Source organism: Streptomyces sp. NPDC127119 (assembly GCF_042677425.1).
Lineage (GTDB): Bacteria > Actinomycetota > Actinomycetes > Streptomycetales > Streptomycetaceae > Streptomyces.
On record NZ_JBHXTO010000055.1, the window covers coordinates 1 to 52347 of the forward strand.

45 protein-coding genes and 1 pseudogene are annotated in these 52347 nt (G+C 70.1%); 17 read left to right on the top strand and 29 right to left on the bottom strand.

Features of this window, described 5'->3' with window-relative positions:
* The coding region (locus tag ACFVH5_RS23010) for an ABC transporter ATP-binding protein (protein ID WP_385835497.1) at positions 1-470 on the bottom strand (470 nt) is incomplete at its 3' end.
* A 94-nt stretch (positions 471-564) separates the two neighbouring features.
* On the bottom strand, positions 565-1236 hold the full coding sequence (locus ACFVH5_RS23015) for a DUF4097 family beta strand repeat-containing protein (protein WP_385835498.1): 672 nt from the start codon (positions 1234-1236) through the stop codon (positions 565-567).
* 253 nt (positions 1237-1489) lie between these two features.
* On the opposite strand from ACFVH5_RS23015, the gene ACFVH5_RS23020 reads away from it, so the two are divergent.
* Positions 1490-2233, top strand: a complete 744-nt coding sequence (locus tag ACFVH5_RS23020) for a MarR family transcriptional regulator (RefSeq protein WP_385835500.1) — start codon at positions 1490-1492, stop codon at positions 2231-2233.
* Between the two features lie 16 nt (positions 2234-2249).
* Positions 2250-2930 carry a ThuA domain-containing protein gene (locus ACFVH5_RS23025; protein ID WP_385835501.1) on the top strand — a complete coding sequence of 227 codons (681 nt, stop codon included), beginning with the start codon at positions 2250-2252 and terminating at the stop codon, positions 2928-2930.
* 252 nt (positions 2931-3182) lie between these two features.
* Here the strand turns inward: ACFVH5_RS23025 and ACFVH5_RS23030 are convergent, their stop codons facing one another.
* The gene (locus tag ACFVH5_RS23030) at positions 3183-4424 is read right to left on the bottom strand and encodes a M20 family metallopeptidase (protein WP_385835562.1); all 1242 of its coding nucleotides are present in this window, start codon (positions 4422-4424) and stop codon (positions 3183-3185) included.
* 276 nt (positions 4425-4700) lie between these two features.
* Between ACFVH5_RS23030 and ACFVH5_RS23035 the strand changes: the two genes are divergently transcribed.
* Positions 4701-5483 carry a phosphotransferase enzyme family protein gene (locus ACFVH5_RS23035; RefSeq protein ID WP_385835502.1) on the top strand — a complete coding sequence of 261 codons (783 nt, stop codon included), beginning with the start codon at positions 4701-4703 and terminating at the stop codon, positions 5481-5483.
* A gap of 679 nt (positions 5484-6162) precedes the next feature.
* Here the strand turns inward: ACFVH5_RS23035 and ACFVH5_RS23040 are convergent.
* A complete protein-coding gene (locus ACFVH5_RS23040; RefSeq protein WP_385835503.1) occupies positions 6163-6471 on the bottom strand; it encodes a hypothetical protein in 309 nt (102 codons plus the stop codon).
* Positions 6472-6751: 280 nt separating this feature from the next.
* On the opposite strand from ACFVH5_RS23040, the gene ACFVH5_RS23045 reads away from it, so the two are divergent.
* Together ACFVH5_RS23045 and ACFVH5_RS23050 are read left to right on the top strand one after the other, a co-directional pair.
* Positions 6752-7393 carry a hypothetical protein gene (locus tag ACFVH5_RS23045; protein WP_385835506.1) on the top strand — a complete coding sequence of 214 codons (642 nt, stop codon included), beginning with the start codon at positions 6752-6754 and terminating at the stop codon, positions 7391-7393.
* A gap of 158 nt (positions 7394-7551) precedes the next feature.
* On the top strand, positions 7552-8103 hold the full coding sequence (locus tag ACFVH5_RS23050; protein WP_385835507.1) for a putative immunity protein: 552 nt from the start codon (positions 7552-7554) through the stop codon (positions 8101-8103).
* A 133-nt stretch (positions 8104-8236) separates the two neighbouring features.
* Here the strand turns inward: ACFVH5_RS23050 and ACFVH5_RS23055 are convergent, their stop codons facing one another.
* Positions 8237-9265 (bottom strand): LacI family DNA-binding transcriptional regulator, encoded by a 1029-nt coding sequence (locus ACFVH5_RS23055; RefSeq protein WP_385835508.1) that lies wholly within the window; start codon positions 9263-9265, stop codon positions 8237-8239.
* Positions 9266-9601: 336 nt separating this feature from the next.
* On the opposite strand from ACFVH5_RS23055, the gene ACFVH5_RS23060 reads away from it, so the two are divergent.
* Complete coding sequence (locus ACFVH5_RS23060) at positions 9602-11200, top strand: carboxylesterase/lipase family protein (protein ID WP_385835510.1); 1599 nt, start codon at positions 9602-9604, stop codon at positions 11198-11200.
* Positions 11201-11336: 136 nt separating this feature from the next.
* On the opposite strand, the gene map is transcribed toward ACFVH5_RS23060, so the two are convergent.
* Positions 11337-12179 (bottom strand): type I methionyl aminopeptidase, encoded by an 843-nt coding sequence (gene map / locus ACFVH5_RS23065; protein ID WP_385835512.1) that lies wholly within the window; start codon positions 12177-12179, stop codon positions 11337-11339.
* A gap of 95 nt (positions 12180-12274) precedes the next feature.
* Between map and ACFVH5_RS23070 the strand changes: the two genes are divergently transcribed.
* A complete protein-coding gene (locus ACFVH5_RS23070; protein ID WP_107016494.1) occupies positions 12275-12541 on the top strand; it encodes a helix-turn-helix domain-containing protein in 267 nt (88 codons plus the stop codon).
* An 85-nt stretch (positions 12542-12626) separates the two neighbouring features.
* On the opposite strand, the gene ACFVH5_RS23075 is transcribed toward ACFVH5_RS23070, so the two are convergent.
* The 3 genes from ACFVH5_RS23075 to mmuM form a co-directional block, all read right to left on the bottom strand.
* Positions 12627-14399 (bottom strand): ThuA domain-containing protein, encoded by a 1773-nt coding sequence (locus ACFVH5_RS23075; RefSeq protein WP_385835513.1) that lies wholly within the window; start codon positions 14397-14399, stop codon positions 12627-12629.
* A 17-nt stretch (positions 14400-14416) separates the two neighbouring features.
* Positions 14417-17275, bottom strand: a complete 2859-nt coding sequence (locus ACFVH5_RS23080; protein ID WP_385835515.1) for a PQQ-dependent sugar dehydrogenase — start codon at positions 17273-17275, stop codon at positions 14417-14419.
* A 357-nt stretch (positions 17276-17632) separates the two neighbouring features.
* A complete protein-coding gene (gene mmuM, locus ACFVH5_RS23085) occupies positions 17633-18607 on the bottom strand; it encodes a homocysteine S-methyltransferase (RefSeq protein ID WP_385835517.1) in 975 nt (324 codons plus the stop codon).
* 36 nt (positions 18608-18643) lie between these two features.
* Between mmuM and ACFVH5_RS23090 the strand changes: the two genes are divergently transcribed.
* Positions 18644-19210, top strand: a complete 567-nt coding sequence (locus tag ACFVH5_RS23090) for a hypothetical protein (protein WP_385835518.1) — start codon at positions 18644-18646, stop codon at positions 19208-19210.
* A gap of 7 nt (positions 19211-19217) precedes the next feature.
* On the opposite strand, the gene ACFVH5_RS23095 is transcribed toward ACFVH5_RS23090, so the two are convergent.
* Both ACFVH5_RS23095 and ACFVH5_RS23100 read right to left on the bottom strand, forming a co-directional pair.
* Positions 19218-19763, bottom strand: coding sequence for a hypothetical protein (locus ACFVH5_RS23095; protein WP_385835520.1), 546 nt, complete (start codon positions 19761-19763; stop codon positions 19218-19220).
* A gap of 279 nt (positions 19764-20042) precedes the next feature.
* Entirely contained in the window at positions 20043-20792 is a 750-nt protein-coding gene (locus ACFVH5_RS23100) for a maleylpyruvate isomerase family mycothiol-dependent enzyme (protein WP_385835521.1), read from the bottom strand.
* Positions 20793-21015: 223 nt separating this feature from the next.
* Here ACFVH5_RS23100 and ACFVH5_RS23105 point away from each other — a divergent pair, with 223 nt between their 5' ends.
* From ACFVH5_RS23105 to ACFVH5_RS23120, 4 genes are all read left to right on the top strand, one after another.
* The gene (locus ACFVH5_RS23105; RefSeq protein ID WP_385835523.1) at positions 21016-22428 is read left to right on the top strand and encodes an RICIN domain-containing protein; all 1413 of its coding nucleotides are present in this window, start codon (positions 21016-21018) and stop codon (positions 22426-22428) included.
* A gap of 6 nt (positions 22429-22434) precedes the next feature.
* On the top strand, positions 22435-23493 hold the full coding sequence (locus tag ACFVH5_RS23110) for a rhamnogalacturonan acetylesterase (RefSeq protein ID WP_385835524.1): 1059 nt from the start codon (positions 22435-22437) through the stop codon (positions 23491-23493).
* Positions 23494-23628: 135 nt separating this feature from the next.
* Positions 23629-24537 carry an isocitrate lyase/phosphoenolpyruvate mutase family protein gene (locus ACFVH5_RS23115; RefSeq protein ID WP_385835526.1) on the top strand — a complete coding sequence of 303 codons (909 nt, stop codon included), beginning with the start codon at positions 23629-23631 and terminating at the stop codon, positions 24535-24537.
* A gap of 61 nt (positions 24538-24598) precedes the next feature.
* Entirely contained in the window at positions 24599-25033 is a 435-nt protein-coding gene (locus ACFVH5_RS23120) for an NUDIX hydrolase (RefSeq protein WP_385835527.1), read from the top strand.
* 10 nt (positions 25034-25043) lie between these two features.
* Here ACFVH5_RS23120 and ACFVH5_RS23125 read toward each other — a convergent pair whose 3' ends face one another.
* From ACFVH5_RS23125 to ACFVH5_RS23140, 4 genes are all read right to left on the bottom strand, one after another.
* On the bottom strand, positions 25044-25793 hold the full coding sequence (locus ACFVH5_RS23125; RefSeq protein ID WP_385835529.1) for a hypothetical protein: 750 nt from the start codon (positions 25791-25793) through the stop codon (positions 25044-25046).
* A 16-nt stretch (positions 25794-25809) separates the two neighbouring features.
* Positions 25810-27183: a hypothetical protein gene (locus ACFVH5_RS23130; protein WP_385835530.1), complete on the bottom strand. Its 1374-nt coding sequence runs from the start codon at positions 27181-27183 to the stop codon at positions 25810-25812.
* Between the two features lie 81 nt (positions 27184-27264).
* Positions 27265-27891 (bottom strand): TetR/AcrR family transcriptional regulator, encoded by a 627-nt coding sequence (locus ACFVH5_RS23135; protein WP_385835531.1) that lies wholly within the window; start codon positions 27889-27891, stop codon positions 27265-27267.
* Between the two features lie 501 nt (positions 27892-28392).
* A complete protein-coding gene (locus tag ACFVH5_RS23140) occupies positions 28393-29739 on the bottom strand; it encodes a jacalin-like lectin (protein ID WP_385835532.1) in 1347 nt (448 codons plus the stop codon).
* A 237-nt stretch (positions 29740-29976) separates the two neighbouring features.
* Here ACFVH5_RS23140 and ACFVH5_RS23145 point away from each other — a divergent pair, with 237 nt between their 5' ends.
* Positions 29977-31722, top strand: coding sequence for a PHP domain-containing protein (locus ACFVH5_RS23145; protein WP_385835534.1), 1746 nt, complete (start codon positions 29977-29979; stop codon positions 31720-31722).
* Positions 31719-32225, top strand: coding sequence for a hypothetical protein (locus ACFVH5_RS23150; RefSeq protein WP_385835535.1), 507 nt, complete (start codon positions 31719-31721; stop codon positions 32223-32225). Before ACFVH5_RS23145 ends, ACFVH5_RS23150 begins: the two co-directional genes overlap by 4 nt.
* Here ACFVH5_RS23150 and ACFVH5_RS23155 read toward each other — a convergent pair.
* Complete coding sequence (locus ACFVH5_RS23155) at positions 32200-32400, bottom strand: DUF397 domain-containing protein (RefSeq protein WP_385835537.1); 201 nt, start codon at positions 32398-32400, stop codon at positions 32200-32202. The genes ACFVH5_RS23150 and ACFVH5_RS23155 overlap by 26 nt on opposite strands.
* Positions 32397-33273 (bottom strand): annotated as a pseudogene (locus ACFVH5_RS23160) (Scr1 family TA system antitoxin-like transcriptional regulator). Before ACFVH5_RS23160 ends, ACFVH5_RS23155 begins: the two are co-directional and overlap by 4 nt.
* Positions 33274-33386: 113 nt before the next feature.
* Between ACFVH5_RS23160 and ACFVH5_RS23165 the strand changes: the two are divergent.
* On the top strand, positions 33387-33848 hold the full coding sequence (locus tag ACFVH5_RS23165) for an ATP-binding protein (RefSeq protein ID WP_385835538.1): 462 nt from the start codon (positions 33387-33389) through the stop codon (positions 33846-33848).
* On the opposite strand, the gene ACFVH5_RS23170 is transcribed toward ACFVH5_RS23165, so the two are convergent.
* The 5 genes from ACFVH5_RS23170 to ACFVH5_RS23190 all read right to left on the bottom strand — a co-directional run bounded on the left by ACFVH5_RS23170 (position 33823) and on the right by ACFVH5_RS23190 (position 40630).
* Positions 33823-35094, bottom strand: a complete 1272-nt coding sequence (locus tag ACFVH5_RS23170; protein WP_385835541.1) for a hypothetical protein — start codon at positions 35092-35094, stop codon at positions 33823-33825. The two genes, ACFVH5_RS23165 and ACFVH5_RS23170, sit on opposite strands and share 26 nt — an antisense overlap.
* A 277-nt stretch (positions 35095-35371) precedes the next feature.
* Positions 35372-35737: a hypothetical protein gene (locus tag ACFVH5_RS23175; RefSeq protein WP_384799736.1), complete on the bottom strand. Its 366-nt coding sequence runs from the start codon at positions 35735-35737 to the stop codon at positions 35372-35374.
* Between the two features lie 307 nt (positions 35738-36044).
* Positions 36045-37136 carry a WxL protein peptidoglycan domain-containing protein gene (locus ACFVH5_RS23180; protein WP_385835543.1) on the bottom strand — a complete coding sequence of 364 codons (1092 nt, stop codon included), beginning with the start codon at positions 37134-37136 and terminating at the stop codon, positions 36045-36047.
* 113 nt (positions 37137-37249) lie between these two features.
* Positions 37250-39229, bottom strand: a complete 1980-nt coding sequence (locus ACFVH5_RS23185; RefSeq protein ID WP_385835545.1) for a fibronectin type III domain-containing protein — start codon at positions 39227-39229, stop codon at positions 37250-37252.
* Positions 39230-39370: 141 nt separating this feature from the next.
* A complete protein-coding gene (locus ACFVH5_RS23190; RefSeq protein WP_385835546.1) occupies positions 39371-40630 on the bottom strand; it encodes a HupE/UreJ family protein in 1260 nt (419 codons plus the stop codon).
* A gap of 181 nt (positions 40631-40811) precedes the next feature.
* On the opposite strand from ACFVH5_RS23190, the gene ACFVH5_RS23195 reads away from it, so the two are divergent.
* Positions 40812-41498 carry a hypothetical protein gene (locus ACFVH5_RS23195; RefSeq protein WP_385835548.1) on the top strand — a complete coding sequence of 229 codons (687 nt, stop codon included), beginning with the start codon at positions 40812-40814 and terminating at the stop codon, positions 41496-41498.
* Here ACFVH5_RS23195 and ACFVH5_RS23200 read toward each other — a convergent pair.
* The 6 genes from ACFVH5_RS23200 to ACFVH5_RS23225 all read right to left on the bottom strand — a co-directional run bounded on the left by ACFVH5_RS23200 (position 41495) and on the right by ACFVH5_RS23225 (position 49939).
* Positions 41495-44455, bottom strand: coding sequence for a glycoside hydrolase family 2 TIM barrel-domain containing protein (locus ACFVH5_RS23200; RefSeq protein WP_385835550.1), 2961 nt, complete (start codon positions 44453-44455; stop codon positions 41495-41497). The two genes, ACFVH5_RS23195 and ACFVH5_RS23200, sit on opposite strands and share 4 nt — an antisense overlap.
* A gap of 12 nt (positions 44456-44467) precedes the next feature.
* A complete protein-coding gene (locus tag ACFVH5_RS23205; RefSeq protein WP_385835551.1) occupies positions 44468-45373 on the bottom strand; it encodes a carbohydrate ABC transporter permease in 906 nt (301 codons plus the stop codon).
* The gene (locus tag ACFVH5_RS23210) at positions 45370-46395 is read right to left on the bottom strand and encodes a carbohydrate ABC transporter permease (protein WP_385835553.1); all 1026 of its coding nucleotides are present in this window, start codon (positions 46393-46395) and stop codon (positions 45370-45372) included. Before ACFVH5_RS23210 ends, ACFVH5_RS23205 begins: the two co-directional genes overlap by 4 nt.
* 20 nt (positions 46396-46415) lie before the next feature.
* Positions 46416-47681, bottom strand: coding sequence for an ABC transporter substrate-binding protein (locus ACFVH5_RS23215; RefSeq protein WP_385835555.1), 1266 nt, complete (start codon positions 47679-47681; stop codon positions 46416-46418).
* Positions 47682-47950: 269 nt separating this feature from the next.
* The gene (locus ACFVH5_RS23220) at positions 47951-49234 is read right to left on the bottom strand and encodes an ROK family transcriptional regulator (protein ID WP_385835557.1); all 1284 of its coding nucleotides are present in this window, start codon (positions 49232-49234) and stop codon (positions 47951-47953) included.
* Positions 49235-49453: 219 nt separating this feature from the next.
* A complete protein-coding gene (locus tag ACFVH5_RS23225) occupies positions 49454-49939 on the bottom strand; it encodes a MarR family winged helix-turn-helix transcriptional regulator (protein ID WP_384799707.1) in 486 nt (161 codons plus the stop codon).
* A 93-nt stretch (positions 49940-50032) separates the two neighbouring features.
* Between ACFVH5_RS23225 and ACFVH5_RS23230 the strand changes: the two genes are divergently transcribed.
* Positions 50033-50938 carry an alpha/beta fold hydrolase gene (locus ACFVH5_RS23230; protein WP_385835560.1) on the top strand — a complete coding sequence of 302 codons (906 nt, stop codon included), beginning with the start codon at positions 50033-50035 and terminating at the stop codon, positions 50936-50938.
* 11 nt (positions 50939-50949) lie between these two features.
* On the opposite strand, the gene ACFVH5_RS23235 is transcribed toward ACFVH5_RS23230, so the two are convergent.
* Positions 50950-52194: a D-arabinono-1,4-lactone oxidase gene (locus ACFVH5_RS23235; RefSeq protein ID WP_385835561.1), complete on the bottom strand. Its 1245-nt coding sequence runs from the start codon at positions 52192-52194 to the stop codon at positions 50950-50952.
* Positions 52195-52347 lie beyond the last annotated feature (153 nt).

The following is a 52347-nucleotide window of genomic DNA, read 5'->3' on the forward strand; positions in this document are numbered from 1 at the left end:
GGGCTGCCGACGAGGGTCATGGCGATGTCGAGGCGGCGTTTCATGCCGCCGGAGTAGGTGGAGGCGGGCTTCTTGGCGGCCTCGGCGAGGTCGAAGCGTTCAAGCAGCTCGGCGGCGATGCGCCGCCCCTCCTTCTTCGGCAGGTGGTGCAGGTCCGCCATGAGCAGCATGTTCTCCTCGCCGGTGATCAGGCCGTCGACGGCGGAGAACTGCCCGGTGACACCGATTCCGGCCCGCACGGCCTGCGGGGCGGCGCCGAGGTCGTGGCCGCCGACGCGGAGCGCGCCGGAGACGGGGTCGGGGGAGACGAGGGTGGAGAGGATGTTGACGACGGTGGTCTTGCCGGCCCCGTTCGGGCCGAGCAGGGAGAAGATCGTTCCTTCGGGGACGACCAGGTCGATGCCGTCGAGCACGACCTGGTCGCCGTAGGACTTGCGCAGCCCGTGCGCCGCGATGGCCGGGTCGGTCATGAGGAATGCTCCTTCGGGAACTGCGGATCGGGGACTGCGGGACGCGAACTGTGAGGTGTGGCCCGTGAGCCGTGCGGGCTGTACGGGCTGGGGGTCAGAGGCTGCGGGCGGTGATGTCGCCGTACGACGTGGTCGCGCGAATGTTCAGAGCGGCGGCGGCGCCGTCGGAGTTCTTGAGCGCGTTGTCGATCCGGCCGAAGCCGGTACCGGCGTCCAGGGAGGCGGACACCCCGCGTGCGGCGCCGACCGACACCTCGCCGGCCTCGGTGCGCAGCACGACCGTGCCGCGCACGGCCTCGGTGATACGGATGTCGCCCTTCTGGACGCTGATCTCCGCCGGACCGCCGAGACGGCCGACCGAGATGTCGCCGGAGAACAGGGTGAGGCGGGCCTCCGCGGTCTCGTCGAGCTTGACCGAGCCCTGCGCCCCCTCGAAGGCGACGTCCCCCAGCCGTCCGACGCCCCGGAACTCGCCGGCGGCCGTCTTCGCCTCGACGTGGGAACCGGCGGGGAGCTGGACGGTCACCTCGACGGACCCGGAGTTGCCGAGGATCCGGTTCTTCGCCGGTGCGGCCTCGATCCGCAGGACGCCGTCGGCGTAGGCGACCTCGATCTGCTCGGCCGCCTTCAGGTCGCGGCTGTTCGAGGCGTTCGCGGGGAGGACCTCGACCGTGGTGTCGGCCCGGTCTGCGGCGATGAACCGGATGCGTCCCGCGGGGATGTCGAGGACGGCGGAGACGTGGCCGGTGGTGTCGAACTTCTGCATGGTGTTCTCCTCGGTGTGGTTGTCCGGTCGCGCCCGTTCGGCGTTTCCGACATTGGAAAAGCTACGTTGCGTTCACGGATGCGGCAACAGCCTTGTTGCGTGTGGAGGCAGTAATGGCAGGCCAGCAGCCATATTTCGTTGCGCCGGCGGAGGATCTAACGCAACGACACTCACCACTATCGTTGCAATGTACTTGGAGTGAACGCTATGCTCGACGCGCCGGGGACGACCGAGGACCATGAAGGAGACCGCGATGCCGGGAGGCAGGCTCACTCAGCAGGAACGCCAGCAGATCGCGCTGGGGCTGGCCGACGACCTCGCGTACGCGGAGATCGCCCGACGCCTCGACCGCCCGACCTCGACGATCACCCGCGAGGTCATGCGCAACGGCGGCCCCCTCGCCTACCGCGCGGACCTGGCCCACCGCGCCACCGAACACCGCGCCCACCGGCGCAGGGAGGCCGCGCCGCCCCAAGGGCGGGAAGCACCCCCGCAGGCCCACGGCCGTGACGCCGAGGCCGTACGCGCGTACGTGGAGGTGTTCACCACCCTCCTCATGCAGTCGGGCCTGCCCAGGATGACCTCCAGGGTGCTCGCGCACCTCTACACCACCGACGCGGGCAGCCTCACCGCGTCCGAACTCGTCCAGCACCTCCAGGTCAGCCCCGCGTCCATCTCCAAGGCGGTCACCCTCCTGGAGAGCCAGGGCCTCATCCGGCGGGAGCGGGACGAACGCCGCCGCGAGCGGTATGTCGTCGACAACGACGTCTGGTACGACGGGATGATCGCCGCCGCCAAGTCCCACGCCCAGCTCGCCGAGACCGCACGGCAGGGTGTCGGCGTCCTCGGCCCCGACACCCCGGCCGCCGCCCGCCTCGAAGGCATCGCGCGCTTCGTCGACTTCGTGGGCGAGGGCATGACCCGTGCGGCGGAACAAGCACGCGAGGTCCTCTACACGAAGCCCGAACCGCCGGCCCCGGCCGAACCGACGCGCTAGAGATCTGGAGCCCGTCATGGCAGCGCAGCACCGCTCGCCCTCGCCCCGCCCGAGAGTCCTCGTCTACACCCGCACCACGGACTACCGCCACGACTCGATACCCGACGGCACGGCCGCCGTACGGTCGTTGGGGGCGGCGCACGGCTTCGACGTCCACGCGACGGAGGACCCCGACTTCTTCGACGCCCCCGTGGGCCCGTACGCGGCCGTCGTCTTCCTCTCCACCAGCGGTGACGTCCTGGCGCCCGCGGGCCGGGAGCACCTGGCGGCGTACGTCGAGGCGGGCGGCGGGTTCGTGGGGGTGCACGCGGCGGCCTGCACGGAGTACGACTGGCCGTATTACGGCGAGCTGCTCGGGGCGCGTTTCGCCCGGCATCCCGAGTATCAGCCGGGCCGGGCGGTCGTGGAGGACCACGATCATCCGGCGACGCGGCATCTGCCGGCCGTCTGGGACTTCACGGACGAGTGGTACGACTTCCGGACGAGTCCCCGGGGTTCGGTACGGGTACTCCTCTCCGCCGACGAGACCTCGTACGCCGGAGGCGGCATGGGCACCGACCACCCCCTGGCCTGGTGCCACTCCCAAGGCAAAGGCAGATCCTTCTACACAGCCCTGGGCCACGCCCCGGAGTCCTACCAGGCCCCCCACTTCCGCACCCACCTACTGGGCGGCATCACGTGGGCGGCAGCGCGCTAGAACACGGCGAACCACGGGGCGCCTGACAGGCCCGGCCACGCTGCGGCCGGCCGCGCAGTTCCCCGCGCCCCTGAAAGCGCCACGGCCACCGACCCGCCTTTAAGGGGCGCGGGGAACTGCGCGCTCAGCCACAACGCACCCGCACGATCCACACGACGCCCGCCGGCCTTGAAGTAGCTGTTGCCGATCCCGGGTTCTGCGTAGCCAGCCTTCGCGGGGCGGGGCGTGATGCGACGGCAGCAAGTCAGGCAGTCAGCGCCAGCTGGGTCCGCCTGACAGGCCCCGCGCTTTGTGGGTGCGTTTCGCGATCCAGCCCGCCATCGCCCGCACGCCGACGCCGATGGCGCGCTCGTCCGGAGAGAAGTCGGGATAGTGCGGATAGCTCGTGGTGATGGGCATGCCAGGTGTACGGACACCGAGGAAGGTGTACGTGCCGGGGATCCGGTTCAGGAAGAGGGCGAAGTCCTCGCCGCTGAATGGCGGGAAGGCGGCACGGAGTTCGGTGACCATGTCCTGACCAACGGTGCGGCGCAGGTGGCGGGCGAGCAGACGGGCGTCGTGTTCTGGACACACCATGGCGGGGAAAGGCTCGACGGGGAAGCTCACCCCGGCTCCCGTGTATGGCATGGCCACTCGACGAATGCTGTCGCGCACCTCCACGTACCGTTCCTGCGGCCAGCAGCGGTAGGACACGCTCACCTCGGCTTCCTGCGCTGTTGCCCGGACGGCTACGAACCGGGCCAGCGGTCCGTCGGGGGTCTGGGCGTCGGCGACGATCCGCTCCAGGTCGGCCGGTGTCTGTGGCAGGTCCACGGTTGCGAGCGCGCCCAGGTCGACGGTCAGGCGCCGCGCGGCATCGGGTGCGTCCGGGCCGGAGAGGGTGATCTCCGCCTTGTCCTGGCCCGGCATCCCGTAGCCCGGGGTCACAGCGAACTGGCCGACGGGGAACGGCCCGCAGTGCAGCGCATGGATCTCCTCGACGTGCTCGCGCTCCAGCACACCTGAGTCGATCAGCGTGCGGGCGCCGGACAGCGTCTCCTCCGCAGGCTGGAAAAGGAAGACCACCGTTCCGCTCAACTGCTGCCGCAGCCGCGCCAGGACCCGCGCGACGCCGATGCCCACTGTGGTGTGGACGTCGTGTCCGCACAGATGGGCCGGCGCGGAACCTCCTCCGACGATGTCCTTGGGCGGAACCGCGTCCATGTCCGCCCGGTAGGCAACGGTCCGGCCCGGACGCGAGCCCTGCAGGACCCCGACGACCCCGTGACCACCACCCACTCCGGTGGTGACGGCCAGCCCCGCCGCGCGCAGCTCTCGAGCCACCACAGCGGCCGTGCGCTGTTCCTGCCCCGGGGCTTCAGGGTGCCGATGGACATCCCGCCGTAGCTGGATCAGTACGCGGTCCAGACGCGCCGCCTCCGCGTCCACCGCCGCCTGCGTCACCGGTCCTCTCCACCCACCCGCGACGGCCTCCCCCATGCCTGCCCACACCATTCCCGCACCGGCCGCCGCTGTGCCGGCCAGTAACGTGCGGCGCGCGAGCGCGTGCTCCGTCGGACGATTCACTGTCACCCCTTCGACTCATGTCGTCTTGTGGGACACACGATCGCCGCGCACCGATGTCATTGCCCATCCGGTGAGCCACCCCTCGGCGGTGGGGACAGCCACATCATGGGAGACCGCCGCGTCGAGGTCGACGCTCCTCCGGTCTCGACCCCTCACGGTTGTTAATGGGGTGATCACGGCGAGCTGGTCGGACACACTGGTTCGATGCAGCGCGATGATGAACAGCCGTTGCCCGGCGGCAACGTGAGTGATGGTGTCGTTCGCGTCGGAGACACCGTTCGCCGTCCGGCCGGACCGTGGACTCCCTCCGTGCATGCCCTGCTCGCCCACCTGAACGAGGTGGGATTCAGTGCGGCGCCTCGCCCGCTCGGCATTGACGATCAAGGACGTGAGGTCCTGACCTTCATGCCGGGACATGTCGTCTGGCCCGACCGGTTCTCGCTGATGGAACCCGCTCGGCAACTGGCTCGCGTCGCACGCCGCGTCCGCGAATTCCACGATGCCGTGGAGGACTTCACGCCCGCGCCCGACGCGCACTGGCAGACCCTGATCCCTCCCGAGGGCGGCGACATCATCGCTCACAACGACCTGGCCCCCTGGAACCTCGTGGTCGCAGACGAGACGCGGTGGGCCTTCATCGACTGGGACGCGGCAGGTCCCGGCTCCCGCCTGGGGGATGTCGCATACGCCATGCACGGGTTCGTCCCGCTGTCCGCACATCCGGACTGGCAGCGCCCGGACGCGGCGCAACGACTGCGAGTCTTCGCCGACGCGTACGGTCTCGACGAGTCCGAACGTCGGCGATTGGTCCCCCTGTTGGGCCGCCGTACGCGTTCCATGCACGACTTCCTGCGAACCCAGGCAGCCCAAGGCGTCCAGCCCTGGGCAAGGCTGTGGGCCGAAGGCCACGGTGACGCCTGGCGAAACGACGCCGAATACATCGAGCAACGCGAAGCCCAGTGGGTGCACGCCCTGCTCGCCGACTGAGCTCGTCCTCCATGGCCCGACCTGGTCACGTGCGGCGATGGTGCCGGGGCGCCCGGTCGTCTGGTTGTCCTGCCCACGCCGTAGCGGGTGGCAGGGCGCTGCTTCTCCGTGCCGAGCCGAGCGGGCTCCCGGGCCGGGCGGACGAGATGGGGGCGGACGTTTGTAAGCACTCCCTTGGGCTCCACTGCACGGACGGAAAGTGGCTCCACGGCGTAAGAAGTTGATCTGGCTTCCACCCGGGGTACGGAGCTGCCAGCCATGCCCTCCTCGGAGTGAATGCACTCCGCCGTCCGCCGTCCGCCGTGCGGCGGCGGCAGGGTCTGCGAGTCGATCACGGTCTTGTCGGGAGGCCGGGATGGTTTTGTCGCGGGCGGGACGGTATGCCGCGATCCGGAGAGACAAGCGTCTTGATCCGGATGTGTCGCAGCGGACGTCGGGCGAGAAGTACGGAGTTCACCGCAGGGCGGTCCGTCAGGCGTTGAACTCGGCGGTTCCGCCGCCGAGGAAGATGCCGGCGCCGCGGGCGTCGGTGCTGGACCCGTTGCGTGACCACTTCAGCCTGCGCAAGGTCGCACTCGGCACCTGCGACCGGCCTTATGGGACCCCTTGCCAGCATCAAAACGTCTGCGAGCCCAGGTCGGCCGAGGTGGGGACGGGGTCACTGCCCTTGGTCAGGTCCTCACGCCTCAGCGATGATCTGGGCCTTGAGCCGGTCATATTCGGCGACCGCGTCCGGCAGATCATCGAAGAAGTCATCCCAGAAACCGGGTCGCTGCCACTCCTGGGGCGCCAGGGTCAGCCTGCCGTCGTCCAGTGCAGTGACCCAACAGGTCGGCATCCGATCGGACACGATCTCGAACATGGCTGCGTCCCACAGTCCAGGAACGTCGATCTCGTCTCGCCTCACACTGCGGTCAGGAAGGCGGAACAGGACGCGGGGCCGGGTGGCGGACACTTCGAGGACCGGGTACTCCTCGCCGATCCGCACGCCTGGATGCTCGCTCACTACTGTCGAGGTCCCGGGCTGGATGATTTTGATGCATCGGACGATCACCGCTGCAGCCTATGCAGTTCCCGGCTCCGTCGGCTCCCGGCCTTCGGACGACGCCGGGTACAGCACAACGTGTCGGTGTACACCCGTATCTAGCCAGAGCCCCGTATCTACTCAGGGCGGTACAACCGAAGGTGCTCAGCCTCGTCGGCCGTGACGAGGATGCTCGGCGTAATCGGGAGGCGATACGGGCGGTGGGTGCGGAACACTTGGCAGGGTGATCAAGGTGGAGCCTGTCCTGGAGATGTGGACACCCGACGGCTTCGACCTCTGGCCTGTCGCTGAGATAGAACCGTTCAGCTTCCTGCCTCTCACCGGGGAGCTCTCACCCGCTGAGGTAGGGGCGGTGGTGATGCGTGTCGCCGACTACAACGACTTCGACTCCGATGATGGCCACGCACCGCTAACGGGCAACACAATCGGCTCCTTCTTGCACGGACTGCTCACACCTGAGGACGACATCGTCGCGCCCGGCGGTCTGCGAGTCATCGACACCTCCACCGGTGTCACCTTCCTGCCCGGCTGCTGTGACGGGCTGGAGAGCTGGCGCGACTGGCATCAGCTCGACGACGGCAAGCTGCTTGGGTTCGGCCACGAACCCGTGTCACCCGTTGCGGAGCGCTTCGGCGACACCGTCAGGCTCACTGTCAACACCGAGCAGCGAGACAGTCCGGTGATCACGCTGTCCGTCACCGAGTTCCGCCACCTGCTCGCCGGCGCCGAGCGCGACTTGGCCGACTTCCTCGCGCTGGCAGCCGACTGGACGGCCAGGCACCTGCCTGCCTACCGCACTCCCGTCACGGCCGCTCTCGCCTGCGTTCTCGACCTGCCCGTTCCGGCCGTGAGACCGGAGTCATAGGAGGATCGGCTCGGCTTCGCTCAGCAGTGCCCACGAGAAGGGCGAGGTCGGGCAGGAGGGCGGCCGTTTCCGGCGCCTGTATTTGGCCCCCGTCCAAGGGTGTCGCTGGAGTCCCCGCCTGAGGCCATCGGTGATCGGCCGATGGCAGGATCGTGTCCATGACGGTCGTATCCGGAGACCTCGAACTGACCATGGACGAACTGCGCGTTGTCGCGCACTACGCACTGGAGAGTGCCGTGGAGGTACTCCCTGTGTTCGAGGAAGCCAGCCCTGGTGATCCTCGGCCTCGGGCAGCCATCGACGCCGCGCGCGAGTTCGTGAGCGGCGCCAGAAGGACCAAGCTGCAGCGCGTCACCTCCCTGGACGCCCACCGAGCGGCAAAAGAAGCGCCCACGGAGGCGGCGCGGCTAGCTGCACGCGCCGCCGGAGACGCCGCCTCTGCGGCTTATCTCCATCCGATCGCGAAAGGCACTCAGGTGGGGCACATCCTCAAAGCCGCCGCGAGCGCTGCTCGCGTTGGTGAACTGAACGCGCAAAACGATCCCGGCGTCGGGCTCCGGCTGATCGAGGAGGCACGAAAACGCGCTACACCGGTCCTGATCGAGGTTCTGAACAGATACCCACTGGCACCTACTGGAAAGAGCCGGGCTGCACAGCTCATGACCATCCTGGACGCGTCCTTGCGCTTGCCCCGTCCAGCTGAAAGCTAGTCCCCTAGCTGACGGCCCTTGCCAACAACTGCGGTCGGTCTCTCCCAGGGGCGGGGTGCTGCGCGGCCAGCCACCACCCACCTGCACGCCCCACCCAACCCGCGCCACCCAACCCGCGCCACCCAACCCAAATTCACCGCGCCGCCGTACTCGCCCGCACAACCAACCGCGTGGACAGCTCGGTCCGAGTCCCCTCGGGCTGCTCCCCGGCCATCAGCCGCACCAGCAGCCGCAGCGCGACCCCCGCCATCTCGGAGACCGGCTGCCGGACAGTGGTCAGGGCGGGTGACGCCCACCGTGCCTCGGGCAGGTCGTCGAACCCCACCACGCTGACGTCGTCCGGCACGGACAACCCCCGCTCCGCGAGCGCGCGATACGCGCCCAGCGCCATCCGGTCCGAGCAGACGAAGACGGCCGTCGGCGGCTCCGGCAGGTCGAGCAGCTCCAGCATCCGCCGCTGCGCGGACCCCTCGTCGAAGCCGCCGTACCGCACGTACTCCGCCCGATGCCGCACCCCCGCCGCCGCGAGCGCCGACCGGTACCCCGCGACGCGCGCGCCACTGCACGTCCTGCGGCGGTGTCCCGCGACGACGGCGATCCGTTCATGGCCGAGCGAGAGCAGATGCTCGGTGGCGAGCACCCCGCCGTGCCAGTTGGCCCCGCCGACCGACACGACCCCCGCCGGCGGTTCGAGCGCCGGATCGATCAGCACGAACGGAATCCGGTGCTGATCCAGCCAGGCGTACTGCGGCACGGTCAGCTCGGCGAGGTGGAACAGCACCCCGGACGAGCCCCGGGTGGCTAGTTTGTCCAGCCAGCCGCGTTCCGGACGGTCGCCCCGGGTCGGGGTCAGCCCCGCCGAGACCACCACCTCGAGTCCCGCGTCCTGCGCCGCCTCCTCCACCCCGTGCAGGATCGCCCCGGCCCGGGAGCTCTCCAGCGAGTGCACGACGAGGTCGACGAGGCCCGGTGACTTCGCCGCGTCGAACCGGGGTCTGCGCACGTAACCGAGCCGGTCGAGTGCCTCCGTGACCCGGCGGCGGGTCTCCGGTGCCACGTCCTCACGGCCGTTGACGACCTTCGAGGCCGTGGGTACGGACACCCCTGCCTCGCGGGCGACGACCGCGAGGGTCGGCCCCGCCACGCTCCCGGTACGCACCATGGAGCCCACCTCTCCGGCCCCGTCCCGAGGGCCCGCGAAAGTTTCGGGTAGAAAGCGCTTCCTACAGCGGTTCCTACAGTAAGGCCGCCCGAACTCACCGTGGAAGACCGGGTACTCGGTGGAATTCCACGGATCCGAAAGTCTCGAAATGCCGGACATGCTGGTCGTGAGCGGTTCCAGGCACGGTTCCGTGAGCGGCTCGGGGTCGCCGACACGTCCGGCTTCGGCACCCCGGGGCTGCGGAACACGAGGGTTCTGTGATGCGCTGACCGTGATGCGGTGAAGCGGTGAGGCGCGGCCCGCAGAAACGGTTCGTTGCGGTGAGGAGGGGTTCGGATGGCTGAGGTACCCGCGGTGACCGATGATCCTGGCGCGGCCGAGAATCCTGTGGTCGGCACCCCCTACGGGGCGGTGCGGGGCCGTTACGAGAACGGCGTCGCCGTCTTCCGGGGCATCCCCTACGCGGCCCCACCCTTCGGCCCCCACCGCTTCCGTCCGCCCGTCCCGCCCGAGCCCTGGGCCGGGGTGCGCGACGCGGGCGCGTTCGGGCCGACGCCGCCCAAGCCGCCGTACTCCGACGCCTTCGCGAAGCTGCTCGCCGACCCGGTCGTACCGGGCGACGACTGCCTGAACCTCAACGTATGGACACCGGAACCCGGTCCCGGCGCCCGCCTCCCCGTCATGGTGTGGATCCACGGAGGAGCACTGACCCGGGGCTCGTCCGCGATCCCGGTGTACGACGGCCGGTCCTTCGCCCGGGACGGCGTGGTGTGCGTGTCCTTCAACTACCGCCTGGGAGTGGAGGGGTTCGGCCTGTTCCCGGACGCCCCCGCCAACCCGGGCCTGCGCGACCAGCTCGCCGCACTGGAGTGGGTACGGGACTCGATCACGCAGTTCGGCGGCGATCCGGACCGGGTGACCGTCTTCGGTGAGTCCGCCGGGGCGATCAGCATCGGGGCGCTGCTGGCGAGCCCGCGCGCCCAGGGGCTGTTCCGGCGGGCGGTGCTGCAGAGCGGGGCGCCCGAGGTGACGGACCGGGACAAGGTACGGCGCCTGGTGCGCCGGATGGCGGCCCGGCTGCGGATCCCGGCGACCGCGCGGGCGTTCGCCGTCGCCGACCGCAAGGCCCTCGCCGAGGCGCAGGCGGAGGCCGGCCGCCGTGCGAGCCCGGTTGTCGGCGGGCCCGCGTTCGGCATCGTCGTCGACGGTGATCTGGTGCCGCGCGACCCGCTGGAGGCGCTGATCGAGGGCGATGCGGCCAAGGACGTGGAACTGCTCCTGGGCTGGACCAGCGAGGAGTACCGGCTGTGGCTCGCGCCGACCGGACTCGTCGAACGCCTCGACCGGCTCGGCCCGGTCGCCCTGACCGCCGCGAGGGCCCGCTGCCGCTGCGGCCCCGAGGTGCCGCGCGGCTACCGGCTGGCCCACCCCGGGGCGGGCACGGCCGATCTGGTGGGGCAGCTGGTCACGGACTTCCTCCTGCGCGTGCCGCTGCACCGGCTCGCCGACGCCCACCGGGCGGGCTCGCACGTCTACGAGTTCGCCTGGCCGTCGAACGTACCCGGCCTCGGCGCCTGCCACGCCCTGGAACTGGGCTTCGTCTTCGACACGACCGACGTACCCGAGGCGGCGATGCTCGCGGGCCCCGGAGCGCCGCGGTCCCTCGCCGACGAGATGCACGCGGCGTGGGTGCGGTTCGCCGTCACGGGCGACCCGGGCTGGCCCGCCTGGGACGACACGCATCCCGTACGGGTCTTCGGGTCGGGCGGGCCCGAGATCGTACGGGGGCCCCGGGACCGGGAGATGGCCCTGTGGGAGAGCGGGTCCCCGGCCCCCACCGGGACCGGGCGCACCCCGGCGTCGGCCGGGCCGGGCGCCCCGTCCAGGACGGTGGTGGGGCGACTTCGCAGGCCGGGCGCCATGCGGAGGATCTGACGACACCCCGCAACCCGCCCCGCCCGCAGCCGCACGAGCCACGCGACCCGCACGAGCCACGCAGGCCGCGCAAGCCACTCAAGGCGCCCGAGCCGCGCCCCGGGCCGGGACCGCGTCAGCGTTCGGCCGTCTCCGGCTATCGCTGAGCTTCCCGGTCCTTGGTGCCCTTGGAGCCCTTGTTGCTCGTGCTGCCGGCGGGGCGCTCGGTGCTCTCCGGGCGCCGGGTCAGGACGAGCGGGCCGCTCTCCGTGATGGCGACCGTGTGCTCGGAGTGGGCGGTGCGCGAGCCGTCGGCCGAGCGGATCGTCCAGCCGTCGGGGTCGTACACGATCTTGTCGGTGCCCGCGGCGAACCAGGGCTCGATCGCGATCGTCAGGCCGGGGCGCAGTTTCCAGCCGCGGCCGGGGCGGCCGTCGTTGGGGATGTGCAACTCCTCGTGCATCGTGCGGCCGATGCCGTGACCGCCGAATTCGAGGTTGACCGGGTAGCCGTACTTCTTGGCGACCCCGCCGATGGCCGCCGAGATGTCCCCGAGCCGGTTACCCGGCAGGGCGACCTCGATCGCGGCCTCCAGGGCGACCTCGGTGGCCTCGATCAGCCGCAGGTCCTCGGCGGCCGGGGTGCCGACGACGACGGAGAGGGCCGAGTCGGCGGCCCAGCCGTCGACCATCACCGCCATGTCCATGGTCAGCAGATCCCCGTCGCGCAGCTTGTAGCTGTGCGGCAGCCCGTGCAGCACGGCGTCGTTGACCGAGAGGCACACCACGTTGCGGAACGGGCCCTTGCCGAACGAGGGCTCGTAGTCCCAGTAGCAGGATTCCGCGCCGCGTTCCTTGATCCGGCGGCGGGCGTGGTGCTCCAGATCCATCAGGTTCACCCCGACGGCCGCGAGGTCACCGAGCTCTCCCAGCACCTGACCCAGGAACTGTCCGGTGACGTGCATACGCTCGATGTCTGCGGGAGATTTGTGCTCGATCACTGTGATCCTCGATTCCACGGGGCGGCCGACCGGTATATTTATACCAGAGGGCGGGATGGTTGCCCGCCGGACGCCACCGCCTCTAGCATGTGCGCATGGTCCGCCATCCGCTCGCCCCAGAACAGATCGAGGCGGGCCGTCGTCTCGGGGCGGCCTTGCGCTCCGCCCGGGCCGGACGCAGTCCCGCCGAAGTGGCCGCGGCGGCGGAGATCTCGCCCGAGACCCTTCGCAAGATCGAGACCGGCCGCATGCCGACGCCCGCCTTCGGCACGATCGTCCGGCTGAGCGAGGTGCTGGGCGTACCCCTGCCGGAGCTCGCCAGCATCTGGCGCACCGACCCCGCCCTCAGCGCGGCCTCCTGATCCCACCGGTACGCCTTCGCCCCGCTCACAGCGGTGAGCGGGGCGAGGACTTCAGGTGAGCCTGGTCAGGCCAGGTCAGATCCGATCAGGGCAGGGTCCATTTCTGGTTGGCGTTGGTGTGGCAGGTCCACAGGTGGACGGCCGTCCCGTCGTTCCAGGTGCCGCCGGACGCGTCGAGGCACTTGCCGGACTGCGGGTTGCGGACGGTGCCGTCGGTCTGGGCGGCCCAGGTCTGGGCGCCGCTGCCGTTGCACGTCCACAGCTGGATCTTCGTACCGTCGGCGTTGCCTCCGCCGCTCACGTCCAGGCACTTGCCGAGTGCCCTGAAGGTGCCGTCGGTGCCCACGGTCCATTTCTGTGCGGCGGATGAGTTGCAGGTCCAGATCTGGACCTTGGTGCCGTCGGCGGTCTGGGCGTTGTCGATGTCCAGGCACTTGCCGTTGACGCCCTTCACCTCACCCGTACGGGGACCGGGTTCCTGCCCGCCGCCGTCGCGCTTGACGCGGATGTTGCGGAAGGACACGTCGTCGCCGTCACCGTGGTTCTGCAGTCCGATGTGCCCCTGCCGCAGACTCCGTACGGGGTCGGTGTTGGTGAAGTCGTTGATCTTCCGCCCGTTGAGGAAGATCTCCAACCGCTCACCGGTGACCCGCAGTTCGTACGTGTTCCACTCGCCCGGTGGATTCAGCGCCGCGTCCCGTGCGGCGAGGTCGGCGGACTTGAAGCCGTACACGGAACCCGTCGTGCGGTCCGCCGAGTCGGTGGAGTCGATCTGGATCTCGTACCCGTTGTTCACCGCCGACCACGGGTCGTCGGAGGCCGGGAAGCCGATGAAGATCCCGGAGTTGTCGTCCCCGGCCATCTTCCAGTCGAGCTTGAGGGAGTAGTCCCCGGTGAACTCCTGGGCGTTGTACCAGAACAGCCCCATCCCGCCCACGGAGGTGAGCGTGCCGTCCGCGAGGCTGAACTGCCCGGGACCGGCCTGCTTCCAGCCGGTGGTGGACGAGCCGTTGAACAGTGACGTGTAGCCGGTCTCCGGGCGGCAGTCCGCGTCGGTCATGCCGGAGGCCCAGCGGACACCGCCGAGGAGGTGGCGCCGGAAGGCGGGATCGTCGTACGACTCAGGGGTGTGGCCGCCGCCCGTGTAGAAGGCCCGGCCGCCCTGGTAGTCCTTGCACCAGGCGATCGGATGGTCGCCGGACATGTTCCCGCCGGAGTAGCTGGACTCGTCGAGCGAGGCCAGGACATGGGCGGTGGTACGGGGATTGGTGCGGTAGTTGTACCACTCGTCCGTGCGCTGCCAGGTGCTGCCCAGGTGGGCGGTGGCGTCGTGCGCCCGGTCCTCCACCTTGACCGTGGCGGACTGGATCGCCGGATGCGAGTGGAAGAGCGCGCCCGCCAGACCCTCGTAGAAGGGCCAGTCGTACTCGGTGTCGGCGGCGGCGTGGATGCCGACGTAACCGCCGCCGCCCTGGACGTAACTCTCGAAGGCCGTCTGCTGGGCGGCGTTCAGCACGTCACCCGTCGTCGACAGGAAGACGACGCTCTTGTACTGGGCGAGGTTGCCGGTCGTGAAGGTCGAGGCGTCCTCGGTCGCGTCCACGGTGAAGTTGTTCGCGCCGCCGAGGCCGCGCAGGGCCGCGATGCCCTCGTCGATCGAGTCGTGGCGGAAGCCCGCCGTCTTGGAGAAGACGAGGATCTTGTACGCGGGGTCGGCCGCCGCGAGTGGCGGTGCCTCGGCGGTCGCCGATCCGGTGACGGACCGGCCCACCGTGTCGGGCAGTGCGGTGGCCTGCGGGGTCAGACAGAGCGTGGCGCCCACGAACAGGCCGAGGGCCGCTTTCAGGTAAGTACGCATGGTCGGTCTCCTCCCTCCTACGGCAGGGTCCATTTCTGGTTGGCTTGGGTGTGGCAGGTCCACAGATGGACGGCGGTTCCGTCGTTCCAGGTGCCGCCGGACGCGTCGAGGCACTTGCCGGACTGCGGGTTGCGGACGGTGCCGTCGGTCTGGGCGGCCCAGGTCTGGGCGCCGCTGCCGTTGCACGTCCACAGCTGGATCTTCGTACCGTCGGCGGTGGCTCCGCCGGAGATGTCCAGGCACTTGCCCAGTGCCTTCAGCGTGCCGTCGGTTCCGACGGTCCATTTCTGGGCGGCGGATGAGTTGCAGGTCCAGATCTGGACCTTGGTGCCGTCGGCGGTCTGGGCGTTGTCGATGTCCAGGCACTTGCCGTTGACGCCCTTCACCTCACCCGTGCGGGCGGCGCCGCCGGAGGTGGTGAAGGAGAACTCGTCCACGTCGAAGAGCGCGCCGCTGCCGCCCTTGAAGACGAGGTACAGGGAGGTGGAACCGCTGGGCTGGTTGCTCAGTGCGGCCGTCACGTCCTGGAAGGTCTCCCAGCCGCCGGTCACCGGCACGGTCGCCGTGCCGAGCAGGGTGCCGGTCGTGGAACCGGCGCGGACCTCGATGGTGCCGCCCGCGCCCGCCGAGGAGACCCGGGCGGTGAACCGCGTCGCGTTGCCGAGGGCGTACGGCTTGAAGGAGATCCAGTCGTTGTTCTCGATGTTGCCCACGGTCTTGCCGCCGTGCGCGGGGGTGTGGGAGACGACGTCGACGCCCGAGGAGTCGCCGTAGTGCTCGCCCTGCCGGTGGCTGGGCTGCACGACGTGCTGGTCGTGCGCGGTCAGCGCGGGCTGGCCGCCGGCGCCCTTGTCGGTGTACTCGGCGTCGAGCACGCCGAAGATGTTGGCGTTGGGATCGTGCTCGCCGTCCGCCAGGGTCTGCAGCGTGCCGGTGCAGCCGGTGGTCGAGGTCTGCGGATGGCCGTGGCTGTCGTGTCCGACGATGAAGGTGACCTTCACCTTCGTGCAGTCGATCGTGCCGTCCTCGGGGTCGGTCACCGTCACCTTGAACGGGATGGCGTCACCGAAGTCGTGGATGCTGCCGTCCAGGGGCAGATCGAGTTTCACCGTGGGCGCGGTGTTGCCCACCGTGACCTGCACGGAGGCGCTGCCGGACTTGCCGGTGCCGTCCGTGACCGTCAGCGTGGCGGTGTACTGGCCGTTGGCCGTGTAGGTGTGCGAGGGGTTGGCGGCGGTCGAGGTGGAGCCGTCGCCGAAGTTCCACGCATAGCTCAGGGCGTCGCCGTCCGGGTCGGTGCTGCCGGCCGAGGAGAACGTGACGGCCAGCGGTGACGTGCCCGAGGTGACGTTCGCCTTCGCCTGCGCGGTCGGGGCGAGCCCGCCCGTGACATGGTCGATGCGGTACAGCGCGGAGTTCGCGTCGCCGTTGAAGTAGCCGGTGCCGTAGTCGAGGACGTACAGGGCGCCGTCGGGGCCGAAGGCCATGTCCATCACCTGGGTGCCGGTCCAGGGGACGGAGTTGATGGACTGCACGGTGCCGTCGGTGCCGGCCTCGATGCGCTTGATCCAGCGGCGGCCGAACTCCCCGGCGAAGAAGTCACCGTCGTACTCCTGAGGGAACTTCACCTCGGAGGTGGAGTTCGCGTCGTAGCGGTAGACCGGGCCGCCCATCGGGGACTCCGAGCCGTTGCCGAACTCCGGGACGGACGCGCCGTCGTACGGGATCCAGGCGGGCTGGACCGCGGGCAGGCTGGTGAGACCGGTGTTGTTGGGTGAATTGTTCGTGGGCGCCGCGCAGTTGAAGGCGGACCCGGAGGCGCCGGTGGCGAAGTTGTAGTCGATGTAGGCGTCGTTCTTGCCGGTGCAGTACGGCCAGCCGAAGTTGCCCGCCTTCGTGATCCGGTTGAACTCCACCTGCCCGCCGGGTCCGCGGGTGGGACTGGCGGTGCCGGCGTCGGGACCGTAGTCACCGAGGTAGACGATGCCGGTGGCCTTGTCGACGCTCATCCGGAAGGGGTTGCGGAAGCCCATCGCGTAGATCTCGGGGCGGGTCTTCGCGGTCCCGGAGGGGAAGAGGTTGCCGCTCGGTATCGAATACGACCCGTCCGCGTTGACCTTGATCCGCAGGACCTTGCCGCGCAGGTCGTTGGTGTTGCCCGCGGAGCGCTGCGCGTCGAAGGCGGGGTTGCGGGTGGGGCGTTCGTCGATGGGGGTGTAGCTGTCCGAGGCGAACGGGTTGGTGTCGTCGCCGGTGGACAGATACAGGTTTCCGGCCGCGTCGAAGTCGATGTCGCCGCCGACGTGGCAGCACAGACCGCGGGAGGCGGGCACATCGAGGATCTTCTTCTCGCTGGCGGGATCGAGGGTGCCGTCGGTCTTGAGGACGAACCGCGACAGCCGGTTGACTCCGTCGAAGGGGGCGAAGTCGGCGGCGCCGCCGTCTGAGGGGGCGTCACCGGAGGGCGTGCTGAGCGTGGGCGCGTAGTACAGGTAGATCAGCCGGTTGGAGGTGAACCCGGGATCCACGGCAACGCCCTGCAGCCCCTCCTCGTCATGGCTGTAGACGTCCAGCTTGCCCGCGACGGAGGTGGTTCCGGCCGCGTTCGTCAGACGGAGCGTGCCGTCCCGGGAGGTGTGCAGGACCGAGCGGTCCGGCAGCACCGCCAGGGTCATGGGCTCGCCCGTCTCGGCCACGCCCTTGGCGAGCGTGACCTGCTGGAACTCGACGGCGGCGGCTTTTGATCCGCCGGCCGGATCCGCGGGTTGCGCGGGTTTCGCGGCGGCCGGGGAGATGGGCAGCAGACAGCCGACGGCAACGGCCGCGGCGGTCAGCAGATGACGGACACGTCTGTGTCCGATCGGTTTCGTGCGCACAGAGGTCTCCCATGGTGGGGTGGGATGACGGCAGCCCTGACCGGACTGCCAAGCGGTGCACAGGCGCGCGCCGTCGCGCCGTCGTGACCGGTCGCAGCGAGCGCTATGACCGGTTCATTTCAAGGAAGTTAGCGACCTTTGTCGACGGCCGTAACCCATCGAGCACAAGTTCCCAACACTTTTTCCCCACCGAGGACAAAGTGGCTCCCGCCCCGACAGGGGTGCGGGCCCCGAAAGGGGCGCGCGCTCGTGACGACGTCCACCAGGGCCCCGACAGGGGCGCGGGGAACTGCGCGCCCAGCCCCCACCGGCCCGCAGCGCCGCGACAACCGCTCCACCCACCCCCGGGCGAAGCCCCTACCTGGGCGGGGCCCCACCTACCCAGGGCCCCACTTCCACCGCCGCAGCGATCCGCGCAACCCCCTCCGGCCCCACCCGACAACACCCCCCGACCAGCCGCGCCCCCGCCCGCTCCCACCCGACAACCTCCTCCGGTGCGAACGTGGAGCGCCCCCGCCAGGCCCGCGCCCCCGCGTCCCACGTCTCCCCGCTGTTCGGATAGACGACGACCGGCTTCCCGGTGACCCGCGCGGCCGTCGCCACCGCCGCGTCCACGTCCTCGGGAGCGCAGCAGTTGACGCCGACCGCGATCACCTCGTCCGCGTCGGCGGCCACCGCGAACGCCTCCTCCAGCGACTGCCCGGCCCGCGTCCGCCCACCGGCGACGCTGTACGACAGCCACGCGGGCACGCCGAGCCCGCGCACGGCCCTCACCAGGGCCCGCGCCTCATCGACATCCGGCACGGTCTCCAGGGCCAGGACGTCAGGGCGGGCCCCGGCCAGCACCTCCACCCGGGGCCGGTGAAAACGCTCCAACTCATCCAGGCTCAGCCCGTACCGCCCCCGGTACTCGGACCCGTCCGCGAGCATCGCCCCGTACGGCCCCACGGACGCCGCCACCCACAACGGCCCGCGCGTGCCCTTCGCCCCGGCCCGCCGCGCGGCCTCCCGCGCGAGTCCGACACTCGACTCCAGCAGTTCGGCCGCGCGCTCCCGGGAGATACCGCGCCGGGCGAAGCCCTCGAAGGTCGCCTGATAGCTGGACGTGATCGCCACGTTCGCACCGGCCTCGAAGTAGGCGAGATGCGCCTCGGTGATCGCCTCGGGCCGCTCGACGAGCAGCCGGGCCGACCACAGCTCGTCACTCAGATCGTGCCCGCCGGCCCGCAGCTGATTGGACAGCCCACCGTCCAGAACGACGGTCCCGACACCGGAGGCAAGAACATCGACGAGGGAACGGTCCACCGCCCCGGAAGAACTGTCGCTGGTCATGCGTCGACGCTACACGCGGTCGGTTCTAATACCGGGGTGGAGACGTCGTGGTGGGAAGAGTTGCCGGTGTCCGTGCGGGAGGAAGTCGACGGGTTCGTGCTGCGTGATCGCCAGTTGCAGGCGATCAAGGTCATGCTGGACGCGGTTCGGGTTCAGTGGGAGGGCGTTCGGACCCCGCGCCCCAATCTGTACGCCTGCCAGCACGTGGTGATGGCTCGCTACGAGGCGTTGGCCGATCGGATCGTCCGGCAGCCCGAGCCACCGAGGGATGTGGAGTCGCTGGCCGCTCTCATCGGCGAACTGCCGGGGAAGCCGGCCGCGGTCGAGGCCGTATGGGACGGGGACACGACCGGCTGGTTCGTGGAACTCCTCGCCATCCTGGACGCACCGGCGAGCGAGGTCCATCTTGCCATGATCCGTCATGGCTCGGACCTCCGTCTCTTCAACGGACAGGTGCCCCCCTGGCCGGAGGCGGCGGAAGCCGTGAGGGCCGGCACCGCTCTGGCCGCCCGCTTCGGCGTGCCCTTCCATTTCGCGAGCCCGGACAAGCCCGATGACCAGGCACCCCGCTGGCGGACCTCGCCTGACGGCCGGAGCGGCTAGGGGCGGGTCACCCGTCCTCGCAGGCCTCGGACTCGAACTTCGCCAGGGGGACCGTGACGGCGGATTCGTCTCCGTCGTCCGAGATGGCGTCGTAGCGGACCATCCCCGGGGTCAGCCCCGCCCGGTCGCTCAGTGTGAACGAGACGCTGAGCGACGACGACGAGTTGTCCTTGGTCCAGCCGTAGAGGGTGTAGGTGGTCTTCGCGGTGAGCGGAGCGAGTGTCGTGTCGGTGGTCCAGCCGTCAGCGGGCGCATCAAGGGGCCAGGTGGTGAGACCGGCCGTGAGGGGGCGGTCGGCGGTCCATGAACCGACCGTCTCCTCCTTGTCGGGGTCGGCGCCGTCCACGTAGAGGGTCGCGCCGTCGATCCGATGCCCGCACACCGTCATGACGCCGAGCAGCCGGCCGTCGGCGGTCACGGAGACACCGGCGACGGCATCGACAGGAGCCGTGCACCCCGAGGCGGCCGCCAGGGCCACGCAGGCCGCACCGGCACCGACCAGACGCCGCCCCACCGACCGCGCACCCATCGACCGCGAAACTTTCGACCGCATAAGGCCCCCCTGCCCAGTGCCTGTTCACCGCCGTCACCGGTGCCGGAATCCATCCACGCGGATCGCACCCCCGTGCTTATGCGGATCAGCCGGTTCGGCCACGAAGCCCGCCGAAGCGAGGATTCCCAGGAGAGCATCCCGCATATGTGCGGAGGCGGCGCCCCCGCCTTCTCGAAGAGAGTGATGGCGGCATCCACGACTGTTCTGTCATGAGCGCTGAGTACGTGAACCGGTGCACATCCGCAGAGCTGCCGGCACGGGATCCGTACTCGTTCGAGTTCAACTCAGGTCCGGCCAGTTCAACAGGTTCTCCAGGGTCGTGCGGTCGCCTTCGGCTCGTGCGGTGTCCAGGGGGACGCGGCCGTGCAGGGTGAGCAGGAGTTCGCTCGCGGAGCCGCGGAGGGTGGCGTCCGCGGCACGTCCGTCGTCGGTGACGACGTGTGACCCCGACTCCGTGATGTCGAGGATCCATGACTCGCCCTCGGTCGCGTACAGGCCGATCCGGGCCGGCCCGTGCGGCCAGGACCCGGCCGTGCCGTGGCTCACGCCGATGAACTCGGTGATCCCGTCGAGCGCCACAACCGCCGGTACGGGCAAGGGAGTTCCCGCGGCCAGCTGCGCGTCGAAGGCGTGGACAGCCGCCTCCTGGACCTGATGGCGCGCCACGGAACCGCTGTTCTCCGGGACGTCGGAGTCGCCCCACCACGTCCAGCAGTCCACGGCGGGCCCCGCGGCCCGCAGGGCGGCGATCAACTCCTCGGTGGCCGCGGCCGAACGCGCAGACAGGTCGACAGGCAGCGCGTCATCGGCCGCCACGGCCGGAGGCTTCTCGCTGGGGCCGGCCGCGACCACCGCCGCCCAGAACCGGTGCACCTGGATGACGTGCTCGACGAGTTCGCGCAGCGACCAGTCGGGACAACTGGGAACGCGGACATCCAGATCGGGAGAACCGGCGACGCTGCCGCGCAGGGCGGCGGAGCGGTCCTCGATCAAGGTCAGCAGATCTTCGAACGAAGGTGTCTGGGGCATCCCCGTTTCCTATCACCCGCCACTGACAGGGGGCCGATTCCGGCGAAGGTTCCGCAGAGGTTCCTACGGATCGCTCCCGACCCGTTGACCTCCCCGTAACACGCCCTTACCTTTTCGGCGTTCGGGATGACAGATGTTGTGCGAAATGCCGAACATTTCTGTTCGCTTTTGTGTCCCCCCACCCCGCCACCGCCATCCCCCGCCCCGAAGGAGCGTGCTTGAGATGAGACGCCTGTACGCCGTACTCCTCGCCCTCTGTCTGGCCCTCGCCGGTGCCCTCGGCACCGCGGGCCCGGCCCAGGCCGCCGCGCAGACCATCGCGAACGGCACGCAGTTCACCGACACCAACGGCAGCCCGGTGCACGCCCACGGCGGCGGAGTCGTCAAGGTCGGCTCGTACTACTACTGGTTCGGGGAGAACCGGAACTCCGACAACACCTTCCGGTACGTGGATGCCTACCGTTCCACGGACCTGAAGAACTGGGAGTTCCGCAACCACGTCCTGACCCAGGCGAGCAACTCGGAACTGGCGACCGCGAACATCGAGCGGCCCAAGGTCATGTACAACGCGTCCACCGGCAAGTTCGTGATGTGGATGCACAAGGAGAACGGCGTCGACTACGGCGAGGCCCGCGCGGCGGTCGCCGTGTCGGACACGGTCGACGGCAACTACACCTGGCAGGGCAGCTTCCGCCCCCTCGGCACGCACATGTCCCGTGACATCACGGTGTTCGTCGACACGGACGGCGCGGGGTACATGGTCTCGGCCGCCCGCGAGAACTACGACCTGCAGATCTACCGGCTGACCGCCGACTACACCGGGATCGCCGGTCTGGTCGCCGACCCCTGGCACGGCGGCCACCGCGAGGCGCCGGCCCTCTTCAAGCGCAACGGCGTCTATTTCATGCTGACTTCGGGGGCGACGGGCTGGAGCGCCAACCAGCAGCAGTACGCCACGGCGACGTCGCTCGCGGGCCCCTGGACCGCGATGGCGAACGTCGGCGACTCGACGACGTACAACTCGCAGACCGCCTTCGTCCTGCCCGTGCAGGGGAGTTCGGGTACCTCCTACCTCTACATGGGTGACCGCTGGGGCAACTCCTTCGGCGGTACGGTCAACGACTCCCGTTATGTCTGGCTGCCGTTGAGCTTCTCCGGCTCGACCACGATGTCCATGTCCTGGTCGCCGGAGGTCACCGTCGACACGGCCGCCGGGACGGTCACCGGGACGAGTGCCACGTACAACTCGCTCATCGCCCGCCACTCCTCCAAGTGCGCCGACGTGACCAGTCAGTCGCTGTGGGCCGGTGCCCAGATCAAGCAGTACACCTGCAACGGCGGCACCAACCAGAAGTACTGGTTCAAGTCGGTCGGCGGCGGCTACTACCAGCTGGCCGTGCGCGGCAGTTCCCTGTGCGTGCAGGAGAACGCGAGCACCGTCACGCAGGAGAACTGCAGCGGTTCGGCCACCACCCAGCAGTGGTCGCTCACCACCACCGGCTCCTATGTGACCATCGCGTCCCGCGCCACCGGCGAGTGCCTGGACGTGAACGGCGCGTCCACCGCGGACTCCGCCGCGCTCATCACGTACACCTGCAACGGGGCGACCAACCAGCAGTGGACCAGAGGGAGTTGAGGGGGCATGGCGAGACGTCTGTCGATCACCCTGCCGGCCGCGCTGACCCTCGCCGCGGCCCTGTCCGCCACCCCGGCGCACGCGCGGACGCAGCAGCCGGGACCAGGGTCAGGGCTGGGGCTGGAGAACTGCACCGCCGGGGCCTGCCACTTCGAGGTGCCGCCCGGCACCTACGACGTACGGGTGCGGCTCGGCGGTGAGGCCGCGGCCAGCACCGGTATCAGCGGCGAGACCCGGCGCACCCTGCTCGCCGAGACGCCCACCGGGGCGGGCGAGCCCGTGACCCGCGGTTTCACCGTGAACGTCCGTACCCCCGAGGGGGAGCCCACCGGACCCGACGGCACCGCCGGGTTCGACCTGGTCGTCGGCGGCTCGGCGCCCGCGCTCGCCGACATCCGGGTCACCCCGGCGGCCGGCCGGCACACCCGGCAGGTCTTCCTCGTCGGCGACTCCACGGTCTGCGACCAGCCCGGCGACCCGTACTCCGGCTGGGGCCAGCAGCTCCCGCAGTTCCTCCGCAAGGGGCTCTCCGTCGCCAACTACGCCGACTCCGGGGAGAGTACGGTCTCCTACCTCGCCGATCCCCGGCTCTTCGCGACCGTGCAGCCGCTCATCCGCAAGGGTGACCTGGTCCTCATTCAGCTCGCCCACAACGACAAGCAGACGGACGAGCCGACATACCGCGCGAATCTCGAAACGCTCGTCGCGGGCGTACGGGAAAAGGGTGGCCGTCCTGTTCTGGTCACTCCCATCGTCCGTCGCTGGTTCAACGCCGACGGCACACTGAACAACGACACAGCCCTGCTGGTGAACGGCCTGGGGGTGGACCACCCGGCCGTCACCCGGTCGGTCGCCGCGGCCCACGACGTCCCTCTCATCGACCTCACGACCAGGACAAAGGCCCTGGTGGAGTCGTTGGGCGTCGAGGGTTCCAAGGCGCTGTACCTGTACAACGAGAAGCGCGACAACACCCACACCTCGGCCCAGGGCGCGACGGCGTACGCCGGACTCGTCCGCGACGAACTCCTTGCTCAAGGCCTGGTGCCCGAGCGTCTTGTGAGGTGAGCTTGACACCTGGGGCGTCCCGACCGGAACCGGGGCGTCTCAGGTGTACATCCGTGGGGCGCCCCACGGATGTACACGCCCGGCCCCCGGGACGGTTCGGCGGGGGCCGAAGCGTTCCGGTCCTAGCGTGGTGTCATGGCTTCCACCTTCGCCGCACTTCATCACCCCGACGCCGGTTCCCCGCTGCTTCTCCCCAACGCCTGGGACCACGCCTCGGCGGCGGCTCTGGCCGCGCAGGGCTTCGCGGCGATCGGCACGACCAGTCTGGGGGTCGCCGCCGCCGCGGGCCTGCCCGACGGTTCGGCGGCGACCCGGGACGCGTCACTGGCGTTGGCCCTGGCGCTGGGCCAGGGACCCTTCCTCCTCTCGGTCGACGCCGAGGGCGGGTTCAGCGACGACCCGGCCGAGGTCGCCGAGGTGGCCCGCGAACTCGCCGCCGTCGGGGCGGTCGGCATCAACCTGGAGGACGGCCGCGCCGACGGCACCCTGGCCCCCGCCGAACTCCACGCGGAGAAGATCACCGCGGTGAAGGCCGCCGTGCCGGGGCTGTTCGTCAACGCCCGCACGGACACCCACTGGCTGGGCGACGGCGGTGCGGGTGATGGCGGCGGCGGACGCGGTCCCGAACTCGGGCGCGAGACGATCCGTCGCCTCGACGCCTATCAACTGGCGGGCGCGGACGGTGTGTTCGTCCCCGGGCTCGGCGACCCGGCCCGGATCGCCGGCCTGGTCGAAGCCCTCGACGTACCCCTCAACATTCTGTACTCACCCAAGGGGCCGACCCTTCCGGCCCTCGCCGAGCTGGGTGTCCGCCGGGTCAGCCTCGGGTCCCTCCTCTACCGACGGGCCCTGGGAGCGGCCCTGGAGACGGCCGCGCTGATCAGGGCGGGGCTGCCCGTCGAGGGGGCCGCACCGACGTACGACGAGGTGCAGGCGCTGGTTCGACCGGGCGGTCCCGATCGGCCCGTACCCGGAGCCGGAGCCGGACCTGGAGCCGGTCCCGATCGGCCCGGAGCCACCCCGTCCGAAGGTGCTTCCTGGTAGCGTTGATGCTTTCGTGGGTATGAAGCTCTGTGGACTCCGACCGGCGAGGGACCCAGGAATCATGGACATCCCCGGTAGTACGGGCAACACGGGTGGGAAGCGACTGGCCGCGGCCGTCGTGATGCGCGAGGGCCTCGTCCTGCTGGTGCGCCGCAGCGAGACCGAGCGGTTCCTGCCCCGGGTGTGGGGCGTCCCCTGCGGCAAGCTGGAGCCCGGCGAAAGCCCCGAGGACGGTGTCCTGCGGGAGCTCAAGGAGGAGACCGGGCTGCTCGGCGAGGTCGTGCGGAAGGTCGGCGAATCGTCCTTCATGAGCGAGTACCGCGGGCAGGAGACCAAGAACTGGCAGGACAATTTCCTGGTCAGGCCGCTCTCCCGGCACATCACCCTCCCCGAGCCGGACCAGGACCACCGCTGGCTGAGCCCGGACGAGCTGCACGCCGTCGACATCGACGACTACAACGTCGACATCGTGCGTCAGGCCCTCACGAACCCATAGACCCACGGTTTCACGAACGTCTGAGCAGCTCCGCCAGCGCGTCGAGCTCGCCCAGGTAGTCGTCCACGTCCAGCGGCACCTTCGGTACGGTCCCCGGGTGGGGCCCCGCCGCCGTGAACACGTCGGTGTGCCGCCGCCGTTCGTTCCCCGTCTCCAGGAAGAGCGTCACCGTCGGCTCGGTCGTGTCGCACCACGCCCGGTGCAGGGTGTGCGCGGGCAGGGCGTAGGTGCTGCCCGCCGCGTACTCCGCGACCTGGGTCAGCCGCAGCCGGGCCGGACCCGTGGGCTCCAGCAGCCAGTCGGCCGAACCGTCCGCCAAAGACTCCCGATAGCGGTCCGCCTCGATCCCGCCGTCGGCGGTCTCGGCGCCGCGGACGTCACCGCGAGGCGCGTACAGCTCCATCGCCAGTCGCCCCCGTACGACGGAGGAAGCAAGCGGGGAACGGTGGTTGTGGATGTCCTCCTTGCCGATCGCGCCGCGCCCCGGATGCCACAGATGGGCGCGCAGCATGTGACGCGGGCCGTCGTCGATGAGCAGGAGCTTGTCGAAACCGAGGACATGGCGGTACGAGAGCCGGGCGCAGCCGTGCGGATCGCCCTCACCGGAGGCGAGTTCGGCGGCCAGCTCCAACAGGCGTTCGGGGGAGCCCAGTTCGGCCACCACCGCACGCGCCGCCGACATCCGTTCGTGTTCCGGCAGTTCGCCGTCCAGCGTCTCGGTCAGCAGCTGCCGCGCCGCCAGGACCTGTCGGCCACCCATGCACGTTCCTCCCGGCTCAGCCGTCCGCTCGGTGGATCAACGGTTGATACATCCATACGGCATGCGCCCGCAGTGCCGATAGGCCTTGATAGGTCATCCACATGGGGCGGCGCAGCTCGTTGGTGTCGTCACGCACCCAGGTCCAGATGCCGTCGCTCTGCCCGGCGTACACGGCGCTCGCCGCGCCGTTCAGCAGCTCGCGCCACTCCTCCTCCATGCCGTCCTCGCGCGCCACGTCCCGGGCGCCGGAGGTGAGCAGGGCGCGGACGATCCAGGAAGCCGTGAAGTGCCGTACGTTCAGGACCTCGTGATGGGTCGGGTCGTCCACACGCGGCCTGCGTACGTCCTCGCGGAGGTTGGACAGGTCGAGGCAGGCGTCGTGCGGGGCGTCCGGGCAGGCCAGCAGCCAGCGCACACCGTCCTCGCGGGCGGCGCGCGCGTTGACGCTCTCACTGCCGAGGACCCGGGCCGCGCGGTCCAGGGCGACCACCGCCTGGGCCGTGTGCAGCGGGGACGGCGGCCCGTGCAGGGGCGCGATCCGGTATCCCCAGCAACGGTGGTGCCCACGGCGCGGATCGGTGACCGCGCCCTCGACGAGCGAGTCACGCAGCAGGGGCAGTACCGCGGAGTCGGGCGCCGCACGCAGCAGGCCGCGCATCACGGTCGTCAAGACGTGCGTCAACTCGCGCCCGGTGCGGTCGAGTTCGTGGGTGAAGCGCGCCTCGCAGTGCGCCACCTCCTCGGCGAGCCGCTCCCGTGAGGCCCCGGCCCGTGCCAGCGCGCCCAGCACCAGGGCGGTCACCTCGGGGCGGGCCTGGGAGCCCTGCGTACGCGCCGACCAGCCGCCGTCCGCCAGGCGCAGCCGCCACAGCGTGTCGATCAGGTCGCCCGCGCCGACCCGCCCCTCCGGCATCCCCAGATCGAGCATGATGTGCAGTCCGTACGCGGTGCCCATGGAGGTGGGCCGGCCGGGGCCGCTCTCGCCGAGGGAGTGCGGCCAGCCGGTGAGGCGTCCGCGTACGGGGTCGTCGACCACGCAGATCTGCTCGGCGAGCGTGCCGTACGCGGCGGAGAACAGGTCGGGCAGCGGCCCGGGGCCCGAGAGAGCAGCCCCGGACGCGGGCAACTGACCCGTGACGACAGGCGAGTTGTTCTCACTCCTGGCCCGGAGCAGTGCCGCCGACAGCCAGGCCGCGACGGCCGTGCCGAGCCCGCTCACCACCGCGATGGAGTAACGCGCGGTCTGGCCACCGATGTTGTCCGGCAGGACACCCACCAGGGACTGGAACACCGCGTAGCCCGCGGCGGCGGCGCCGAGCCCGCCCAGCCAGCGGACGAGCCGGGCGGGGCGCGGCCCGTGCGGTATGTGCGGCTCGGGATCAGGTCTCAACGGGCCTCGACGGAGCTGTGGTTGGGACAAGGTCCGCTTCCTCCCCCCGAGGCGGCACGTGGCACTTGCGAAGCGTCCAGTCTAAGTGGTGGGCGGGGCGTGTGGGGTCGCTCCGCCGGGCGCCGGGGGTGAGGCCGCCTGTTCGCGTGGCCAGTGCTCCAGCGTGACGTGGAGGGCCTCGACGGCCCGGTCCCATGACGTCCGTAGGTCCCTGGAGGAGCCGAAGGCACCGGTGGCCTCCAGGGCGCAGTAGCCGTGGAAGGTGCTGCGCAACAGGCGTACCGCGTCGGTGAGGTCGGGCTCTTCGAGGCCGTACGCGCGCAGCATTCCGTGCGTGACCTCCGCGGTGCGGACGAAGGCGGGGGAGGTGGCCGCGAGGCTCTGGTCGATACGGATCTGCGTGGCCGCGTATCGGCCGGGGTGCTCCAGGGCGTACTGCCGGTAGGCGCCGGCGAACGCGGCCAGGGCGTCCTTGCCCGCGCGTCCCGCCACGGCGTCGGCGATGCGGTCGATCATTTCGCCGCCTGCGAGGAGGGCCATGCGGGTGCGCAGGTCGTGGAGGTTCTTGACGTGGGAGTACAGGCTTGCGTCCTTGACGCCGAACCTTCTCGCCAGGGCGGAGAGGGTGACGTGGTCGTAGCCTGCTTCGTCTGCGAGGTCGGCTGCGGCGGTGACGACCCGGTCGGTGGTGAGTCCGGCACGGGCCATTCTCTGGGTTCCTTCCTGAGGTACGCGGGAGATCCCCCAAGCCTAGCGATCGATCACAGGGGCTTCCCTGGCCCGGACCATGTTTCCGCCCCCGCCGCCCCTACCCATCCCGTCACCACATGGGGGCTCCGCCCCCGAACCCCCGTTGCGCAGTTCCCCGCGCCCCTGAAGGGCTGGGGGCTTCGCCCCCTCGCCCCTGTATGCGCCGTTTCCCGCGCCCCTGAGGGGGCTGCCCCCGTCGCGATGAAAAGCCGGGGCGCAGCCCCGCTTTCCAGGGGCGCGGGGAACGGCGCAGTCTTTTGGCTTTCCAGGGGCGCGGGGAACTGCGCAGTTCTTTGGTTTTTGGGGGCGCGGGGAACTGCGCAGTCTTTTGGTTTTTAGGGGCGCGGGGAACTGCGCGATCTTTGAGGCTCGCCCCCACCTACCCCCAGGGGCGCGGGGAACTGCGCAGTCCTTCAGGCCCGCCCCCACCGCAGCCGCAGGCGGGATACCGACCCGGCGTCAGCCGATCGGGGCGTACAGGACTCCCAGTTTGTCGATCTCCGTGCCCGCCCGGCCCGTGAAACCGACGATCTGCCAGCCGGTCGGAGCCGTGAACGTGACGGCGTCCAACGTGGCCGAACCGGCTGACACCGTACGCGACTTGTCCGTCGTGAAGGACGCAGAGAAGACCCGAGTCCGCCCGTCCTTCTGCCCCTGCGTGAGCTTCACCGACGTGAGGTGCTCACCGCCGGCGAGGGTGAGGGAGGCGGCCGTACCGCCCGTACCGCCATGGGCCAGGGACGTACCGCCGTCGAGGGTGAGCGACACCGCGTCCAGACGGGAGCCGCCGCGAAGGGTCAGGGTGCGGGGCGAGGCCGCGGCCGGAAGGTCGTCCGCGTCGTTGAACGCCGTGCCGTGCGGCCCGCCGAAGAAGTCGCTCGCGCGGAGCTTCGCCGGAAGGGTCCACGAGAAGTCGACCGTGTGCGGGAAGTGGTCGGAGAGATTGCCCCCGGCCGAGTCGAGGAACTTCGCCCACTCGTTGTTGTAGCGGGTCGCGGACAGGTTCACCAGGTTGCTGCCCCGGTAGAGGATCTTGTCGACCACCTCGCAGGAGTTGGTCGGCGCAGTCGTCGGGCACACGAGCGCGTCACTGCCCTGCGCGGGCGCGCTCCCGCCGCGCACCAGTTGGATCCACGCGTCGGTCAGCCCGTTCTCGTTCGCGAGGGTACGGATGTTGTCGCCCGAGCGTGTGTAACGGGTGTTGGTGTCACCCATGACGATGACCGCGTTGCCGGCGGAGTTGGCCTGGACGAAGTCCGAGAGCTGCTCGATGTTCGCGCGCCGCGCGGCGAGCGCGTCGTCGGTGTCGTCGGCGTTGGTGTGCACGTTGTAGAGGTCGACGAAGACGCCCTCCGCGAGCCGCACCCGGGCGAGGGAAAAACCCTTCGGGGTGAGGCAGTTGGTGCCGGTGCAGTTGTTCCACCCGACCCGTTCGAAGTCCTCGAAGGTGTGGTCCGAGAGGGTGTTGAGGCCGTCCCCGAAGGGCACACCGCCGCTGGTCGCCGTCCGGTACGGGTGGTTGTCGCCCGCGTACAGCGCCGCGTGGTAGTTGAAGTCCTCCTGGACGTTCACGATGTCGTAGGCGCCCAGCCGGGGAGCGAGCAGTGGGGTGTTCGTCGCCGGGTTGCCGGAGCTGAGCCCGTCGGGGAGGCCCGCGACGTTGTACGTGAGGACGTTGAAGGTGCCGGAGGAGGGGGCGGCGGCAGCCGCGGGGGCAGTCTCGGGAGCGGCTGTGGCCGAGGCGGCCGTGGTGAGTCCGGCGACGGCCAGCGCGCCGGCCAGCAGGGTGCCGATGAGTCTTCTCATGGGGGGGTGCCTCCAGTAGGAGGGAGCGTGGGAGGTACGTGGACCGATGTGACGTGGGGGAGCCTCAAACCCAACTAGTGTGCCGTACAAGGCTAGTTGGGGAAACTGTGAGAACAGAGGCGAGCCGCCGTGCCGGAGTCGCCCGCAGCTCACCCCCACGTCGTCCGGTGTTCATGTTTCGCATCGAGTCTCCATAGCGCGCGACCGCACCGGCGGCGCCGGACACAGGAGGCCGACATGGGGCACGGACACAGTCACGGGCACGGGCATCACCACCACGGTCACGACCACGACCATGGGCACGGCCACGACCACGGCAGTGCCCCGCTCCCCGCCGCCTTCGACACCTCCGTACCTGACGAGGCCCTGACCCCCGAGCAGCAGTCGCGCCGTTCCATGCTCCGCCGCGCGGGCCTGCTCGGTGCGGGTCTGGCCACGGTGGGAGCGTTCGGCGCGGCGGCGAGCGGGACGGCCGCCGCACAGACGGCGACCGGCGCCCGCACTTCGTCTTCCGGTGGCCGCAAGGGCAAGGGCTTCCTCTGGCTGGCCGGTGACCACCACATCCACACGCAGTACAGCAGCGACGGCAAGTACCGCGTCGTCGACCAGGTCCGGCAGGGTGCCAGGCACGGTATGGACTGGCTGGTCATCACCGACCACGGCAGCGTGGCGCACGCCAAGATCGGCGTCGACAAGGTCAACCCGGACATCAAGGCCGCCCGTGACGCGTACGAGGACACCCTCGTCTTCCAGGGCCTCGAATGGAACATCCCCGGCGCCGAGCACGGCACGGTCTTCGTGCACCCCGGCAAGAACGAGGTCTCCGTCCTCAAGCAGTTCGAGACGGACTACGACGGCAGCGTGAAGAACGCCTCCGACTCGACGCCCGCCAACGAGGCGCTGGCCGTCGCGGGTCTCGCGTTCCTCGGTGAGCAGGTGCAGCGCCGCAAGGTGAAGGACGCGCTGATGCTCGCCAACCACCCGGCGCGTCGCGGTGTCGACTCCCCGCACGAGATCCGCGCCTGGCGCGACGCGACCTCGCCGAGCCACCAGATAGCCGTCGGCTTCGAGGGCGCCCCCGGCCACCAGGCCGCCGGTCTCCCCGCCCCGCTCGGCATGGGCCGTGCGCGCGGCATCTACGACAACAACCCGAGCGCCAACTCCTTCCCCGGCTACCCGGCGGAGAGCTACCGCACCTGGGGCGGCTTCGACTGGATGACCGCCACGGTCGGCGGCCTCTGGGACAGCCTGCTCGCCGAGGGCAAGGCCTGGTGGATCAGCGCCAACTCCGACTCCCACCAGGTCTACGCGGACACCGCGGCGCGCGGCGGCGGCGACTTCAACACCGACGGCCGCTACGGCGACCCCGTCTACAACGGCCAGATCGACGTCACCCAGGGCGACTACTGGCCCGGCCAGTACAGCAGGACCCACGTCGGCGCCGAGGACTTCTCGTACGCCGCCGTGATGGACGGCATCCGCGCCGGACGTGTCTGGGTCGACCACGGCCAGCTCATCAGCGGCCTCGACGTCCGGGTCTCCGGCGGCAGCCGCTGGGCCACGCTCGGCGGCGCGCTGCACGTCAAGAAGGGCACGAACGTCACGCTGACGGTCGACATCGCGCTCGCCCAGGACGCCAACTGGGCCGGTTTCATCCCGAAGTTGGCCCGCGTCGACGTCATCCAGGGCGATGTCACCGGCCCCGCCGCCGACAAGGACACGCTCGTCGCGCCGACCACGAAGGTCGTCAAGTCGTACGAGGTGAACAAGACGACCGGCACGGTCCGGATCACGTACACCCTCGGTCGCGTCGACCGCCCGCTGTACCTGCGCCTGCGCGGCTCGGACGGCAACCGGTCCGCGGTCGGCGCGCGCGGTGCGGCCGTCGACCCCGCCGGTCCCGCCATCGACGTCGTCGGTGACGCGGACCCGTGGAAGGACCTGTGGTTCTACTCCAACCCGGTGTGGGTCCTCCCCGCGTGAACCATCTGTCCTACGTCAGCACGGTCGACGCGGATGTACGCGAACTGCGCGCGGCCGACCACCTGCTGCTGGAGCTGGCAGCCGAACTCGTCGTCCCCGAGGGCACGTTCGGCTGCACGCACCTGGTACGCGGGGAGCGGCCGAGGGTGGTCCTGTCGTTCACGACGGCCTCGGAGGACACCGCGCGACTCCTGTCGGCCAAGGGGTACGAGGTGACAGCCGGCGCACCCGACGAGGTGGGCCGGGCCGTCGTCTACCCGGGCTCGGCCGGGCTGACCGGCACGCTGACGATCGCGGAGCTGCTGGCACGCTCCGCGATCGGCAGGGTGGTGGTGTTGGGCGCCCCCGGCCAGCCGCCGCCTTCACAGCAGGTGGTGACCCGGGATCACGTACGCCCGCAGTGGCAGGACGGCGAACTGGTCCTGACCCTGCAACCGGCGGTGGGCGGGGTGCTGGTCCCGTTCGAGGTCCCGGACCCTACGCCGTGCTGCGCGGACCACTGACCCGCTGGATGAAACTGCCCCAGGCGGCGGGGGAGAGGGCGAGCTGCGGCCCACGGGTGTTCTTGGAGTCACGGACGTGGATGGTGGCGGCGGGGCAGACGGCGACTTCGACGCAGTCGCCTGAGCTGTCTCCGCTGTAGCTGCTCTTGAACCAGGTCAGCCCCGTGGTGCTCATAGCGCTCCTCGCATCCGCTCCAGCAGGCTCCGGGATTCGTCTGGGGTGAGAGCCTGTGATCGCAGTTTCGCATAGCGCATGTGCAGAACACTGATCGTTTTCGGACTGGCCACGAACTGACCGCTTTCCTGACCTTCGCAGTAGCCGAACCATTCGTTGTCGCTGGTCTCCAGCAACTGGAGCGGGCCGTTCAAGCCGGCGTGGATGCGCCGGGAAGCGGGCATCAACTGGAGCTCCACGTTGCGCAGTTCCGTGACAGTCAGGACGTGGTCGATCAGTGCGCGAGTAACTTCTGGCCCGCCAGTGCCCCGCTGGATGATGTGCTCTTCGATGATGAAGCTGAACACCGTGTTGGGCAGCTCGGCGAGCAGGCGCTGGCGCTCCGCCCGAGCGATGAGCTGAGCCTCGATCTGCGCGTCGGTCAGAACCGGCAACCGCTCGTTGAACAGGGTGCGTGAGTATTCCTCCGTCTGAAGAAGCCCCGGCACCAGCCGATTCTCAAACGTATAGAGGCTGATCGCCTGCTCCTCCAGGTCCGCCCATCTGCGGAACCAAGAAGCCAGGCCCGGCTGCCTGGTCGCATACTTCGCCGCAGCCCGCAGCCCGCAGCCCGCAGCCCGCAGCCCGCAGCCCGCAGCCCGCAGCCCGGAGCACTCCGAACGCATCCAACACCTCCTCCGCGCGCTCGACGTACACCCTCGGCGGCAGCCGTCTCCCCTGCTCGATCGACGCCACCGTCCCCGGCTGGTACCGCACCAGCGGTGCGAACTCCTCCTGCGTGAGACCCGCCCGCTTGCGGAAAGCCTTGTGGACCAGACCGAACGTCTTCAAACTGTCCGACGGTTCGGGCTCGTTCGCCGTGCTGTTGGTCATGACACCATGGTCACGGAAAGTCACTCCGACTGTCCACAGAGTGAACTCGTACAGGGTGCACCGTACGAGTGTTGGTGCTGGTGAACCGCCCGGCCGCCCGGGACCTTTGACCCATGCAAGGACGAATCGGGGTCCAAGTCCCCGTCACCGTACGTACGTTCACCCAACTCTTCAGCTGCACCCCGCGAGGGGCCCGGCTCGCGCGCCGACTGGTCGCGAACCGGATGGACGTGTGGGGTTACGCGTACGACACCGAGGCGAGCGAATCCGTCACCCTGGTCGTCGCCGAGCTGGCGGCCAACGCGGTGACGCACGGCCGGGTCAAGGGCCGCGACTTCCGCGTACGGCTGCTGATGCGGGCCGGCGAGGACGTCGTACGCGTGGAAGTGGCCGACGGCCTGACCGAACGACTCCCCGTACTGCGGGAGTCACCCGGCCCCGACGAGGACGACGAGGGCGGACGCGGCCTGCTCCTGGTCGACGTGCTGTCCGAGCGGTGGGGGACAGCGCTCTGCACGGGAGGGACGTACAAAAGCGTGTGGGCGGAGATCAGGGTGCCGGGTCCACGGAGTTGATGGCCGCCCGGAGGCGCAGCCACATCGGATCTGTCTCGGCCGCGGTGACCACGGTCTCCAGATCGTCCGCTTCCCAGTCGCGGGCTCCGTCGGTGACGACGAGATGCGGCTCCGGGTCGCCGTCGTCGGGAACCTCGGAAGTGGCGTCCAGGAACGCGGTGACCGCGGAGGTCGCCGTACTGCCGTGCGTGGCAGTGGATTCCGCGGAGCCGGAACGACTGGAACGAACGGCCAGGAGCACGAGTTCGCCTCTACCACCGGCGACGACCAGTTCGCCCGTGGCGGTCGCGCCCAGTGCGGACACCCGCGAGCCGGTCAACGCGTCGTGCTCGACGGCGTGCTGCGCGTCGAGGTCGATCTCGACGAGCGCCCCCGTGGGCGTGCCGACCCAGAGCACGCCGGGCCGGGCTCCGAACACGATGTTGTGCCGCGACCAGGCGCGCTGCTGGGCGACCCACTCCGGCGGGTACGGGTAGCCGGGGCTGGGTTCGCCGAGAGTCGTCGCCAGCACGCGGCGCAGCGACGGGAACTCGAAGACCGCCAGCGAGTTGTCGTACGCGTTGCCCCGCACCGCGACATGGCGTCCGTCCGAGCTGAAGACCGGCGTCTCGTAGCCGTCGGCGTCCAGGATCAGCGCCCGGCGCAGTACGCGCATCGCGGCGGGCGTGGTCTCCTGGTGGACCCGGGCGAAGAGGCCGTGTGTCGCGCCCTGGTCGCTGGAGAGCGTCATCACCAGCCCGCCGCCGGGATGCTCGGCGACCCCGGTGTCCCACCGAGGGTCGGTGGTGACGGTACCCGAGGCGAGGTCGAGAGCGTCGGAACGCTCCCACGCGTCCTCGCCCCCGCCCGACGACGGCGTCGCCCACAACGTCCGCCCGTCCGGGCTGAACGCCAATCGGCCGTAGGCGGCAGTCGGCGGAAGACCTTCCGGAGCGGAGAGCCCGGCGGGGGTCCCCCACACCGTGCCGTCCTCGTTCGCCACCATGAGCAGCGGCTGGACCGGATGCCATGCCACGGCGGGGGTCCGCTTGTGCCGGTTCCAGCCGAAGGCATCGTCATAGGCCTCCGACTCCGCCCCGACGGAGCCGAGGTCGCGCAGTTCCCCCGCCTCGTGGCCCCAGATGTGGACAGCAGGGCGTTCCGAGTCCAAACCGGCGATCAGGGGCAGCCGGGGATGGCACACCACCCGCTCCACACCGCGCCCGTCGCCGACGCGTACCTGTGCCACGTACTCAAGATCCGTCACGGCCGCAGCGTAGTTGCGCCCACTGACACCGCATGTCCGGTGCCGGGCCGACACCGCTGGCCACGGGACGCCGACCTGCGACCGGCCTATGCGCGGACATGACTCCTGACCTAGTGCAGAACTGCCACTGCCCGCGGGCCCGCCCCGGTCGAACCGGATGCGGGCCGCGCGGGCTCTCGGCGACTGAGGCCGGCGTACACGACGGCGTAAGAACTCGGGCCGGGCTTCCCCCGTGGAGGCCCGGCCCGAGTGGTCTACGCGTGACGCGACACGGGTCCTACGGCTGGAGCGTGATCGAGTTGATCGGCGTCATGTCCTTGTCGATGAACCAGCCGCTCGGCAGGTTCCCCTCACAGCCCGTGCCGTCGTATCCGGTGCAGGTGCTCATGCTCGCGCCACCGGTCTGGTTGTTCATGATGCGGTACGTGCCGAACATGCCGCTCAGGTTGTAGGTCCCGTAGTTGTAGTAGACGTGCGACGGCTGATCGTTGTTCCAGCCCGCGCCCGGGTAGATACAGACGTAACCATCCTGGCAGCCGTGGTAACTATCGGCGGCGGAGGCGTTGGCGGCGGTCGAGCCGACCGTGGTCAGCACGCCGAGCGCGAGTGAGACGGCTGCCGCGGCCCTGGCGATCCTGCGCATGAATGGTGATCCCCTCGTGAGTGACTGTGTTCACTGCGAAACGTACGAGGGACCTGGTGCATCGAGTACCTGACAGATGTCAGGGTCAGCCGCCGGGGCAGTCGGTCCGGCAGCGGACACCTCCTCCCGCTCCACCGATCGTCGTCGACCTCGACAGGCTGCGCCAAGCTTTTCAGGCTTGATTGAAATGCTTGACCCCGGTAGCCGCGTCACCTGTGGTGTCCACCCCGGCCTCGGCCGCAATCGACCCACTGGACCGGCACCCTTCACCACGTCATGTCCAGCTCGACCATGAGGCGAGCGGTACTCAAGCCCGCTGCTCGGCCCGGTCGCGCAGGGCCTGTTCGACTGCTTCCTGGACCCTCGCGTCCTCGCGCTGCTTGCGGCGGGCCCGGCCGCGGCGGCGTAGGACGTACGCGGCCGTGGCTCCGGCGAGCAGGACGGCGATCAGCAGGACCAGGGTCCAGGGCACGGCCCAGCCCGTGGTGGTGGCCTCCACGGGCTTGAGGGAAGCGGTGGAGCCGGCGGCGTCCGTGATCACGGGGGTGACGGTTGCCTTCGCGGTGAGGCGGACGGCGGGGGTCACGTCGGAGACCGGGACCGTGACCTTCCAGCGTTCGCCGGGGAGCAGTTCCGGGGCGGCTGCGATCTTCCCCGCCCGGGTCTCCAGCGTGCCGAACGGGCCCGTCAGCGTGACCTTCTGGGCGGCGGAGAGCAGGGCGTTGCCGGTGTTGTGGAGTGTGTACGTGACCGTCGCGTCGCCCTGGCCGAAGGGGTTCGCCGTGCCGTCGTAGTCGACGTGCAGGTTCTCCACGGCGAGCGTGGGCTTCAGGGCGCCGCTGACCCGCAGTTTGATCCGGATGCCGAGGCGGCGGTCGACGGCGATGCCCTCGGTGTCGTCGGGCTGCTTGAGCGAGGTGAGGATGCCGCCCACGTAGTCACCGGGGGTGGCGTCGCGCGGGACGGCGACCGTGAAGGGGATCTCGGCCGTCCTGCCGGGGGCGATACGGACCGTGGCGTCGGTGGCGCGGACCCAGGCGCCGATTCCCAGGGACTTCTTCTCCCGTGTGAGGAGGTCGAGTTGGCCCTTCTCGGTCGTGTAGCCGTCGGCCGCGTACAGCGCCAGCGTGAGCGCGTTCCTGCTGTGGTTGGCCACGACCATGGCGTCCTTGACCTGGCTGCCGGGGTTGACGCCGTAGCTGAAGCTGGACCGGTCGTCCCCGTACCCGTTCGCGGCCGTGCGGACCGTCCAGGTCACGTCGCCGTCGGCCGCTCGGGCGGACCCCGTCGACGTACCGGCGAACGCGAGAGCCGCCAGCAGTACGAGGACCGCGTAGCGCAGGATGACCTGGCGCGGGGCGGCGGACAGTGTGCGGCGGGGTGCTGGGGACGGGTGCATGGCGGGGCTCTCCGGGCTTGGGTGCTGCTGGAAGGAGCGGGGCAGGCGGCCAGGCGGTGCGGTGACCGCCTGCCCCGCTGGTGGAGCTGGTCAAGCGGGTCGAACGGGTGCGATCAGCTGCTCAGCGCGGTGATCGTCAGGGTGGCGCGGTAGCCGCCCTTCTGGACGCTGTCCGGGATCTTGAGGTCCAGGTCGGCGCCCAGCCTCGCCTTGCCGCGGGCGTGGCCCTGGTCGGCCGAGCCGAGGCCGCGCGAGACGGACAGGCCCTTGCCCTGGTCGTCCCAGCCCGAGGCCACGGAGGCACCGGCCTTCGCGCCCGCGCCCTGGTCGAGGATGTACGGCGACCAGCCCAGGTAGGAGCCCGGGAACGTCTTGTCGGCGTCCTTGAAGTCGCTCACGCCGGCCGACACCGACCACGGGGAGAGCGAACGGCGGGAGTCCGTGACGAGGATCGGGTTGATCTTGCCGGAGGCGGTGAAGTGGTCGCCGTTCTCCTCCTTGGCGGTACCCAGGTCCACCAGACCGTTGTAGCCGTCGATCGTCCAGCCGAACTCGCCCGGAGCCGCGTTCGGCACGTCGACCTGGAGGGACTGGCCGTCACCGTTGTACGGGTGGACGCTCACCTTGTCGACGATCGAGCCGACGGGCTGGCCGGCGGTGGTGTTGTTGCACCAGCTGCCGTGCTCCACCTCGGAGTTGGGGGCCGCGCAGGTGCCGCTGCGGATGTTCTCCACGACGAGCTTCTCGTTGCGGACCTGCACCTTGACGTAGCTGCGGACGTGCTCCTGGTTCTGGACGGAGTTGTACCAGTAGCTGTCCGGGTTCAGCGGGTCGGCGCCGTTGCCCGCACCGCTGGTGCCGCTGCTGTCGGGCTTGGTGATGTCGTAGTACTTCGAACCCGAGGCCGAGTTGGCGGTGACGTACAGGACGCCGCCGGGGCCGGGGTACACGTTGGAGGCGCCGGGCTGCTCGTCCTTGTCGGCCTTCTCACCGTTCTTGATGAGGTAGCTGCGCGAATAGCTGTGGTCGTGGCCCTGGAGCACGATGTCCACGCCCAGCTTGGAGAACGTGGTCGGGAAGTCCACGCGCCGCACCTTGTTGTCGCCGTCCTTGGCGTGCGAGGCGGGGGAGTAGATCGAGTGGTGGTAGACGAGCACCTTCCACTTGGCCTCGGAGCCGTGCTGGTTGATGACGTCCGTGACGTACTTGGTGTGCGCCTCGTCGCCGCCGCCACCCTGCGAGGTGGCGTAGCTGTTGCTGTTCAGGTCGATGAACAGCACATCCTTGTAGATGTACCAGTAGTCGCCGCCCGAGGTGTTGGAGGCGGGGTTGCCGTTCGAGTAGTACGCGCCCGACCGGTCCGTGTTCGGAGTGGAGAAGTGCTGCTCGTACGCCTTGCCGCCGACGTCGTGGTTGCCGATGGTGGCCGCGAACGGCACCTGGCGCAGCTGGTCGGGGGCGAGGAACGCGTTCCACTGGGACTCGTTGTTCGCGCTCTCGACCTGGTCACCGCCGGAGACGAGCAGCTCGGCGTCCTTGTTGGCCTTGGTGGCCACGTCGAGGGTGTCCTGCCAGCCCGCCTGGTCCTTGGCGGTGTCGCCGGAGGAGCCGATCTGCGGGTCGCCGAGGAAGAGGAAGTCGTACTCGCCCTCGAAGTCCTGCGTGCGGAACGCGTACGTGGTCGACCAGTTGCCCTCGCTGCCGACGCGGTAGGAGTACGCGGTGTTCTCCTTGAGGCCGGTGATGGTGGCGTGGCGGTTGTAGCCGCCGCTGGTGGCGATGTTGGCGCCGCCCAGGGCGTCGAACGTGGCGGCGTCGGCGGGGAACGCACCGGCGCCGACCTGCGCGGTGGGAGCCACCTGGATCTTCTGCGTGGTGTCGGCCGAGGAGTACCAGCTGACGGTCCGCTGGGTCTCGTTGGCGCCGACACCGAGGACGATGCCGGTGAGGGTGGCGGAGTCGGCGGCGACCGCGGGGGTCGTGAGTCCGCCACCGCCGAGGGTCAGGATCAGGCCCACGGATGCCGCGACGGCGGTGCCTGCCACGCGGCGTCGCATCGGCCTGCCGGCCGGTGCGAAGAGCTTTGTTCTCATGACGTGTCGTTTCTTCTGTTCTGCTGTGTGCGTGCGGTGTGCACGCAGTGGAGATCGTCAAGCTTTCGGTGCCAGGTAAACCCCGCATAAATGTGGGTGCGGGGTCTGCTGAACATCCAGGTCACGGGCTGAATTTCCAGGTCACAGCCCGAACGTGCGCTGTACGAACCAGACGAGACCCATGGCGGCGACACCCGCGGAGATCGTGCCGGTCGCCCACAGGCCCGCCCGGCGGGAACGGCGCCGCAGGAGGAGAAGGAGCGGGAAGACCACGGCGATGATCGCCAACTGCACCGCTTCGATACCGACGTTGAAGACGAGCAGCGACCACAGCAGGGTCCACGACCAGGCCGCGTCGATACCGAGAGCGCCCGCGAAGCCCAGCCCGTGGACCAGGCCGAAGCAGAACACGACACCCAGGCGCGTCCATCCGGCGCGGTCCAGCGCGAAGTGGCCGCCGTGGCCGCCGTCCGGAGCCACCGCCAGGTCGGTGACGTGCACCCCGCGCTGCCGGATGCGCCACAGGTGCCAGCCCGCGACGACCGCGATGGACAGCGCGATGACGGGTTCCACGACGCTCCCCGGCACGTCCACCAGGCCCAGCGCGGCGAGCAGGAACGTCACCGAGTGGGCCAGCGTGAAGCTGGTGGCGGCCAGGACGATCTCGCGCGGGCGCCGCGATCCGGCGATCAGCGCGAGCAGGAACAGGATGTGGTCGACGCCGGTCAGCAGGTGTTCGGCGCCCAGGCGGAAGAACTCCCAGAACCGCTCGGTCCAGGACTGGCCGAGGGAGAAGGACGGATGGGCGGCGTCGAGGGCCGCGCTGCCGCTGCGACCGCCGACGTCGTACGTGGCGATGGTCTTGGTGCCCTTGACGTACTCCTCGGCGTCCGGGAAGAGGCCGCTGCGGATCTCGTGGTCGACGGTGACGTGGCTGTCGCCCGCCTCCGCGCACGTCCAGTCGAGGGTCAGCAGGGCGTAGGGCACGCCCTCCTCCCGGCCCATGCGGAAGCCGCCGGCGGTCTGTTCCGGCCGGCAGGCGTCGGCGCCCGCGGTGACCGTGAAGCGCCGGGTGACGTAGTCGACGGCCGTCGCGTGGTGGGCGTTGAGCGCCGCGGCCTGCGCGTCGGTGTCACCGGCGTCGAACGCCTCGGTCCCGGCGCGGAAGAGCGGGTCGTCGTGCCCGGCGTCTGCGGCGGACACCACCAGGAGGTCGTACTCAAGTTTCAGCTCGGTCCGCAGCCGGCCGGCACCGGCACCAGCACTGCCTCCGCCTCCGGTGACATGGACGTACACGGTCGAGGTGAAGCCGTGGGCGGAGGCGGGCCGGGCGAGGCCGAGCAGGATGAGGAACACCGCCACGGCGAGAACGGCCAGGGGGCGGCGAACAGGGTGTGACATGGGGCTCCTTGTGGTTGCCCGTGCACCGTCCTGGTCCGGGGTGAACCGATGGGGGCCGTTCGGCGAACCGTGGGGGAACACCTGATCGATCAAGCCCGCGCGGATGGAGATGCTGGTCGGAGGGGGCGCAGGATGTCGGCGTACCCACCCCTGTCACGCCCTGTCACGGAGGACGATCGACTTGCGCCGCCCGCTCCTGACCGCCGCCGCACTGGCCTCGTCCGCGGTCGCGGTCGCCGCCCTCGCCACCGGATGCGGCGGCGACGGCGACGACTGGTCGCAGCCGCACCCGCGGCCCTCCGCCGTCGGTGCGCTGGGCGCGGGGTTCGTCGACCCGGCCGCCTCGCCCGCGCCGGAGGCGACCGTCACCCCGCGGCCCGGTTCCTGGTCGGCGGTCCGGCCCTCCGAGGGCTACCGGGTGGTCCTGCTGACAGCGGGCGACGACCGGCCGACGAAGGCGCTGGTGAAGGCGGTGCGGGAGTGGGCCGACCGTGAGCGGGTGGACCTGCGCACGGAGACCGTGACCGAGGCCTCCGACATGGTCCCCGCCGTCGACAGGGCGATCGACCTGGGCCCCGACCTCGTGGTGAGCGCGGGCAACGACCTGATCGACGCGCTGGCGACGGTCACCCCGAACCATCTCTCCCAGCAGTTCCTGGTGGTGGGCGCGGAACTGGCCGAGCCCACCCACAACGTGACCGCCGTCGACTGGTCCGGAGCGTCGTTCCGCGGGGAGGGCCTCGGCATGTCCTCGACCTACGACCCCGAGTCGTTCACCGCGGCCCGCTGCGCGGCGGCGGTCCGCGCGGGCACGGCCGCGGTGCTCTCCGGCTGGACCGGGATCGTGGTCTGGGTGGACGACTTCTAGGACCCGCCCCCTGCCCCGGGCACCGCGAACCCCGCCTCCGGTACCGCGAACACGAACGAGAACTCGGTCGGCCGTACCGCCAGTTGATACCGCGGCAGCGGGCCCGGACCGCAGGACTGGGAGCCGATGCCGTGCTGGCCGTGGTCGAGGTTGACCCACACCGTGTCGCCGGGCGTCAGGTCCGTCAGGTGCCGCGCCGCGTCCAGTTGCTCACTCGTCCAGCGGCGGGCCGTGAACCAGAACGGCACCCCGCCCTCGACGCGCAGGGCCGGGAAGTCCGGCCCCCGGCCGATCTCCGCCCAGCGGACGTCGGTGCGGGCGCCGTTCTCCTGCGGCCGGACGTACGGCGTCTGCAGATCGTCCACCGTGGACTCCCAACGGCCGAGCACGGAAGCCGAGTCGGTGTCCGGATACCCCTCGCCGGGGCCGCCGCCGTGCCACCTCACCCGGTCGGCCTCGGTCAGCCCGAAGCGGATGCCGAGCCGTGGCAGCGGCACCTGCCAGTCGCCCTCCGGCGTCACTGACACGGCCAGCTTCAGCCTCGGCCCGTCGGAGGTCCACCGGTAGACCGTGCGCAGGGCCAGGTCCGACGCGGCCGGTGCCACCCGGGTCCGTACCGTCAGGGCGTCGTCCGACAACTCCACCGCCTCCAGGCGGTGTTGCATCCGGTGCAGGCCGAGCTTGCGCCACAGCACGCCGTGGCGGATGTCCGGCTGCCAGGGCGCGCCCTCGTCGTTGTCGGTCAGGGCCCGCCACACGTCCAGCTTCAGGTCGCTGACGTCGATCCCCCCGACGGTCACCGGCTCACCCGTGCGGGCGGAGAACACGGCCGGTCCGAGCGTGATGCGCCCCCGGCCGTCGAGGACGGGGCGCCTGCGGGCCGTGACAGCGGTCAACTGCCGTGGGGCACGCCAGAGTTGGACCCATGCCACCACATGCCCCTTCGGCCCCCAGGCCGTGTCCCCCGCGAGCACCGCCCGGACCGTCCACCTGGTCTCCGTCTCGCGCACGTCCACCGGGGGCTCGGGCAGCTTCACGTCGGCGGAGTCGCCCGGCGCGAGCGCCGGCACGGTCAGGGTGCCCGTTCCCACCGTCTCGCCGTCGACCTCGTACGACCACTCGAAGGCCAGTGCCGACAGGTCCGCGAAGTCGTACCGGTTGGCGATCCGGACCACGCCGTCGACGCCGTCCCCCTCCATGTGGACCGGCTCGACGACCTTCTTGTACTCCAGGAGTCCCGGTGAGGGCGTGCGGTCCGGGAAGACCAGCCCGTCGCAGACGAAGTTCCCGTCGTGCAGTTCCTCGCCGAAGTCACCTCCGTACGCGAAGCCGTACCGCTCGTCCTTGACGCCGTGGTCGATCCACTCCCAGACGAAGCCGCCCTGGATGCGGTCGTGCGCCTCGAAGAGCCGCTGGTAGTCGGCCAGTCCGCCCGGTCCGTTGCCCATGGCGTGCGCGTACTCGCACTGGATGAACGGGAGTTGGCGCCGCTTGAGGGGGCCGCCGTCCTGGCCCCTGCCGATCCGGTCGACCTCCGCGTGGTCCGCGTACATCCGTGAATACACGTCCGTGTCACGGCAGTTCCAGTCGCCCTCGTAGTGGATGAGCCGCGATCCGTCCCGGCCGCGGATCCACTCGGCCATGGCGGTGAGACCGCGTCCGGTGCCCGCCTCGTTGCCCAGGGACCAGAGGACGACCGAGGGGTGGTTCTTGTCGCGCTCGACCATGCGGGCCGCCCGGTCGAGGAGCGCCGGGGTCCAGCGGTCGTCGTCCACCGGGTTGTCGCGCCAGGCCTGTTCGGTGAACCCGTGGGTCTCCAGGTCGCACTCGTCGACGACCCACAGCCCGTACTCGTCGCACAGGTCGAGGAACGCCGGGTGGGGCGGGTAGTGCGAGGTGCGTACGGCGTTCAGGTTGTGCCGCTTCATCAGCAGCACGTCCTCGCGCATGGTCTCCAGGTCCAGGGCGCGGCCGTGCTCGGGGTGCCACTCGTGCCGGTTCACGCCACGGAAGAGGATCGCCCGGCCGTTGACCTTGATCAGGCCGTCCTCCAGCGCGACCGTACGGAAGCCGATCCGCAGCGCGACCCGCTCCCCGGGCGTGACCAGGGTGGCGTCGTACAGGTGCGGTGTCTCCGCCGTCCACGGCCGTACCGGCACGGTGATGGCCTGGCCGGTCTCGACATCGATGTCCAGGCCCGGCACGACGATCCGGCCGTCGACGTCGGAGTCGACGCGCAGGGTCCCGGTGCCCTCACGATGGTCGTACGAGGAGTGCACGAAGAAGTCCAGCGCGCTGCCCGCCGGCCGGTGCAGCAGGGTGACGTCCCGGAAGATGCCGGGCAGCCACCACTGGTCCTGGTCCTCCAGGTACGAGCCCGCCGACCACTGGTGGACCCGGACGGCGAGCACGTTCCCGGTGGGCTTCAGCAGATGCCCGACCGTGAACTCGTGCGGCAGCCGGGACCCCTTGAACTCCCCGATGTCCGTGCCGTTCAGCCACACCCGGGCGCAGGACTCGACCCCGTCGAACCGCAGGACCGCGCCCCCGGCGGACCCCTTCGCGTCCGAGACGTCGGGCCAGTCGTCCGGCAGGTCGAAGTACCGCAGATGGTCACCGGTCGGGTTCCGGGTCGGCACCCTCGGCGGGTCCACCGGGAAGGGATAGAGGTGGTTGGTGTAGATCGGCGCACCGAAGGCCCCGTTGCCCTGGAGGACCCAGTGCCCGGGTACCGCCACCTCCGCCCAGTCCCCGGAGTCGTACCCCCGCCCGGCGAAGGAGTCGTCCTCGGCGTCGGCCGTCGCGGACAGGCGAAAACGCCAACTGCCGTTCAGCGAGAGGGAGGCGGCGTCGGAGGACGCGTACCACGCCCGGGGCGGCAGCGCGCCGCTCCCGGGCGAGACGTCCTCGACGTACGAGAACTCGGCGGACGGGGACGAGGTGGTGCGGACAGACATCGTTCTCCTAGGTCAGCCCTTGATGCCGGTCTGCGCGACCCCCTGCACCAGCCAGCGCTGGAGGAACAGGAACACGAGCACCAGGGGCAGGATGGACACTGCGGTGGCCATGAAGATCAGATGGAAGTTGACCGTCTGATTCGTCATGTACGAGGAGAGCGCGACCTGCACGGTCCACGCCTCCTGGTCCTGGCCGATGACCAGGGGCCACAGGAAGGCGTTCCAGCCGCTGATGAAGGTGATGGTCGCGATCGCGGCGAAGAAGTTCAGCGAGTTGGGCACGACGATGCGCCAGTACGCACCCCAGTACCCGAGCCCGTCCACGCGCGCCGCCTCCTCCAGCTCTTTGGGGAACCCCAGGAAGTACTGCCGGAACAGGAAGCAGGTGAAACCACTGAAGAGCCCCGGAACGATGAGACCTTGCATACTCGACACCCAGCCGAGCGACGAGACGAGCACGAAGCTCGGTACGAAGGTGACGGCGGCCGGCACCATCAGGGTCACCAGGACAGCGTAGAAGATCTTGTTCGCGTGCCGGTACGGGATCCGGGCGAGGCCGTAGCCGGCGAGCGAGCAGACCAGCAGCGTGCCGAGGGTGTGCAGGATGCCGACGACCGCCGAGTTCCCGAGGGAGCGGCCGAACGGGACCGTCGTGTCGTCGAACAGCTCGGTGACATTGCCCCACTGGACGGTGGTGGGGAACCACTGCCAGTTCTCGCCGGTGATCTCGGCGTCCGTGGACAGGGCGTTACGGACGATGAGGTAGAAGGGGACGAGAAAGAGCAGGGCGCAGACGGCAGTTGCGAAGTAGAGGCCCGCGGAGCCGAGTACGCCCCGTCGGTCGCGCCTGCGCCCGGAGTGCTCGGACCGGTCGGGTGGCTCGGCATCGGCCTTGTGGGCCGGAACGACGGTCGTCACCTGGAGTCCTCCCCCTTTCCGAAGCCCAGGAACCTGCCCTGGAGCAGGGTCACCATGCAGATCAGCAGGGTCAGGATGACGGCGCCCGCGCTGCCGGCGCCGTAGTCCTGGTCGTCGCCCAGCGCCGTGTAGTACAGCTCGACGAGCGGCGGGCGCCCCCACGTCGTCTTCGACAGCAGATTGAAGAACTCGTCGAACGCCTGGTACGCGGCCACGAGCAGCAGCAGGATCACGGCCGTCGAGGTGGCCCGCAGCTGGGGCAGGGTGATGTGGCGGAACGTCTGCCAGCCGGGCTTGGCGCCGTCGATCGCGGCGGCCTCGTACAGCACGGGCGGGATGTTCTGCAGGGCCGCCAGGAACAGGATCATGTAGAAGCCGGCCTGGAGCCACAGGCGGACGGTCACGATGACCAGCCAGTACCAGGGCGGGTTCGGGTCGGCGAGCCAGGCGATGTTCTCGGCCCCGAACCAGCCGAGGACCGTGTTCATCATGCCGAAGCGGACCCCGCTGAAGAGGGACATCTTCCAGATCAGCGAGGCGGCGACGAAGCTGCACGCCGTCGGCAGGAAGAACACCGACCGGAAGAACGCCTTCATGAAGCGCAGCCGGTGCACCATCAGCGCCAGGCCCAGCGACAGCGCCCAGGTGACCGGCACGATGATCGCGGCGAAGACGGTGAAGGTGACGAGGGAACCGGTGAAGTCGCCGTTCGTCAGCATCAGCCTGTAGTTGTCGAAGCCGATGAACTTGTCGGGGGTGACCGTGTAGCGCGCCTCGAAGAAGCTGAGCCAGGCGCTCCACCCGATGGGGATGTAGACGAAGATCACCAGGCCGACGAGGAACGGGCCCGTGAAGATCCAGAAGCTGAGCGTGCTGCCCCGCACGCCCTTTCGGGACCGTCCGGTTCCCGGTCCGGGGGCCTTCGCGGAGGCGGGGCGGCCGGCGTCACGCGTCGAGGCGGTCGAGGCGGTCGGAGCGGCCGGGGTGGTCGGAGTGGCGGGAGGGGGCGGTGTGGTCGACATGGCGCTGCCTGTCCGCCGGCCTATCCGAACAGCTTCTTGAGTTCGCGGTTGACCTTCACGTCCGCCGCGTCGAGGGCCTTCTCCGGGTCCATGCCCTTGCGGACCGAGTTGGCGACCACTTCCTCCAGCGCCGTGATCATCGCCTGGGTCCAGGAGATGTTGTCGAAGCGCCCGTAGTCGGTGAAGAGCTTGACGCCCTCGGCGGGCAGCCCCGACTTGAGCTTGGTGGCGGACGCGGCGAGCGACTTACGCGGCGGTATGTGGAAGCCGTAGCTGAGCGCCCAGTCCTCCTGGTACTTCTTCTGGTCGATCCAGAGCCACTTCACGTACTCCTTCGCCAGGTCCACGTTCTTGCCCTTGGCGTTCACGAACATCGACCAACCCCCGTTGTACACAGCGGGTTTGGCGCCGGAGGCCGCCGAGGGGAAGGGGAAGATCCCGAGGTCGTCGCCGAGGGCCTCCTGCATCACGGGCATGGCCCACATCCCGCACCACTGGATCGCGGTGAGGCCCTGGACCAGGGCGGAGGGGTCCCAGTAGTCGGCGGGCGCGTCCAGGAGCAGATGCCCACTGGTGAACATCTTGCGGTACGTCTTCAGCGCCGCGGCCACGTCGTCGGTGTGGTAGGCGATCTCGTTCCTGTCGTTCAGCTGGTCGGCGCCGGCCGCCCAGACCAGGGCGTAGTTCGTCGACACCATGTTGTTGCCGAGGAACAGGCCCTTCACCTTGTCGGTGGTGAGCTTGTCCGCCGCCTCGGCCAGCTCGTCGAGGGTCTGGGGCACCCCGAGACCGGCCTTCTCCAGCAGCGACTTCCGGTAGAAGAAGAACTGCGGGTCGTCGATCATCCGGACGCCGTAGACCTTGCCGTCGACCGTGTGGGACGTGATGTCCGCCGGATTGAAGTCGTCCTTGACCGGGCCGAGGATGTCGTCCAGCGGCGCCACCTGACCGCTCTTGATCAGCTGGAGCTGGGGGTGGAACTCGAAGACGTCCGGGGCGTTGTCGGTGAGCAGCGACGAGAACAGCTTGCTCTCGAAGTTGGTGCCGGTGATCCACTGGGTGGTCACCCGGGCCTCGTCGTAGGCCTTGGCGTACCGCTTGATCGCCTCCTGCGTACCGGCTTCGCCGTACGCGTGGAAGTACTGCACGAGGCTCTTGCCCGAACTGCCGCCGCCCTCACGGCCGGTGTTGCCGCCACAGGCGGCCAGCGGGCCGAGGGCGGTGAGGCCCGCGGCGGCCCGCAGAACGGAACGACGATCCCAGTTGCTGCTGCTCAATGCCGACATTGTGACGTCCTTGTCTCTTGTCCGGCTGTGATCCGAGCACGGCGGTGATCCCCCTACGGCTGCGGCTCGAAATCGCTGTGGGGTGCGGGACGTTAACCTTCGGCTAATGCTTCGGCAAGGGGTTGGACGAAGTCTGTTCGAAGCGTTGCGCGGCGTCCGGAATGCCGGACGCAAAGGTGTGCAGGCCATGCATCAATGGCCCCGGTGCCGCTGTTCCCCACTGTCCGGACCGGCCGGATCCGTACCGCCGTTGCAGCTGCACACGACCGTCACGACGTCGGCGCGGTACGGCTCCTCGCGGGGGCGGTGGGACGCGGCGCGGTGGCCCGGCCGCCCGGGAGCCGGTCGGGGCCCGCGGACTTCGGGCCCGCCGAGTTGAGGGTTCCTTCGAGTGCGAACGTCGCCGCGCCCAGGCAGACCGGGTCCGTGGGAATGGCGGAGAGGACGATCTCGGTGCCGGCCAGCGGCCGTTTCAGCGCGCGCCGGGCCACGGCCCCGCGCACCTCCCGCAGCAGCGGCTCACCGAGCGTGGCCGCGACCCAGCTGCTGAGCACGACCACCTCGGGGTTGAGGAGGTTCACCAGGTCGGCGATGGCGGCGCCGAGAAAGCGCGCGGTGTCGCGGACCACCTCGACGGCCACCGGGTCCCCGTCGGCGACCGCGCGGGCGAGCGCGTCGATCGTGGCCGTCTGGTCCTCGGGGTGCAGCAGCGGGCTGCCGGGGCTCGACTCCCGCAGGTTCAGCATGATGCCGGGCGCGCCGACGTACGTCTCCACGCAGCCGTGGTTGCCGCAGTGGCACGGCCGCCCGTCCAGGACGAGGGTGGTGTGGCCCCACTCGCCCGCGCTGTTGCTGACCCCGCGGTGCAGCCCGCCGCCCAGGACGAGCCCGGCCCCGACACCCGTACCGAGGTTCACCACCACGGCGTCCCCGCGCCCGCGCGCGGCTCCGAACCACAGCTCGGCGACCGCGCAGGCGCGCAGCGGATTGTCCAGATAGAGGGGGTACGCGATGTGCTCCGCGAGCAGGTTGAGCAGCGGCACGTCGTGCCAGTCCCAGTTCGGCGCGTACTCCGAGACACCGGCCTCGCGGTCCACCTGCCCCGGCACGCTGACGCCCACCCCGAGGACGCGCGCGCCCTCGATCCCGGCCTGCGCGACCACCGAGCCGACGGCCGAGGCGACATGCCCGACGACCTGCTCCGGACGGATCTCACCGGGGCGCATGTCCTCGTCCGCGCGGGCCAGCACGTCCAGCGCGAGATCGAACAGCTCGACCCGGACGTACGTCTCCGCGATGTCGACGCCGATGAGCGCGCCCCCGGACGCGTTGACGGCGACGAGTCCCCGCGGGCGGCCACCCGCGGAGTCCTCGAAGCCGACCTCGGTGAGCATCCCGAGATCGAGCAGCTCACCGACGAGTGTGGCGACCGTGGCGATGCTCAGTCCGGTCGCGGCGGCCAGTTCCTGCCGGGAGGTGGGGGAGTGGGCGATGATCTGGCGCAGCACCCCGTAGCGGTTCGCGGTGCGGATGTCGCGTGATGTGCGCTTCACCAGAACGTGCCCCCTCGATCCCTCCGCCCCGCGGCCGGCTGAAGGTTCGGCCCACGCGGGGACATGACGGAACCCGACGGGCCCCGGCGCCGCGCAAGGCTATGACCGCCGCGCCCTTTCGACAACCCCTTAGGAAAGGGGCTTTACAAAGTCCCTCGTGGCCACGCGACCGCGTGAAGGGGCGGTGCCGACGGTGTCGCGGAGATCCCTGGGTGTCCCCTAGGTGTTCAGGTCGCGCGCGATCCAGCCCGGTGAATCGAGGCGGATCGCGTTGTCCCCGACCAGTGCGCGCAGGGTCTCCTCGACCGCCGTGAGCGAGGCCGCGTCCGCCACGCCGCTCACCTGCTCCTCCCACTGCTCGCGCAGCTCGTCGAAGATCGCCTCGCCCTCCCGCAGCAGCGAGAGCCCGTGCTCGGTGACGCGGAGCCGCATCAGCCGGCGGTCGGCCGTGTCGGGCTCGCGCACGACGTACGCGCGCTCCTCCAGGACGGCGATCGTCTTGGCGGCGGCCTGTTTCGTGACCGACATCCTGCGGGCGAGTTCGGAGGCGTTGTCCGCGCCGGACAGGATCGAGTGGAGGGCGAAGTCGTGCACCGGCCGGACGTCCTCGTACCCGCGATCGGCGAGTTCGGTGGTCGCCCGATCCGCCAGGGTGCGGAAGGCGGCGAGCAGGAGCAGCGCGAGGTCGGCGCCTGATCTGGACATGTCGCCAGCATACGGCCACCTTTGACATCGACAACCGGGTTGTCTACCGTATTGGACAACGAGGTTGTCCATCTAGAAGTTCCAGGAGCCCCCGTGACCACGACCCTGTCCTCCGAGCCCTCCGGCGCGACCCTGCCGGGCATCACCCACCACCTCGCCGACCTCAACGGCACACGCCTGCACTACGTCTCCGCGGGCACCACCGGCTCACCGATCCTCCTGGTGCACGGCTGGCCGGAGACCTGGTGGGCGTTCCGCAAACTGATACCGCTGCTCGCGCGCTCCCACCGGGTCCTCGCCCTCGACCTCCGAGGCTTCGGCGACTCCGGCAACGCGGCGGACGCGGCCTACGGCGAGACGGTCTCCGCCGAGGACCTGCACCACCTGGTCGGCCACATCGGCGCGGGCCCCGTCCACCTCGTGTGCCAGGACATCAGCGGCGGCACCGGCTTCCGCTTCGCGGCCACGCACCCCGAGGACGTCCGCAGCTTCACCGGGATCGAGACGACCCTCGCGGGATACGGGCTCGAAGCCCTCGCCGACGTGAACCACTCCGGTTCCTGGCACGTCGGGTTCCTCGGCGCTCCGGGTGTCCCCGCGATGCTCCTGCCGGGCCACGAACGCGAGTTCCTGGCCGACTGGGCCTTCCCGCTGATGAACGGCACGGAGGGTGCCGTCACCGAGGACGACGTCGACGAGTTCGTACGCACCTATGCGCGTCCGGACGCCTGGCGGGGCACCGAGGGCCTGTACCGGTCCGTCTTCGAGGACGCGGGCGCGACCAGGGCCCTGGCCGAGTCCCGTCCGCTCACCGTCCCGGTGCTCACGGTCGAAGGCGCGAGCCACCCCTTCACGGAGAACACCTTCCGCCAGGTGTCCGCCGGGGAGATCACCGCGGTACACCTCGAAGGGGTCGGCCACCTCGTCGCCCAGGAGGCTCCGGAAGCGCTCGCGACGGCGCTGCTGGAGTTCACCGGGCGGGTCGACGACCACACGTAGGAAGGCGCCGCTCAGGACCCGAGGACCGAACCCACGAAGTCGTTCCGGAACGTCCCCGTCGGGTCGAGTTCCTCCACCAGGGCCTTGAAGTCGGCCATCCGCGGATAACGTCCGCGCAGGTCCGAGGCCTCCGCCGTGAACACCTTCCCCCAGTGCGGACGCGCGTCGAAGGGCGCGAGGGCCTGCTCCAGCCGCCGCACCACGGGCAGCACGGCCGCCGTGTCCTCGACCCAGGTGAAGTGGAACGCCACGGTGTCCCGTCCGTACGCCGGGCTCAGCCACTGGCTGTCCGCCGCGACCGTGCGCACCTCGCAGATCTGCAGCACCGGCGCCACCGTCCCGCGGATCGCGTCGACGGCATGCAGGGCGTCGACGGCGTACGCACGCGGGAGCAGGTACTCCGACTGGAGCTCGGCGCCGCTGCTCGGGGTGAACTCGGGCCGGAAGTGCGGCAGCCGCTCGTGCCAGGGTCCGGGCACGCCGAACTGCTGCGTGCAGTTCACGGCGGGCATCCCCGGCACCGGATGCATCGCCTCGGCGGCGGGCTCGGCCCACGGGAAGCCGTCCCACGGCACGTCCGTACGCCGCTTCACCCACGCCTGTACGAACCCCGACCGCTGCCAGTCGGTGAACAGACTCACGCTGTACGCCGACGCCGACACCGTCTCGAAGTCCAGCCCGGCGAGTAGCAGCGGGCCGAACACATGCTGGGCGACCTCGAAGTCCGGCTCCAGGTCGAGGGTGAGCGCCGTGACGACACCGAGGGCGCCCAGCGAGGTCACGGCGCCGCCGAAACGGGCGTCGTCGCGGTCGACGGCCAGGACCGACCCGTCGGCGAGGACCAGCTCGACCTCCCGTACGGGGGACGCCAGCGAGCCGTTCGCGTTGCCCGAACCGTGGGTGCCGGTGGCCACCGAGCCCGCCACGGAGATGTGCGGGAGGGAGGCCATGTTGGGCAGGGCGAGACCGTGCTCGTGGACCGTCCGTGCCAGCTCCGCGTACCGGACGCCGCCGGCCACCCGGACCGTACGGGTCGCCGTGTCCACGTCGATGGACGGGGGGAGTGCGGTGAGGGAGAGCAGGGTGCCCTCGGGGCCGGGGTCGGCGATCAGGTTGAAGGAGTGTCCGCTGCCGAGCACTCGGGCGTGGGGGCTGCGGGCGATCAGGGAGCGGAGTGCGTCCACGGAGTGGGGGTGCTGCAGTTCCTTGGCGGAGTACGTGATGTTCCCCGCCCAGTTCTTCAGGGCCTCAGCCATCCCTCATCCTTCCGGAAAGTCCTCCCTGGAACCTACCTCTCCGTGACCTGCGGCGTCGTCTGCGGCCCGGTGGGGGCCGATCGCGCAGTTCCCCGCGCCCCTAAAAGCAGGGCTGCGCCCCTGCTTTTCATCTTTCAGGGGCGCGGGGAACTG

Coding starts and splice junctions, on each gene's coding strand:
- ACFVH5_RS23015 (WP_385835498.1), bottom strand. CDS start 1,236: ATGCAGAAGTTCGACACCACCGGCCACGTCTCCGCCGTCCTCGACATC.
- ACFVH5_RS23020 (WP_385835500.1), top strand. CDS start 1,490: ATGCCGGGAGGCAGGCTCACTCAGCAGGAACGCCAGCAGATCGCGCTG.
- ACFVH5_RS23025 (WP_385835501.1), top strand. CDS start 2,250: ATGGCAGCGCAGCACCGCTCGCCCTCGCCCCGCCCGAGAGTCCTCGTC.
- ACFVH5_RS23030 (WP_385835562.1), bottom strand. CDS start 4,424: ATGGTGTGGGCAGGCATGGGGGAGGCCGTCGCGGGTGGGTGGAGAGGA.
- ACFVH5_RS23035 (WP_385835502.1), top strand. CDS start 4,701: ATGCAGCGCGATGATGAACAGCCGTTGCCCGGCGGCAACGTGAGTGAT.
- ACFVH5_RS23050 (WP_385835507.1), top strand. CDS start 7,552: ATGACGGTCGTATCCGGAGACCTCGAACTGACCATGGACGAACTGCGC.
- ACFVH5_RS23055 (WP_385835508.1), bottom strand. CDS start 9,265: ATGGTGCGTACCGGGAGCGTGGCGGGGCCGACCCTCGCGGTCGTCGCC.
- ACFVH5_RS23060 (WP_385835510.1), top strand. CDS start 9,602: ATGGCTGAGGTACCCGCGGTGACCGATGATCCTGGCGCGGCCGAGAAT.
- ACFVH5_RS23070 (WP_107016494.1), top strand. CDS start 12,275: ATGGTCCGCCATCCGCTCGCCCCAGAACAGATCGAGGCGGGCCGTCGT.
- ACFVH5_RS23075 (WP_385835513.1), bottom strand. CDS start 14,399: ATGCGTACTTACCTGAAAGCGGCCCTCGGCCTGTTCGTGGGCGCCACG.
- mmuM (WP_385835517.1), bottom strand. CDS start 18,607: ATGACCAGCGACAGTTCTTCCGGGGCGGTGGACCGTTCCCTCGTCGAT.
- ACFVH5_RS23095 (WP_385835520.1), bottom strand. CDS start 19,763: ATGCGGTCGAAAGTTTCGCGGTCGATGGGTGCGCGGTCGGTGGGGCGG.
- ACFVH5_RS23100 (WP_385835521.1), bottom strand. CDS start 20,792: ATGCCCCAGACACCTTCGTTCGAAGATCTGCTGACCTTGATCGAGGAC.
- ACFVH5_RS23105 (WP_385835523.1), top strand. CDS start 21,016: ATGAGACGCCTGTACGCCGTACTCCTCGCCCTCTGTCTGGCCCTCGCC.
- ACFVH5_RS23110 (WP_385835524.1), top strand. CDS start 22,435: ATGGCGAGACGTCTGTCGATCACCCTGCCGGCCGCGCTGACCCTCGCC.
- ACFVH5_RS23115 (WP_385835526.1), top strand. CDS start 23,629: ATGGCTTCCACCTTCGCCGCACTTCATCACCCCGACGCCGGTTCCCCG.
- ACFVH5_RS23120 (WP_385835527.1), top strand. CDS start 24,599: ATGGACATCCCCGGTAGTACGGGCAACACGGGTGGGAAGCGACTGGCC.
- ACFVH5_RS23125 (WP_385835529.1), bottom strand. CDS start 25,793: ATGGGTGGCCGACAGGTCCTGGCGGCGCGGCAGCTGCTGACCGAGACG.
- ACFVH5_RS23135 (WP_385835531.1), bottom strand. CDS start 27,891: ATGGCCCGTGCCGGACTCACCACCGACCGGGTCGTCACCGCCGCAGCC.
- ACFVH5_RS23140 (WP_385835532.1), bottom strand. CDS start 29,739: ATGAGAAGACTCATCGGCACCCTGCTGGCCGGCGCGCTGGCCGTCGCC.
- ACFVH5_RS23145 (WP_385835534.1), top strand. CDS start 29,977: ATGGGGCACGGACACAGTCACGGGCACGGGCATCACCACCACGGTCAC.
- ACFVH5_RS23155 (WP_385835537.1), bottom strand. CDS start 32,400: ATGAGCACCACGGGGCTGACCTGGTTCAAGAGCAGCTACAGCGGAGAC.
- ACFVH5_RS23165 (WP_385835538.1), top strand. CDS start 33,387: ATGCAAGGACGAATCGGGGTCCAAGTCCCCGTCACCGTACGTACGTTC.
- ACFVH5_RS23175 (WP_384799736.1), bottom strand. CDS start 35,737: ATGCGCAGGATCGCCAGGGCCGCGGCAGCCGTCTCACTCGCGCTCGGC.
- ACFVH5_RS23180 (WP_385835543.1), bottom strand. CDS start 37,136: ATGCACCCGTCCCCAGCACCCCGCCGCACACTGTCCGCCGCCCCGCGC.
- ACFVH5_RS23185 (WP_385835545.1), bottom strand. CDS start 39,229: ATGAGAACAAAGCTCTTCGCACCGGCCGGCAGGCCGATGCGACGCCGC.
- ACFVH5_RS23190 (WP_385835546.1), bottom strand. CDS start 40,630: ATGTCACACCCTGTTCGCCGCCCCCTGGCCGTTCTCGCCGTGGCGGTG.
- ACFVH5_RS23200 (WP_385835550.1), bottom strand. CDS start 44,455: ATGTCTGTCCGCACCACCTCGTCCCCGTCCGCCGAGTTCTCGTACGTC.
- ACFVH5_RS23210 (WP_385835553.1), bottom strand. CDS start 46,395: ATGTCGACCACACCGCCCCCTCCCGCCACTCCGACCACCCCGGCCGCT.
- ACFVH5_RS23215 (WP_385835555.1), bottom strand. CDS start 47,681: ATGTCGGCATTGAGCAGCAGCAACTGGGATCGTCGTTCCGTTCTGCGG.
- ACFVH5_RS23225 (WP_384799707.1), bottom strand. CDS start 49,939: ATGTCCAGATCAGGCGCCGACCTCGCGCTGCTCCTGCTCGCCGCCTTC.
- ACFVH5_RS23235 (WP_385835561.1), bottom strand. CDS start 52,194: ATGGCTGAGGCCCTGAAGAACTGGGCGGGGAACATCACGTACTCCGCC.